Raw genomic sequence first — 53,084 nt, 5'->3', positions numbered from 1 at the left:
ATTTTTAAGTTTTTCTACATAATCTCGTTCATAAGATGTTAACTCATATACATCATCTTTATGTATGGGTAATGAATTTATCATCTGATAACTCATTTGTTGAAGTGTATTTCCATTTTCGTCCGAGCCATGCTTTGACTGTTTTTCACTTTTACAAACTCCAAATATGTGGTTATCTTTTGAAACAATCTTTTTCCAATATTCCCACATGTCTAATTCAGTCCCAAGAACATGACTAAATTTTAAGGCTTTTAAACTACTTGGAGTAATGATTAAGTGAACGTCTTTCGCCAATATTTCTTGCCCAAACATGTTCTTTACTTTCCAGTACTCATAGCATATTTCTTTTGGGCACTGGTTTCTTAAAAATAATTGCACATTGCAGTTAAAAGCTGCTGTTTTAAACATGTGATTCCGTAATAACTTCATAGATTTACCATCTTTAAAGTAACTACTATCTAACAAAGACTCACCATCAAACAAACTATTGCTAATTTCCGTCTCTTCCTCAAAACTGTCCAAATAGCCATTTTCACCTGTTCTTACAACGTTGCAGATTTGTTTAAATCGACTCACAACGTCATTTACAATAAGTATATTTTTCGGATCAATTCGAATCAAACTCTCCAAGGATGATCCTACCAAGCTCTCGTAGGCCAGAAGAGACGGATAATCTATTTTAGCAACTTCAAAAGGCAGATCCATTCGACTCCACTTTATCATTTCATCATAAAATGACTCTTTAATAAATAAACATTGCCCAACCCGAGATTTTGATGAGCTTCTTTTGTAAACTACATATTTATGACCGTTTAATAAGAAACCATTTATGTATAAGTACTTTCTTAAATCCTCATTACTGACTTCATTCCAAATTCCATCTTCAGTTTCTTTTTCAAGTGCAGATTTGAATTCAATTAATTTGTCTTTGTATTCGATTATTTTCGGATAATTTGCATTTTCTTTGTTTGTTATTTGCTCATTAATTTTCTTATCGATGTCTTTTAATAACTCTTCTTTTGATTTTACCTTTTGTTTAAATTTCAAATTGATAATATCATCTGATAAAATTTTATCACTTGTTTTAGCCTTATGAGTTTTAAAACCAATACTAATAAGTTTGTTCAATTCTAAACTGCTTGGTATCATTCCGATGTATTCTAATTTGAGATCCTTATTCCTGAACATATGAGAATAAATGTCGCTGGCTTCAATTGACAGAATATACACAGATTTTTTTAATTCAATTGCCATTCTCTTATCAGATTCCCCCATTTTAGAATTTTATCGTATTTCATTTTTTACAATCTATGGGTACACAATGACCATCATCGATAGTATATTCTAAACCATAAGCAGATGAAAGTTCGTTCTCTTCTCTTGAATAGTAGGCAGATAACTAATCATCACAAGAAACATTAGCATCATCTTCTTCTTCAATTTCAAGATCATTGTCATTGTGTTCAATCATGAATATAACCTCCTCATTATTTTTGAACCTACAAATCACGTCGATTTGATATATTTTATCTTAAAGTAAATAATGCATAATGTCAATATATTCCGATTGACCCACTCTCATGAGAAAATAGGGTACAAGTGCAGCAAATATAGACTTGATAGTTTAATATATAAAAAACGTATTGTTGACAATCGAAAGATTGAAGTTTATCATCAAATTAACTTGGTTTGGAAAATAAAGGAGTGATAGATTTGCAAGCTGCAACTGTCCAAAGTTTAAATATTGACTCTACACAAACTGATATTATGATTTGGGCAAATAAATACAAAGGTAAGTCAAGAACAGAATACTTGCGCGATGCAAATGAATTTTTCTATTTTATGCATGGGAGGAGAATTGATGAGATTAGCAAAACAGAAATTGAGACCATTAATGAGAATGGAAAGAGGACAAGGTTGTTGAATAAGCATGTTGAAAAATATAAGCAGTATCTAAAAGAAAGAAACAGTGACTCCTCAATTAGAAGAAAAATTTATGGCATAAGATCATTGTACAAATTTCTTCGCATTAATGGATATGATGTTGACCATATGATTTTCGAGACTTCAACTCTGAAGAAAAAGACTAAGGGATACGGATTTTATTCACCAGTTGAAGTTAAGAGGCTTGCAACTGAAGCATTAAAAGAACGTGATGGTGAAGAACTTTCAACATTGATTCTTTTGGCTGCAACCACATCATTAAGACTGAATGCTCTCCTTGGATTAGAGTGGTTGAATATTATAAAACATGAAGAGAGTGGACTATATCTTGTCAATACAATTGATAAAGGAGATCAGGAAGCAACTAGACCTTTTGAGCAGGATTTGTTTGATAAATTATTCTTAATAAGAAACAGAACAGGAAGTGATAAACTGTTTCCAAACCTTAAACCTGACAAAGTTGAAAAGAGTATCATTCGATTGAATGAGCGATTGGGTCTAAATCCTATTCGTAAACTTCGCTTTCACTCATTAAGGAAAGCGGCAATTAAATACGAAATGAGGACTACTGGAAACCTTAGAAGAGCAAAAGACCAAGGAGGCCATAATTCTGCACAAGTTCTTCTTGAGGATTATACAGAAGCTGAAGATGATTACGCTTCACGAGCTGGTATTCTCATGATGAAAACTATTGATGAAAGTGTCTTTGATTCAGTGGGAAAGGAAGAGTTGTTGTGCATGATTAAAGAGATCAATTATGGAGTGTATCAGCAGTTGGCTTATAGAATTCAAAAAAGGAGATTTGAATGAAGTTACATATTGACAACATCGAATATAAACAGAAACCTAGAATCGCTGAAATCAAAAAGATTAGTGGTAGAATTGTTCAAAATCTTGCAGATGTTAATGTGAAAGAACTGGCTGATGCATTAAAAAAAGGGAGATCATTTGTAGCCGCAAATCTCAGCAAAAAGAATAATGGAAAGTTGCGTTGTTCAAATAATTGTTGGGCTTCACAAGAAGTCATATGTTTAGATTTTGACAATGAATATTATGATAAAAAAACAAAGAGAAAGTATAAGAAAGTTGAAATGACTATTGAAAAAGCACAAGAAGAGTTTAAAGAAAGTGCTGCGTTTATTTATACAACATTTAATCATACAAAAGTACACCCAAAATTAAGAGTTGTGTTTGTATTGGATGAAGTGATTAAAGAATATGATACTTTAGAAGCATTGATGGATTCATTACTTGAAAAATATCCAATGGCTGATAAACGTTGCTCTAATGGATCTAGAATCTTCTTTGGTGGTAATGAGATAATAGAAATTAATTATGATAATAAACTTGTAGTGAAAAATTATATAAACAAAGATGAGTTTTGTGGTGCAAGGGGTTTTACTTACCAAGGATATATTAATACTTATAATATAATTGGTAGGAAAAACCCCCCCTCTGAAAAAAAGCCAATTAAACAAAGAGATTTTTTAAAGTTAATTGACTATGAAAGTTACCCAAATGAGGGATACAGATGCTCTCACATAAACGATGCATACGAATATTTATATAAACAAGACTTGGTAACATACTTAACCAAGACTGGGTATGTAAAGGACCAACAGATGAACTTCCATTGTATTTTCCATAATGATTCTCAGCCTTCAGCGTCGATTTTTAGGGACGAGAAGACAGGTAATTACATGTACAAGTGTCATAGTGATTCTTGTGGCTTCACTGGGAACATTGTAAGGGTTACTGAACGCTTAACAGGGATGAGAAGGGTAGAGACCTTCAAGTATTTATGCAAGCATTACAACGTGAATATAGTTGAATCTGAGTGGCAAAAACAGCAAAAAGAAATTATGGATCATAACATACATATGCTTTCAAGCGAATGGTTCAAGGATGAACATCCAGAGCTGTATAAAAGGATAAAGAGATATATTCCTTTATTGATTATGTTGAATTTATTATCAAAACAATACATAGGAACGAATACATTAAGAGAAGTGGAAAAAAATATATTCTCTGCTTCGAAAAAGTATCTTTCGCAAATGGCTAAGGAACTATCTGAAGTAATAGCGGAGGATTACAGGGACCTAGAGTATACGAAAATCAACAGTGACATCAAGGAGATAAGTAAGAGAGTAGATTTATTTGCTTTTTTGGGCTTAATAAATAAAATACACATGAATGATTTACCAAAAGAGTTATATCAAATAGCTGTAATTGAAAGAGAAAAGAAGTTAAAAAAAAGAAGAGATGTAAATTTTCAAAATAACTATTCCATACCAGAATATGACGATCAATTGATGACGAAAGCAAATAAAAAGGCAGATGATTTTAAAAGAAGTAACATGTCAATGATTGGTTTTGGAAGAGAGATGGTTACAAGAGGTATTGGAAAAGAAGAAGCTGATAAAGTATATCCAATGCTAAGTAAATTAGATTTATCTAAAAAGAGCGATGAAATTTCAGAATATATAAAGAAAAAGTTTATAGACATGATTGAAAATAAGGGATGGGTTACTGAAGGCGAAGTTTTAGATGAACTAGTAAAAGAGAATTTGGAGAAAACAGATGGTATGGTAAAGGGTAGGACAAGGAATGAGAAGAACATAAAGAAAAGCCTGAATGAATTGATAGAGGGATATGGGCTGAGAAGAGAAAGATTAAATAAAAAGTTGAAAAATAAATTAGGTATAAATGATGAAGTAAATGGATTTCCATTTGTGATATACAAAAATTAAGAGGTGGCGATATGCCATCTTTTTTTGTTATCGTGAGAGAGTGTTAAACATGCGAAAAAGACAGTGAATAAAAGGTTATTTTGAATTTGATATAAATTTTGATGGTAGTTCTATCGATAAAGTGCAGATTTTATAAGGGGAAATTTATGATAAAATGGTGCAAAAAGATGTGAATGAGGGAAAATGAATAAAATTGAAAAATGAGAAAGTCAATGAAAATAAGGAATTCTATCGTGCGTTACGATAGCGGTTACGATAGCCATTTTTGAGTGAAAGGAGGAATTGGGAGTTAATCATAGTAAATCGGTTGGATTTGTAAGTTGACTGTGTGAGTAGAACTGCTAGGGTGGATTTCACTATATAAAAGTAAGTGAATAATGTAAATATACCCCCCTATCCCTAATAAACCCTTATTTTATAAGGCTTTTTGCCATGACTAATTTTTATTAGTAATGGATTGTAGATGTCATAACTAACTCTTGAGCCTTCTGTATTGGATCGTAAGCAACTATAAAATTGTGCAGCATGATTGGGGCTTAGAAGGCAGGAGAATGTGCCTTAGAAAGCAGCTTAGAGCAGTCACTTTTATAAAAAGGGATGGACCAATCGCGTATAGTAACAGAAGCGGTGTCATCAATGTCTTTTACTAGTGTACATTGTCTATCTATAGTAGACATCACTATATCCTAATCAATCACTCATATCACCTAAATTTTATCCAACTTTTAAACATAAAATATGCATGAATAACTATACAAAACTATTATTTTCCTGTATAATAGTACTTGTAAGGTAATCATACATAGAAGGGAATGGTTAACTTGATCTGGCTTGAGGTGCTAAAAGTAGTAGTACCATCAATCCTAACCGCAATCGTTACAGTCGTAATCATCTTCCGTTACGACGAAAAGAGACAACTTGAAATCAAGAAGTTGAAACTTGAGATTGCGAAGATTGAAAGAGAGGAGAGGAAAGCAAAAGTGGAAGAACGAAGAAAAAGACGCCTACACCCTGACGAGTAAAGGCATCTTACAGATAAGGGGAAGCTGGTGACTTCCCTTTATCTTGTTTAATATGATATCATAAGAGCACAACATAACACAATATCAATCAGTACTTTATTTAGTGCTTTATTAGCACTTACATAATCATCAAAGGAGGCATATCTTATGACCAAGAAACTAAACGAAAAGACTGTATTTGCATTGTTGCTTGCTGTAGTATCACTTATTACAGTATTCTCTGTGTTCTCATTGACTAATAGCACGATGCTTACTAAAACATTGATTACCCTTATTATCCTTACACCTACTATCTTCGCATGGAATAAACTTCTGAAGTAGACACAAGCTTAACCTCGCCCTATAATCATGGGTTTTACTTTCACATACACTTAATGACACACAAAGCCTAAAAGTAGGGCTTTTTTCTTTTAAATTTAATAAATAAAATATGAATATTATACTTTACAAATATAAAGTTATCCATTATAATAAGAGTATAAAGTTAATCACTACTCATTTAATGGAGGGTATTAAAATGGCTTCGAATGTAGCAATTTTGAAATCGAAATGGGCAAGACTTCAGCAGCAAAAGAACCTCATCGTTTATGGTTCGCTCGTTCTTAGGTAATAAATAAAATATAAATAAAGAGGTGTTTGTTATGGTTCAATTAGTACAGGCTGAATTCGATTTGTTCCTTCCTAATATCAGACCAAAGGCACCAGAACAACCAAAGACTGAACACAAAAGTAAAGCATATACAATTACTGATAAAGCAGCGATGGCTAAACAAAATCAGATCAAGCAGTTTGACATTTCAGATATTAATAAGCAGTATATAGAATCATTCAGAAACTCCAAATGGCCCAACTATGAAACAGACAAGCAGCAAAAAGCCAGTTGGTTTCAATATAAATCAAGTATAGGTAACCTACTTGAAACAGTTGGCAAAGATGCTGCAATCATAAAAAGGGCTGACGTTGAATTGTTCCTAAGTAAATTCAATAACGAAGTAACTAAATCAAATAAGGCTGCACACATCAAGAGTTTCCTTTCGTACATAGTTAAGCACAATGTTGCAAACTGCAATACGAGAGTAAGTCGAGAAACATTAATTATGATAATTTCACTTTAGATTAGAAGAAAGGATACAAGGTTATGTTTAGACATGGCAAACGTTTAAATGGCAAACTATATGTTCGTACGTCTGAAGGTAATTGGATTCAATTAAAACTTTTGATATTTAATCAATAATATAATGGGAGATGAAATTATTATGAAAAAACTAATACTTATTGTACTCTTGTTCTTTGTTTTCGCTGGACAAGCATTTGCAAATGAGAAGGAAACAAAAGTAACGGAAACAATTGATTATGTGTACTATGACATTGTTAGCAATACATATATGGCAAACATGCTTACTGACGAATCAGGCGGTTTCTGGGTCATTGAAATAGACAATGAAGAGGGCGAGCCATTGGAAACCTTGAATAAGCGTTACAAAGGGAAAACAATTGAAATAGTATTTGTTGGTGACTTGGATACAGATGATGATATTGAGATAGTATCTAGTCAAATCATCGAATGAAAACAGTATTTCATAAGAAAAAATAAAAATAAAATATGAATTTAAATAGTTTGACAAAATGGATAATTTCGTTATAATAATAGATATAAAGTAAAATATGGGAGTTGAAAAGTGTGAATAAAAAAGAAATATATAAACAAATTGAACTTAAAATTGATATTGCTTGGGAATTTGCAGTCAAAGGTGAAAATTATAAAGCTGATAAATACTTAGAACAAGCATCTGAATTGATGATTGAAAATGGAATTACATACATTGAAGGATTCACTAAAAATAAAACTATTAAACACTTAGTTGAGAAATGGAACTATGTTTTCGAAAAAAACGTAAAAGCTAGTGCATAAAAAGCACTGGCTTTAGTCCTGTTTAAACTGAATACATATTTGAGGTGAATAAAAATGATTGGGAAAAGAGATAGCGAAGCGGCATGAAAATGGGATTATTTTTTATTTAGAGAAATGAATACAATGAAGCATTGATTTTATTCCCAATGCGCTGGAGGTCAGCAGAATGCAATTTGAACGCGGATCAACCTATCTAATCAACTATGGCAGCTTCTCAAAAGCAGCGACGTTTGTAGAAGTTACTCACGGCAAGAATCTATTCTTTGACCTAGATGGGGAGTTTGTCTTTTCAGATGAGTTCCTTGCTCAAGGGAAAGTGATCATTGCCCAACTAAACGATGACTAACCAATTTAAATTATAGTAGTCATCGACTTCCGATTAAAAATTACATATAATATCGATATAGGATAAATGACCCATAATAGGAGAGATATAATATGAAAATTGGACTTATTAGAGGCCGTCATCCATTACCAGTTGAATCGTATTTGATCGATCAGGATACAGTAGAGTTTGATCAAGCACACCGTATTGCTTATGACGCAATGACATCATTATTAAAGAATATTGAAAAAAGGACTGTAATTCAACTTTATATCACTGGTCTTACTCGCTGTACTCTTGGAGCTATTGCCGCATTTAATGAAGAAGCAAAAAAGAATGAAGGATTTAGATATGGGAATGACGGTTGTATTCTTGAGATCTGGGAATTCAATTCACAAATAGGGGAATATAAAACAGTAATAAAATTTAAGCAAACAGATTATGTGAGAACAGATGATTATGTTTGGGGATGTTCTTCCAGTGAGTTGAGATGAGAATTTAAACATCATATCAACAAAAATTTTTAAAGGAGAGGATAAAACCTCTTCTTTTTTTATTTCCTTATAAAATCATGCTTTTGTTGTAATGCAATATTGTAACAAGATACAGGTCATGGGCATATAACTAATGTGTAAGAAAAATCAAATGAAGGGTGAGATCATTATGTTACCTTACGATTACTACAATTACTATTACGATCCGTATTTTTTTACACGTCCGCCACAATTAGTACCACACATGTTACCAGTAGCAACAATTCAACAACAAATTTCATTAGGACGTACGGGACACTTTTTTAGATCTTTTGTAACGGGATTTGGTCAGATAAAATTCCAATTATTAGGTTTAAATCCGGTGACAGGTATGGTGCAAATTAACATCGTGAATCCATTTGGAGGATATCAGTTCGCGGAAGTGCATAATAATGATTTTGTAGGTTTGATATATCTTGGTCCTACTCCTTAATTATGCTTCAGTTCATTTTGTAAGACGATTTTCGACTATTGAGGATCGTCTTTTTTAATTACCTCCACAGTAATCAACTGATTTATGTCAGTTAGTTCAAGTGCTTTCATAATTTCAACTATCTGCACTCTTGAAAAGTTCTGATTAATATTCCTGCACATCTCACTGATTGTCATTTCACGTATTCCAGTTATTTGATGTAATGTTTTTTGCTCCATACCTTTTTCATATAAGAGTTTTCTTAAGTGACATTGAACTGATAATTCCATCATATTACCACCTGTTTTTTCTTTACTTCATTGTAAGTGAAATATACAACAAAATCAATAGCGATAAACGCTAAAAAAATATTGACAATAGCGTTTATCGTTATTATAATAAGAGTATAGAAAGTAAATAATACATAAACGAGAGGTTGATACATGATGTCTAAGGATTGCACTATGAAAGTATTGGATCGGACGGTTTATCTAGCAGAATGCTACAAAGACGGAAAAATATCTGAAGAAGATTTTCGGGATGAAATGCGTAAATGTTTGTGGCGTCATTATGATGTATGGACGCGCGAAGAATCCTCAGACTCATTTAATGAAGAGGAATGTTAAACCAAAAGGGGATGCAAATCCCCTTGAAAGTTTGAATTTATCGGATTATTAAAAGGAGTGATTATAGTGTACTCTAAAAAAATTATTGATTTGTTGAATAAAGATCCGAAAGCATGTATGTTAATGAAACAATTTGAAGAAGCAGCTACGCGTCAAGGAATTGTCGGTAATGAATACAATGAAGCTCGTGAAACTATGCTAATGATGATTATGGCGACAAACCAAGAAGTAATGAATTTAATGGCTGAAGACGTATATAGAAGTATTAATAAAATTAGTCAAACGGAGGAATAAAAGAAATGACTCACATTATAAAAGTAAACTATACAAATGGAGATGAAAAATTGACGAATATTAACGGAACAGCCGATGAAATCAGTAAACACTATAGCCAAATTAATATCATGGCTTGGAAAAGTGGTGAACCACAAGCAAAGCGAATTGAGTTTTTGGAATCGGAGTATCTAAAGGAGTACAGTTCTTATATTTACTTGTTCATTGATTTTGAAGGTAATGGGCTGCTGCAATAAAGGGAAAGAATATCAAGAAATATATATTGGAGTGGTGAAAATGACACTTGCTTATATGATAGATGATTTCAATAGAAAATGGCGTCTGGTCTTTGACAATGATGATTGGGCAGAAAAATTTGCTGATTCTCATGATTTAGAAATCATACAATTAAAGCAGATTGCACCTGAAAAAGCTGACAAAATTATTGAGATCGAGCATTAAGATAAAAGTAAAATTTCATCCTATGGAGGGATAAAGAATGAATTATGAAGAAGCTAAAGCTTATAGACAAAAATTAGAAGAAAAAAATAAAGATGATTCGAATGCGTTGAAAGAATTTAATAAACATTGCAAGTCGTCTATGGGATTAACTCCAGATCACGTTAAAACATTGCCTGAATGGATGCTTGCAAAGAAGGTATGTGACGCTTCTTTTACTGAACTAAGAAACTTTAATGAATGGTTTATTAAAACATTTAAAAAGGAATATGCTGCTGATAGACGCAAATGGAATGTATCTAAATAGAATTATTCTGATAAAAGAAAACTTTCATTCCGATATAAAGGAGGATTTATTCAGTGGCAGCGAATAAAGAAAAGCAAAATTTAAGGTATAAAAAGACAGCACAAAGAATAGATAAGAAGGTACGTTATGATGGTTTTACACCTGAAGAAATCAAAATAATTAAAACACAAAAGAAGTTTGAACAGTATGAAAAGGAAATGAATACTTTTTGGGCATATGCACCAAGAAATGAAAATAAAGGCGTAGCATGGGAAAGATTAAGTGAGGATGAAATGAACCTGTTCGAATACATAAATAAACAAAAAGAAAAAGCTTTAAAGCAAATAGTGAAGTATGAAAATAAAGGTTTTAGTATAGATAAAATCATGGAAAGATTCATGAAATTAAATGTTAAAAGTGTTTGCTATTAAATAATTATGATGAAATTTTAATTTTATTGGAGGAGTGTAACAATGATTAAATTCATAGGTAATGATTATATGAAAGATGCTGAAATTGTAAATCAAATGCTTAAGGTAAGTATTAAAGATAAAAATATTAAATCGTCAAATGAACTAATGGCATATGTAAAACAATCGTATAATGGTTTTTGGGATGAAGTATGGTTAAAATTCAGAGAGGATTTATCTCTCGATAGAAACCAATACAATGACTATTGGCATTATTTTAGTGAGTTATTACCTAACGGATTGCAAGTAATTGCAAATGCAGAAATTGGTGCGAAGAGAAACAAAAAGAATCTGAATTTTGATTTATATTTCGAAAAGTATTCAGCTTAAACCTATAAAATGTCCATTTCAAAGTATTATAGAAGATCATAACTGTAAAATATAGTATAATGAGATATAATCAGTACATAACAGAACGGAGTGTACAGACGTGGAAAATAAAACACTTGCTGAACGTATCGCACAAGAAAGACTAAATAAATCTCAAGCTCAACCTCGTAGTCTTCGTCAACTCGGACGCAATCCCGAATCTATAAATTTTGATCTTCAGGTTCAAAGAAATCTTCGATGGACGGATCTACAAGTAAGTGAGTTAATTGAATCTATTATATTAGGGTTTCCAATTCCACCAGTTTACACTGTAAAATCTGATGACAATATTACATGGTGCATCGATGGAAAGCAGCGTATTAAGAGGGCAATCATTCCTTTCATGCGTGATGAAATTGCCATTGTAGAAAATTTCCGTCCTGTATTTGGAGTTGATATTTCAGGATTAACATTCTCACAGTTACCGCCAGAGTTTCAAGAAATTTTAGAAGAAGAGAGAATTGTTTTCTATCAGTTTGATAAAATCGAACCTCATCAAATTGAAGAAATGTTCAAACGTCTTAATAGTGGAACACCTTTAACGCGAATTGAGCTTATTCGTTCTATTCTTGGGGCCGAAATTCTTGATTGGTTTGATACCATTACAGTGAAAAAATTGTTCAGTATGATGAGCAATATGACGGAGGCAGCAAAGGAAAAGTTTTATGATCAAGAAATTCTATTGCAAATTTGCGGTATTCTTAATGGTGATTACGCAAAACAAGGCGGAAAAGCACTTGAAGCGCTGGCACTGGATTTACGTATCAATGGGATTTCGGATGAATTGAAAACGCAAGTGGTTGAAGTTATTGACTATCTTGCTGAAGGGTTTTCGAATTATGAGGAGAAAGAACAGCGAAGACTACTTAAGAAGAACGATGTTGTGGCCTTGTGTAAGGCATCTGCGGTAGCCATTAAATACGGTGTAGATCCGAAAGAATTTGCTGGACTAACAGGAAGTGTTATCGTCAAAAATGGACCTTATAAGGCGACAAAGATCGGCGGAACAACCTCTGAACCTAAAGTCCGAAAACGCGTGGAATTACTTGTCGAATCATTGAGCATTAATGAGAGTGAGGATAAAACAGGACAACTTGAAATGGAAGTTTAATGATGTGACGTTTAGATTTATTAATCTAAGCGTCTTATTTATATTTAACGACAAAATTATCATTATTTCTCGACAATTTTTGCACCAGATAATGCCCTTTTTCTGCGAGATAATCATTTTAATAAAATACGGAGAAAATTTTAGTACAATTTAAAAGCAACAAGAAAAAAGATAGAGAGGTTGGTTGCTATGTTTAAAAAAGTTTCTGGTATCTTCATGTCACTTTCGCTAGCTCTTGTTTTCACTGTCTCGTCTCAAGCGCTTGCTGCCGAAAAAACAGTGAGAGAAGTTAAGAACTACAAAGGCCATATTGATTGCCCTAGCACTCTTAGTTACAACAAGGATGGGTACATTGGAGAGTTAAAATGGGGGAAGACTGTATATTTGAATAGTCTGAACTTGACTCAATGTCACTACGGCGGAAAAGTCTATAATCACTAATTATTGTCAAACTATTGCAATCACAAAAGAGTTGCTATTTATAAATAGCAGCTCTTTGTTTTGCTTTTTCATTAGGTTATATTCTGTTTGCCCTGAACTATTAGTTTTTAATGTAAATATGTGTCGAATTATAGGTAACAAAGAACTATATACTTAATTAACAATAATCAACTAATATATATGTGTAATGGAAAATATCACCAAAAATGAGGTGCGGAAATGAGTAAAAGAAAGAATTTAATTGTATCAATCGCTCTATCAGTTGCAGTATTAACATCCGTAGCAACAAGTACAGCAAATGCTTTGAATACTGAAGTAAATGTTAAGAACGAAAGTAGTAAAAGTAATTTTGAAAAAAATGAGAAATTCAGAAAAGAATTCGGTCTGAAGAGTAATAGTAGTTATATAACTAATTTGCTAAATGATAAAACAACGAAGAGTAGTGAGAAATATGGGGTTACTTTGACCAAGGAAGAAGAAATGGAGTTAGATGCGAGATTTGAAATGTTACGAGTAAAAATACCAAAGATTAAAGAGTATATATCAAATAAAGAAAGTAAAGATAATTATGCTAATATTTATATCGACCAAGCAAGCGGAGGAGTTATTAATATTGGATTAAAAGATTTTAATCCTGAGACAGAAAGACAAATTAAGAGTGCAAGTGGTGATTCCAAGGTTAAGATATATAAGGCAAAGTATTCAGAAAAAGAATTAGATGAGCTTCATCAAAAAATAAGTGATTCCCGAGAGGAACTTGCATTAAAGAACATTATGATCAAATATATAGTGACAGATATTATCAAAGAAAAGGTTGTTATTGCAGTCGAGAAAACAAGCGATTCAGTTATAAATACTTTGGGCCAAATGTTTAACGAAGACATGATATCTGTAATACAGGGTAAAAGTCCTGAAAAACAAGATTCAAGTACTTATACAAGACCAGTTCAGGGTGGCTTGAAAATTCAAAGTGATAATAAACTATGTACTGCTGGATTTTCTGCAAGAGATTCATCCGCTCATTATATAGTTACAGCTGGACATTGCGTAAGCTATACTGGCGAGGAATGGAAACAAGGCGGATCTCTTTTTGCATATACCAATAAGTATCAAGAAAGTGGTAATGTAGACGCAGCCGCACTTAAAATTGATCCCTCAAATGCAACTGCTTATTTATATGCTTATCGGAACTTGAATTTTTCAAAAGTTGTTTACGTTGAACAAGGATCTCAAGAAACTGTAGGTCAAACTGTATGTATCTCTGGAGGAAACTCTGATAATACAAGTTGTGGAACTCTACAATCGAAAAATTGGTCCGGTTTCTTAGGTACTAAATATCATTATGCTATGCGGGAAGCAAGTTATTCTGCAATCGCAGGAGATAGTGGAAGTCCCATTTGGGCTGGATTCACCATTATGGGTGTTCATACAGCGGAGGGAGGAATTTATACGCATGTTCAAAATGCAATAAATGCTCTCGGGGTTTATCCAGTTACAACAAGTCCATAAATGGAAAAATTGTAAGATGGCTATCATAGAATAGTTGTCTTACAATTTTCTTTTTAATATTTACTTAAAAGGAGATGATGTATTGAAGTATAGTTATTTTATTATTGCTTTATTGTTTATCAGTATTGTTGCAGGTTGTACAGAGAAAGAAAGAAGTGTTATGACAGGACTTATTGTAAAAATAAGTGAAAATTCAGTTTTAGTTGTTGAAGAGAAAGAAAACAAACCAAGAGCGATAACTGTATCTATTACTAATGCAAAAATCATTGATGAAAAGGACAGTAATCTTGATAAAAATCAATTAAAACTCGGAATGGATGTTGAAGTATGGGTTACAGGCCAAATTGCAGAATCATATCCAGAACAGGCGGTAGGTACAAAATTAGTCATTAAACCAGAACAGAATAAAAATGAAAGTTCAATAAGTCGTACAACAGCAATTGAAAAGGCGTTAGGATACACTAAGGGTGAAATTATTAACGCATATATAAGAAAGGTTCATTTTAATGCCGAAATCAAACAATGGACTATTGAGATTGGCAGCTTGTTAGAAGAGGGAAAGGTAATCATAAAAAAAATCAACTCAGACACTGGTGAAGCTATAATTTAATGAAATGGGAGTGCGCCACTCCCTCATTACAAAAAAATAAAAAATGATTTTATTTACATAATATAGTGATTCTGGTATTATGGATGTACTAGATGAAAAAAAGATAGCACCAAATTCTCTATTAGCTGTACTCCTGTTTTGTACAGGGGATAAGGGTATTTCATTGGAAACGGAGAATGGATATCTAACTTAGTGAACTTGAAGGTAAATGGGTCATACGGACTCAGGATGCTGCAAATGGAGTTATTTCATTCACGACTACGATAATTGGATTAAGGATGAAGATCCAACAATATGATTGTTTTAGTACATCAGGGGGAGGGGCTACAGATGGCTAAACCAAAAGTAGCGAAACGACCAACGCGAGATGAATTTGTACTAGAGGAGATAGGGAACCAACTCACCGAGGCATTTTATGAAAAATCTGAAATCGAATTGACTGTTTGGGGATGGGAAGAAGCAGTACGCGGTCAAATTGATAAAATGGATTCTAGGACAGGTAAAGTACATATTGAACAAATTAATGGAGTCGTGAAAGTACCTTTTATGGATATTATGCGTGTTGATTATCCACGAGATTAAGGGAAGAGCAGTTTCATAGTGAGTGAAGGGATGAGATGCGAATGGAGATTAACTATACACCAAAATTATACAAACGGGAGCTAAGTGGAATTCTTCAGGAGTCACGAGGATCAAGGTTTCAATTTGAAAAAACATCTGATAGTGGAGCATCTTATATTTTAGTCGATGAATCTGTTCAAAGAATTATGGATAGGATGCGCGATGTTATCAATGGAAAACGTGATAAAGTTTATTTAAGTCGCAGTATGGGAAACATTGATCTGGAACAACTGTCAAATGGTAAATGGCAAATTTGGGATGAATTCGATGTATATGAATTTGAAATGAAATAAAATGACTGATTCATGGTCATTTTATTTAAAAAATAAAATAAGGAGAAATGTATTTTGAATTTAAGTGCTGAAGAAAAATTGAGAAGAAAAGAAGAACGAAGACAAAAGAAATGGGAAGAAACGCATAGAATAATAAATGGGATTGATCATAAAAGATGTAAAATATGCAAAGAATATTACCACTCAACAGAAGATTATTTCCATCTCAATTCTTCAAATGGGATTGATGGACTTAACCCTTATTGCAGAGACTGTACTAGTAAGAAATCTCAGAGTTGGAACAACAACAATAAAGAAAGATTCTTGATTAGTATGAATAAATACAATAATGCCACCGAAGAGAGAAAGCAGAAGAAAAGATTGGCGAGTGAGAAATCGAGAAAAAAGGGATTATTAAAAATATGGCAGCAGGAAAATAAAGCCAAATTAAAGGAGTATAGAGACAATCGAAAACTGCATAAACAGCATAAGATAACTGAAGAAGAATGGTTAAAATGTAAATTATATTTTAATAACAGTTGCGCGTATTGCGGTAAAACAGAAGCCGAACAGCGAGAACAAAATAAAGAGGATTTTCACAAAGAGCATTTTAATGACGAAGGAGCAAATGATCTGTCCAACTGTATTCCAAGCTGCACAAACTGCAATTGTAGAAAATGGATGTTTAAAGTTGAAGTGTGGTACAATAACAGAAATCCTATTTTTAGTCAGGATAGATATAACGGGATTTTAAAGTGGTTAAATGAAGATCATAAACAATACATAATAAGTTGAATCCCAAAGAAATGGCTATTTTATGTGAATAAGGAGGTCAATTGATGGCTAGAGGATGGTACGGATTATATCTTGGAGATAGAGTAGTTTATGATATAGGTACTGGAAGAAAAATTGAAGGAACAATTGTCAAGTTGTTTGTGTCAGACAGAAACAAAGGCCTTCTGATAGACGATGACGGAAAAGAGCATACGATAGTATGCGAATTCTGTGCCAAGATTCCGCCAACTAATGGTATATTTAAGTTTCGGCCCTTGAGTGACATTCAATACACTGTACTAATTTATGAATTTGACGGTTATCTTAAAGTTTATACTTTTTTAGGTAATGAGATTGAAAAAAACGTAATGGGAATCATAAGTGATTTTGGGGATGAAATAGAAAAAATTGCGATTTATGTGCGAGAAACTGCTTCTAATTTAAACAGTCTCTATCAGGAAATTAATCAAAATGAATTTATTGAATTTTATAAAGGATAATATGAACGTCATGTACTATTGGAGCATTGAGAAATAAAACCACCCTAAAATATAGGGTGGCCTTGGTGATTAAAGGTTTAAGGCGGTTGTAGCGTTTTGAATATCGGTTTGAATTTGTTGCTTAATGTTATATGCGTTATATAACCCCTTAGATTGCATATAACCATATAGACTTTCTTGAAAAGCTACCGCATTGTTAAACTCTTGCTTTAAAAATGTTCTTACTTGCGGCGATGCGGATTCTGTAATTGCTACTGCCAATTCTTTAACAGCGGATTTTGCAGTTATTAGCATGTCTGTAGCGATAGTCTGATCAGTTAATGTTGATTGGACTGTTGCGTTCAAGGAATATTTACCCTCTTTTCATTTAAGATAATTGTGTTGCAGCTGATGCGAGCATACTTTGCATTTGTTTGATTGAAGCAGTTGTTTGCTGAATATCTTGTTGGATTAATGTTTTTAACGCCGGATCTTGTACTAGTTGTAGCCGTGCTTTGGCCTCAGTTATGCATACGGTTTTTGAAGTCAAAAGTTCATGTAGATCCAGAGTTTCATGAAGAGCCAAACCTGTTTGAGTCAATTGATTCACCTCCAGTCCAAGATTAGGTTATCCAGAAATGGAATTGCTATGCAACAAAATAAACACCTTCGAATATCAGGGACGAGTGTAAGAAGCAAAAAGCATTAAACTTAATGGAGTTCATTATATCGAATCCAATAAAAGGCATGTTTTATGGGGAAAAATAAAAAATTAAAGGGATGGTAACAGTGTCAAACAAGAAAAATAGAGTTTTAACCAGACGTAATTTATTGGCTTCTATGGGGTTGGCTGGTGCTTCATTGCTTGCAACTGGTTCGATATTACCTCGCGCTACTGCTGCTACATCATCAAGCATGATAAATGTAAAAGACTTTGGAGCGATTGGTGATGGGGTAGCTGATGATACTACTTCTGTTAATAATGCAATATCAAATCTTCCATTATCAGGAGGGGTACTCTATTTTCCATCTGGACGGTACAAAATTAATAATCCAATATCAATCAGTAACAAAGATGTAACCATCAAAGGAGATGGTATACAACTTAGTCAATTATTCTTTCCTATGAGTAATGGGATTACATACACAACTAATAATTTGTTTAATGATGCCCTTCAAGTACAAGATTTAACTCTTGTGACAATATCAAATAATTCGTATAAAGGTATCATCGTATCAATTCCTAGCAACCAAGGGAGCGCATGGAAAAATCTAATCATAGAAAGAGTCTATCTTTCAGGCAGTACGAGCATTGAAGAATATAATAATGGAACTAACGGTAGTCAAACTGGAATCAATAAATGGCTTACAGCAATTGAACTCAGTAATTGCGGAGTATCTCATATTAGAGATTGTGTTGTCAGGTCAGGTCCATATTCATCTTCTAATGGTATAGGAATTGAATTGTTGGGTTACACAGTGGATATTCTGATAACGGGATGTAAATTTTATGGTACAGGAATATCTATTAGGAAAAATGGACCCGCTGAGGGGATCATAATTGATAACTGCATGGGTATAAATGTTGGTTCTTTTTTGGTAATAAATAGTTCTAGTAATAATCTCAATGGCGTATATGCTTCTGTGCATAACTGTCATATTAATTATTTTGAAAATGGCATGAATATAAATTACCATCCACAAATATTTATAGATAAGTGTCTTATTTATAAAAATGGACCATCTTCAGGAACATTTGATATCATTATTAATCGATGTGATAGATCAAGGATCACGAATTCTTCACTTATTGTACATGCTTCTACAGGCACTTCAAATGGTATTGCGGTTGCAGGAACTAATACATGTTTAATTCAAGGTAATATTATTCAAGAAAGAGAAACTGGCGTTTGGCTAAAAGGGGATGCGACAAACTGCATTGTTTCAGGGAATAGAATAAGCAACAATGGAACAAATATTCTTAATCAAGGTGCGAACAATTTAGTTGAGGGAAATTTGTTTTAAAAACATCGAATAAAATGCAAGTTTTATAGGGAGCTTGGTGATTAAATGAGAATTGAAAAAGTCATTACTGTTATTAGAGACAGGGAACCATCAGACATAAAACCAAATGTTGCTCACAGGTTTGATTTTGAGGATGAAGATGGTAATGAATACGAATGGAATACAACGACTGATCCTGAAGAAGTTCGTAGGGGTCAGAAATGGCTTGTTAGGATGACAGTGTTTCAAAATGCCTCTGTACTTAATAGGTCGTTTCAACGAGTAAAAAATGTATCATTTGTTGAAAGGCGATAAAGCGATTGGATACGAGTCTATGAGGGTTTTAGCATAAAAAGGTAAATGAAGAAGCCTCTAAAATATGCTATCATCAATTTAGAGGTGAGCATATATGTACTCAATAGACGAGGTTTACAATTATTGTTCCGCGGCTTTGGATTTAACGAGTGAAATGTTTAGGGATGAAGTTGCAGAGTATTTATCTGAACATAACATTATAATTGAAAGATACTCTGTTGCAAATAAAGTCAGTACAGTTGAATTGTGCATAGAAACGAACGGAACACATAATTATTATTTCACCTACAATAAAAGTAATGGTGATTATGGAGTTGTAAGGGCAACTCAAGAAGCTTTTGCAGCTCTTAATGATGAAAATAAGGTTTAGAATGTGTAAACTCCCACTTGTAAAGTTGGGGGTTTTTGTATAGTATCGAATATATGTTCTATGGAGGTGTCAGTCATGATTGAAAAATATCCATTACTCAAAGAATCGGATAAGACAATGTTCGTTTTTGAAAGAAATGGTAAGATTTATGGTCATATTATAAAAAATAAAACAGAAAAGGCACCAGCAAAATTTATATTTGAAACAGAAAAGTATGATTCTATAGAAAAACTAAAAGAAGAGTATCCACCACAGGAGTAACAATATGGCCTTTGAGGTACGATCCTATCCAGAATTGTCTTGGTCCATATCAAGGGATAAGATATTTAGGGAATGTAAAAGGCAATATTATTATCACTATTATGGATCACATAATGGTTGGCTTGATGATGTGCCTGAAGAAACGAAACAAATATATAGGCTTAAGCATTTAACGAATCTCTATATGATCTTCGGGGAGAGCATACATTTTATTGCTGAGAACTCCATTAATCAGTGGAGATTGCTAAAGGAATTTCCCAAAAGAGAAGAGTTAATTGCTTCATGCAAGAAGAATCTTAATGATGCATTCAAGGACTCTCATTTGCGTTCAAAATGGATTGATAGGCCAAAGAAAAGCCTTATGCTGCACGAGATGTACTACGATGGCCTATTGCCTGAGAAACGTACAAACGACATTAGAGAGCGGCTAGAACCATGTATAGATAACTTGCTTAAGAGTAGAACTATTAGAGATATTACATTTACACAGGATTCTTCGATAATAGAAGTGGAGCAGCTTAACACCTTCTATATCCTAGATGATAAGTTATATGTTAAGCTTGATCTATTATATCAGGACCCGATTGGTCGCTACGTGATTACCGATTGGAAAACAGGAAAAGAAGATGAAAATAACCAAGCCCAAACTTTGTTTTATGCTCTATATTTCAAAAATCAATTTCCCAATGTGTCACTTCAGCAATTGAGGATTCGCTTGGAATATCTGAAGGATGGGGAATGCACCGAGTTTGAGCCTACAGAAGAAATGTTGCGATGGGCGAAGCAACAGGTTATCGATAGTATTGAGGACATGAGAATATATATTGAGGACGATAATTTGAATAAGCCAAAACATATTGATGAGTTCTATCCTGAACCGAGTAAAAAAGCATGTTCTAGTTGCAATTATAGAGAGCTATGTTCCCATAAAATATAGAAAAGAGACAGTGAAATTAACTGTCTCTTTTAAAATAAATAAGAGTAATCATTCAAGGTTAAGTTGATTTTTATTGGCGATTAGGTCTAGTTGCGTAGGATGCTCTACTTTCTTGCTTATAATATTACCAGAACTATCCAAATTGAATTTTCCTTGATATACACCTAGTACTGTATATGCCTGATCTTTTGTTACTGGACCAACATATTTTTTCAAAAACAAAATTGCTTTTTCTTGGGACTTTAATGTTTTTTGACCTTCAAATGTATGCTCGACATTGTTGTATACGCCGCCAGTTTCAAGTATCTTGATTTGTTCATTGTTTTGATGGTGCCCCTTGTATGCCTTTTTAATCACTACATCGGATACTGTGAAAACCACATTATTATACTTGATAGGATTTGCTTTCATTACGTCAGCCTCAACGATGATATCTGCTTTTTGTTTAAGCTCATCCACTGCTTTAAAAGATTCAGAAAGTTCTCCATGGCTATCCATCGAAAATATCGGAACATTAAGTAGGTGAATAAGAAGAGCAGAAGCAATGAATAATGTAATTATTCCAAAAGTAACTGTTTTTCTTTTTAGTCCTAAGAACATATTTGCTCATCCCTTTCTCAATTGTATAGATTTCTCACTCCAGCATAATCATCAGCTTGAGGAGTTGTCACAGTACGATATGGGTTTCCAGTAGTGTACATAATCGTAGCTGAATCGTTAGTGTGGTCAAGACCCAGAGAATGTCCTAATTCATGAGAAAGAGTAGATTTGTTCCATTCATTACTTCTGGAATCCATATTGGTGTAGTTGACATCAATTACAGAACTATTATAGTCTCCCCAAAAAATATATTGTCGGTAATTTGTATTTCTAGCATTCCAATCAACATTCCCAAACTCACTACCGCCAATGTAGATATTACCACCTCCACCATAAGACATACTGATGTTGACTCCAGTCCCACCTCTATTCCAGTCTTGAATGGAATCGAAGAATATAGAACTATAGGGATACTTAAGTTCCCCAGTTTTTACTACTGCATTCAGATTTTTGGTTTTGTGTTTCCCTCCAAGATACGTGTAAGCAAATGCGCTAGTAGATCCAAGTGCTAAAGTTAAGACTGTCGCCAATAAAATGGATTTAGTGCTAATATGCATACGACATTTCCTCCCCATAAATTATATGTGAGATGCTGTTGAATCAATTCACATAATTTTATTTTATCTATCAGACAATAAATAGGATATAGGACTAATAAATCATTAATGTGACAAAAAAATACAATTATAATATAGGAATTTAGTATTCTTTGTTGGGGAATATCATAAAATATAGATTTCATCACCTTTCGAAAGGTGATTTTTTATTTCTATTATTTACATATAAATATGCATATGTTATATTGATACTAATCAAGATAAAATATATATAAGGAGATTGATTTTAATGAATACTCTGGCACTGCAAGAAAGATTTATTGGAGAAAAGGATTTTAGAAATCAATACATAGAAAAAACAGAAGTGCTTAGTAAGGTTAAAACTCTTACCCTGCTACCTAACAATGAACATATGACTATCAAGATGGTTGCTGACTTCTATGAGGTTGATGAGGTCACAATCAGACAGATAAGGGTGAGACATAAAGATGAACTTGAATATGACGGATTGAAAACAGTAAAAGGTGAGGAGTTAAAACAACTAAAAAAAGGTCTGTTACATGATGTCACGAACCTATTTGCTTCTTCAGTAGTTCTTGTGCCACGGCGTGCAGTTCTTCGTTTTGGAATGTTATTGCGAGACAGTGAAATAGCAAAACAAGTTAGGACTTATCTTCTTAATGCAGAAGAAATTACTACAAGAGAACAGCGTTCAATCGCATCCAAATTCACAGGCACATGGGAACACGAAGAAGAAATTATCCTAATGAATTGCATTTTGGCAGCTCTGAATAACGGTGGTACAATTGGTGAGGGTGCCAAGTATGCTTCTCAAAAGATTAATCACTCGAAAGGCGCTTGCGCAAATAGATTTCATACAAATCTCAAAAAATACATATCCGACGAGAAGATTCTAGCAGTAATTGAAAATAACAAACGAACAAAAGGCAAAGTAATTTCTCTAGCTGAGCGACCGAAGTCTGAGAGGTCCGAAAATAGTGTAGAACTGTCGAAACAAATCGATAAGGTACTTAACAATCAATTGCAGCAGATTGATGATATGAAAAGGAAAATTGATTTACTTAATGACGAGAAGAAACAATTAATCGAACAAGTTAATGAGTTGACTTTGAAAAATAAAGAAATAGAATATGACGTTAACCTTAAGAATTTTATGTTAGTAGACAAGGACCAGCAAATAGCACTCATTCAGGAGAGTCATGTAAAAGAGATCAATTCTATTAAAGCAGAGAGCGAAAGAATTATTACTCACTTGAAAACATATAAAAGAAAGTATAGAGCACTTGAGGAAGTCTTTAATTCTCAAATGAGGATCGAAAGAAACAAGAAGACTGAAGAACAAAAACAAAAAAAGGGAACTTCTTTTACTATTCAGAATGGTGTTCCTGTGTTTGAGTAATAAAACAGACCACTTCAATAAATTTGAGAGTGGTCTTTTTCTTTAATTTTAACTTGTTTTCAAGGCACCAATCTCTCTAGCTCTCTTCATAATATCAACGAAATTCTGATAATCTTCTAGAACTTTCTGCTCAGGAGTCATAATTACATCAAGTTTTTTCTGGATAGCTTCAAGTTCCTTTGCACGTTGATCCAATTCGTGGAACATGATTTTCATTTGACTCTTAATTCGATCCAAGGCAAACTTTATACCGCTAACATCATCTGAAGGAAGATGGTTAGAAGCAATAGAAACATTATGCTTATTATTTTTCAGTTCCATTCGCTGAGATTTAGCCTTCTGAATTGCTTCCTCATATCGTTTTCTTACTTCACTGTTCCAGCGGAAGCCACATGCAGCGCTTGTTCGACTTAAGCGCGCAGAAGCCTCTTCAAACGCCCTTAATTGAGTACTCCCTTGCTTGATATGCTCAAGAATAATATTGGCCAGCAACTCATCTTCAGAAGGTTGCCATGCATCTCTTCTTTCAATCTGATTCTCCAAGTTTCCTCACTCCAATTGAAAAGTGTACACTCCCATTGTAACCACATATATTATTAATATTCTTCTTATGTTTGAAAAAGTACTTAGGTGCATGTCCCATATAGAAGTCACAAACAATGGAATATAAAAGTAAAAAATAAAGAAAAGGTAAATAGAACATATGTTTGCTTGTTAAAGAAAGTAAGACATACTATAATTTTATTAAAAGCAAAATATATATAAGGTGGTAAAAGCAATGGATTTTAATCATTTACATACAGAACAGACTTTTCGACGAGGGGATATTTGCTTAGCCGATCTATCACCAGTTGTGGGTTGTGAACAGGGAGGAGTAAGACCAGTATTAGTTATTCAAAACGATATAGGAAACAGATACAGTCCAACAGTAATCGTTGCTAGCATTTCAACAGCAAATAAAAACAAAAATAGAGAAAAAAGGCTACCAACTCATGTCGAACTACTTGCTGACAGGCACGGTTTAGAATATGACTCCACAGTTCTTTGTGAACAATTGAGAACGATTGATAGAAATAGGATAGATAGGAAGTTGACAACACTCGATACCAATACTATGGAACAAATAGACCTAGCTCTTGAAGTTAGTATTTTTAATTAAAATTATTTCTGTTTTCAATAAATTATACGAGGAGGATTTTAATGTTTTTTAAGATTTGGGGAAAAGAAGGGCTTTTTGAGAAACAAGTAATTGCCAAAATTTTAAGTTCCGAAGGAGTTCATGATGTACTTTCTATCTTGATTGATGCTGAAAAGAATAGAAAGGCGAGTGTTACCATTGGAAACACAAAAATACTACTTCTTAGATGTTAATTCTAACTGAGCCTAAGTGACCTCAATGGTTACTTAGGCTTTTATAATTATAAAATAAAATATGATATTAAAAAATATAATTATTGACTTTATAAAAGTAAATGATATAATAAAGTCATAAGAAAAAGATGGAAAAAGGAATGAAACTATATTTTTATCGGAATTTGAAAAAGGAGTAATATAAAATGACAGGTGAAAACTTTAAAAGAATAAACCGTAAAAACACTGAAATTGATAAACTTAAAGAGAAATTAGATAGTGCAAAAATAGCATTCACTAATTACAGCAAAGTACCTGATGAAAGCGATTGGAGTTTTGATGAACTGTATAAGCTTGAAAAAGTAGTCATAAAATTAGAACATAGTTTATACTGCGCTGAGTATGAAGAAAACACAAGAAGAAACTGGAGATAAAATGATCCATTTATGAGGAGACGATCAGATTGTATGCAATTAAGATAAAAGACAGGTATATCAAATATGTAAATGGCCGACTTAAATATGTTGAGTCTCGTGATGAAGCTTCACATTTTTTAAACTTTTAAAGGAGTAACATGGGCGATAGAAGAGCTTGAAAAAAAGATGAATTACTCTGATGTTACATTTGAAGAATTCGAATAAAGATCCTTTTTTAAGGAGTTGCAAAATATGATTAATGTTTATGTAGATGATCTGCGTGACTGTCCAGAAGGCTTTCAAGTTGCAAGAACTTATGAGGCAGCCATCGAACTTATGAAACACAATGAAGTTGATATTCTTACACTCGATCATGATTTAGGCGAAGATGCTGAAGGAAATGAATTGAAGAATGGATATGACTTAGTTAAATACATATGCGAGAACAGTCTGAGGGCAAATAAAATCTATCTTCATACGGACAATCCAGTTGGACGCAAAAATATGTATGAGACTCTTTTGGCGGCACAGCGTAGAGGATTTATCGACCCAGATATTGAGATTTATCATTATCCTATAACCACAAACAAATATAACGGTAATTGAAAAAAATGATTCTTTCATAAGGTGGTATATTCAATGCAATATAATGAAACTCCAGAGGAAATTATGCGTGATCTTTATGAAGTGGGCATACATAAGGCTTTAGGTTATTTGCCAACAAAGACAATTATTAATATTTGCGGAAAGTCCATTCAAGAAATCATTGATTTTGCAGAAGCAAATGGTCTTCGTCATTGGCTTTATCAAACAGAATGTGTGAGCGAATTATATGTATATGATGTTTCAATGCTCTCTCAAATGATAAACAATTACACGAAATCTTAAATGCTGCTGGAGTACCAACTAGTTCATCTCAAGATTATGTGGAGTTTATTGCCAAAAATTTGGTTCATCAAGAAAAGTATCCTCAAGCATATGTGGTAATAGCAAAGACATTTAATGACGATAGGTTTTCTAATATTGAGATTTAAATAGGATAAAATGAATATTTTATGGGGAGATGACATTGGGATGAATAACAAAAATGTAAAGTATATTAATACACCTATTTGGGTTAAAGAAAGTATTTCGGAGACATTTTGTATGGGATGGAACGAAGTTAAGGATAATGAAGATCTTACTGTGGAATATATTTCTGAGGAAGAAAATGAAGGATTTACATTGAAGGTTAACGGAGAACATTTATTCTTTGATTACTTCTCTGAATGCTACGTAAGGCAATAAAAGGATTCTTTCATGGGGAGTTGATAAGGTGAACCCAAATGTAGTACGAAGGCAAAAATATGATGAGATTAAACGCCGTTTAAGTAAAATGGAACACGACGAATTCATGAGTGCGATTGATAAGATTTTCAAATTGATTGAAGAGAGTGACAAGAATCCAAAGCAAAATGACCTCAACTACTATTTAACACTGCAAGATCATATAGAAATTTATGATTTAATGTTGCTAGAATTATCAAGACGTAAGAATCAAGCAATTATTGATTATAGAGAATTTCTATAAAAGAAGTATTTTATGGAGAATGGTGATTAAATGTTAATAGAAGATGATGTATATTTTTCTATACGTAATAATAACCCTTATAGATTACAAAAAGATAAAAATAAGGGCGGATGGTATCTAACGAAAGCGTATGATGACCAGTTTGAAACACTGTTATATACTGACTCACAAATGAAATCGATGCTTGAAGAGAATTTTATTAAATCCTAATAAAATAAGTCTTTTACATGGATATTGAAAGGAGAGTTGATTCAAGTGTCAGTTATAGTTGGAAAATGTAAAAATGAAATATCAAGAATTATGCCGCCGTTTAAAGGAATGCCTGATTGGTTAGCTGAAGAAATGAAAAAAGAGTATAAAACTGAAATTGGAGATATTGTAAGGTTTGAAAATAATGAAAGTGGAGGTTATTATTTTTACCTTAACCACGAACGAATTGATATGAGTCGCACAGAATTAGAAGAGCATTTTGAAATTGTTTGGGAGTATGGCTGCTATAACACATGCATCCGAGATGGTATTCCATGCAACAAGATTGGTCAATACATACCAGAAGGAACAACGGATCGATCTAAGTACTGGTCTAATTGCTGTAGGATTGGATGGGAAGTTGGTCGAGCTGCTTGTTACATGTATGAGGTTGAAGAGGCCCAATAAAAAATCAATTTTATCAGAAAATCAGGAGGAATCTAATATGGTCAAAAAATATGAATTTGAAGTGGTAATGACAGGGTGTACTAAAAAGGTTTGGGCTTTTAATGTCCATGAGGCAGAGATTCTTGCGAAAGCAGAAGCTATCAAAGATGAACTGGATTATCATGTATTGAATGTTTATAATTTAACACTTTATCCGAGTCGATAAAAAGCAGAATTCATTGGGAAAAGGAGAGGGTTATATATTAAAAAATGTACTATGTGTCCAAATGTAAAACCGCTAAGTGAGTTCTATTGTAGAATAAAGAAAGACGGTGAAATTTACTACCATCCTGAATGTAAAGAATGTACTAAGAAACGATCAGGGAAATGGAGAATTGATAATCCAGAAGCTCGATCCGAAATACAAAAAACCTATCAAGCAAAACCAGATAAGCGTAAATTAAGAGCAGAACTTATGAAAAAATATCGTTCAATGGGAATCATTCTTGAATGGCAGCAAAAAAACAGAAACAGAATTAAGGAATTAAATGAAAAATACAGATTGAAACAACACATTATATCACATAAAGAATGGAAAGCATGTAAAGATTATTTTAACTTCGCTTGCGCTTATTGTTCCATGCCCGAAGAAGATCACAAGATTCTATTTGGACAACAATTACATAAGGAGCATGCAGATGCAAACGGCAGTGTGTTTTTAGATAACTGTATACCAGCCTGTTTACCTTGTAACAGTAGTAAGGGAGAATATGAACTACTATAATGGTTCAAAGAAATAAACTTTGAAAGCTTCAGTAGTGATAAATACGAAAAAATTCAAAAGTGGTTACAAGACGATTATAAAGCATGTTTTGAGGGATACAGAGAGCGAAGAAAAAGAAAAGTAAAATCCAATAAATAGTGAATTTTATAAGGAGTTGAAGGGGACATGTTTAGAGAAAATGATTTTTACTATTCTGCTAAAGCATTCCAGACACTAAAAGTGGATAGTTATGGAGATGAAACAGTAAATGAGGCGTTTATTAATAATGAATGGCAGGTGTTTACAGAGCAAATTTTGAAAGGTAGAGAGCCATTGTCTAAGGCATGGGGAGATTTGATTTATATCGGATCTGATGCCGAAACAAGATCAATGAGATGTAGTAAATGGTTAGCACTACAAGAATCGAAATCCCAATAAAATCTTCGTTTTATATAAACGTGTTGCATCAACTGGAGTATTTGAGCTTATCATGCAATATATGGTAACATACAACTAAGAATACTCGTTGGTAAGGAGATGCAACATGCAAATTAGAATTATGGACAATGCGGGTAAAGTTAACATTCCGGCAGAGTTTAGAGCTAAATTTAATATTAAAGCACACGATTATATTGAAATTTATGTTGACGAGATAGGAAACCAGATTTACTTGAAAAAATATATTGGTCATGGTTGCCATTTTTGCGAAAACATTGAGACTGAATTATTTTCCTATAGAGAAAAACTTGTCTGTCATTCATGCGCTCAGGACATATCATTTAGAGCATATCAAGAGAAAGTAAATGAACAAAAAAGAAGGTTGAAAATTGATGGAATTCAGAAAGGGGATGTTCTCGATGTACGCAATCATGAGAAGGTTTATTGAACGCGATTATGTGTTCAATACCGTAAAGAAAAGTAAAAATTACATAACAGACGAAGAAATTAATAACATGCTTGATTTAATGGATCTACAATGGATGGATTACACATTTAAATTTCTGCCTAAGTCGTCAGGCTGGATGATCATTGTTATCGATAATGACACCAATAACAGAATTGAGATTGATGAGTTAGATGGATTTGCATATGACTTTTACATTAGGAATATCACTGAGTTAAGTGTAGATAGAGCAAGAAAGCAAATTAGGGAAAAACTATATTCGGAGGTTGCTATCTAAAAATGAGCATCACTGAGTTTGCTGAAAATGTACTTGGCTTTCAACTAACTTCTTTTCAAAAGGATTTACTCATGATTCTTCAAAATGATTCTGATTACATAAAATACGTCAAAAAGAAAAGTCATACGATGGTTCAAGTATTAGATGTATATGATAGATGGAAAAATAGCATAGCAACTATTTAATTTAAGGAGAGAAGAATAATGGATGTACCTTATGGAGCATGTTCATGTTTGTTTAGCGGAATTCTAAACAAGATTGAATGGATCAAATCACAGATAAAAGTGGTTCATGATGAGCCCTACAGTTATATTGAGAGGTACTACAACGAAATAGTTGAGGCCATTGAGTTTTATAACACGTACTGTATTGCATCTGGAGCACATCTTACAGCGGCATTAGAGGAGTTAACACCAATTTATAAGCAATATATGAAAATTGATTAGATTGAATTTGAAACTGATTCAGTATTTCTTTCGGGGGATGTCATTGCTATGAGTAAATGTCCGAAATGTTCCAATACAATAGGTTTTGTGTTTGGGATGTGTACTTCTTGTGGTTGGAACTATATTTCAAACAAATGGGAGAGGATCAAAGTCAATCCTGACAGACTCCCAGAAGAAATTAGATATTATTTGATCGAACAACATGCAAGTAGATATGAGAGCAAATGAAATTTGTGTTTTATAGGAAAAGGGGAATAGACAATGAACGAAAAGTGGATCGGGCCCGAAGATAATACCAGTGGTAGTTACTATGCCGTTGAATCATGCAAAGAGTTACGGCGTAGAACAGGAGGACATTTAAATGCAATGAAGTTGTATAAGTTCAACAGTAGATTTGGTGAAGAGTATTATATCACTGATGACATTATTATTACAGAAATTGAAAAAGTGCTTGAATTTCATGATTCTTCTGCATTGTATGAATATCTCTATAACCTAGTTATTCAAAAGTTCGGCGTACTTGATTTTATTGAGGGCATTGATCATAAAATTGCACATGAGCGCGATGTAAGATACAGAGAAGGTAAGTTGTGTAAGCAGCAGGAGATTCGGGAGGTTCTGGGTATTTAAAAATCGGAATACTCGTTTTCATTAGAAAAGGAGAATTGAAAAAGAATGAGTATTTCTAATCAAGAGCTAGAGGCACTAAAAAAAGAATATGCTAGAAATCATTTGGTCCAAAGATTAATTAGAGCAGTAGAAAGATTAACAGAAAATATGAATCCGAAGAGTAAAATATACTTTTCTCTATGGATAAATTTATAAACAAAAAAGGAGACACGAATAATGGCAAAACAAGTTTCTATGGATTTTAGTGGTAATGAATTGATTTTGGTAGAGAGTAGAACTATGCGTGATGAATATGTCTTTAAAGACAATGTGATGGATAAGGTTAAGATTGTTCCCAAATTGCCTTCAACTATGGGTGTAACTGTAGAAATGGCTGCTAACTACTATGAAGTAGGATATGAGGCAATTAAATCGATTCTGAAAAGACACCGGAACGAATTTAATGAATACAATGAGTTGAAATCATTAAAAGGCAAGGAACTAAAAGACTTTAAGGGGTCGGTTCAGGGTGAACCTGACCTTCGGAATCTGGAAACAACATCAATCTTAACATTAATTACTCGTCGTGGTTTGCTTCGTATTGGCATGTTACTGACAGAATCCGAAGTGGCAAAATCAATTCGTAACTACTTGCTGAATGTTGAAGAATTTGCCCCAGATGAGATTAAGCGATGGGCGGTTGAGCGTGAGATTTCTAAGCTTGAACGCAGATTATTGACAGATTCAATTCAGGAATTTTACGTTGCTCTTTCAGACAAAGATGATCAATTCAAGTATGCTAAGTTCACAAATCTTGTATATAAAGTTCTATGGGATACTGATGCGAAGCATCTTAAAGAAGTTTATGGAATCGAAAAAAATGAACTATTAAGAGATGCTTTCAGTACTGAAGATTTAAAGAAGGTTGTAAAAGTGGAACGTGCCATTGCTGGAATGCTTAATGTTGATTTTAATTATAACGAAATAAAGGAAAGGTTAATGAATAATAAAGAAAGATTTCAATAGTGAAATATATAACTTTATAAATCGAAGTGAGGATGATGAGTTATGAAGGGTCTCAATAAATACATGGTTCTTCTAGGTGGAAGACCAGCCATTCATAAGTTAGGGAACATAGGAAGAGAAGAAGATGATTTTATTTGAGTCTTTGAAGAAGATGAGGAATACTACATTGGAAGTTTTGCAGAAGGTTTTGGCTTTATTGATGTGAAATTTAAAAAGGAAGATTGTAGAAGTTTAACCAAAAAAGAAGTTGATCATTTAAATGGCCGATGGCACGGTATAAATAATCGTCCATACTATCAAATATGGATTGACTATGAGGGCAATGTAATTAATAAAGATAAGTAAATTCAATTTTCAAATGGAGGTCCTATGTTTAAAAATGATATTGAAGATATTCGAGTGTTTTTGAACACTCCTAGAGTGGTTGGATTACCAAAAGAATCTGCTTTAAAACTTATAGAAGAAATAACACAATTACGAGGATTATTAAAAGAAATCAAGGATTACAATGCTTACAGTTGGAACAACGATAGGCAATTCATTGAGAGTCGCATTAATGAGGCGTTAAAATGACCTAATATAATTCGCAATTCATAAGGAGGGTTAAAATGTTTATCTATGACCTGTGGGAACAATCAAAAGGGAAGTCGGTTTTTATTGAAACAGATTGCGAAAAGTTTGTATTTGAAAAAGAACTTTATGAATTTCTGAATAACGATTTCCAAAGTAACGAGGGGTTAACGATTGAAAAATTAGCATCAAAGCTTTCAGAGAAAGGATTTACTGCTAGAGCTTTATACCCTAATGAATGGTTTCAATGGTGGGGAGAGAGTCAGTAAAATCCGCATTTCATTTGATAAAGGGAAGCAATGTGTGAAAGTTCAATTCATAAATGGAAGCATATTGTAAATATATATTATTTCGGTTACTATTTAAGGAGGAATGATAAGTTCATAATTTATGGAACTTTCAATGGAGTTTAAAACATCGTTCAGATAAAGGAAGGTGATTATGTGAATATAAAACAATTTATATCTAATTTTACCAATCATCCAGTGCTTTTCATAGGTACAGGGATAAGCCTAAGATACCTAGAAAATTCTTTTACATGGGATGGTTTATTATCACATATTTCCCAAACGATTAAAGGTTCAGATGAGTTTTATTATGATTTAAAATCAAAACATGGGAAGAATGGAGTTTTTGATTATCCTAAAATTGCGCAAGATCTTGAAACTGAATTCAATGAAGTGCTTAAGCAGAATCGAGATGGAGATTTTAAAGAGATAAATGATCAGTTTTATGAAAATATGAAAAATGGTATAAATATAAGTCGTTTTAAGTTATATATTTCTCATGTTTTAAAAAATTTTAAAGTTAGAAGTAATCAAGTTCACGAAATTAATGAATTAAAAAAAGTAAGAAAAAACGTTGGCTCTGTTATTACTACTAATTATGATAAACTGATTGAAGATGTATTTGAATTCAAGCAACTTATAGGAAATGATATTTTATTAAGTAACCCATATGGTTCGGTCTATAAGATACATGGTTGCGTTGATGATCCTAGTAAGATAATAATCACAGAAGATGACTATAAGATTTTCGATGAAAAATATGAACTAATACGGGCTCAGTTATTATCATTGTTCATTCATAATCCAATAATATTTTTAGGATATAACATAGGAGACAATAACATTAAGAGTATCCTAAAAACCATATTTACATATATCAACCTTAACACTCCTGAAGCTGAAAAAATAAGGAGAAACTTTTTACTAGTTGAATATGAAAAAGGATCACAAAATGTCGAAGTTGTTGATCATGATATTGATATGAGTGGCTTTGCTACAATACGAATAAATAAAATTAAGACAGATAATTTTTTAGAAATATATAAGCATCTGGCTAATTTAAGTCTTCCGGTCTCTGCAATGGATATTAGAAAAGTACAATCTATTGTGAAAGAACTATATACTGGTGGCAATATTGAAGTTAAAATAACCGAAGATATAGACGCACTTAAAAATGGAGAGAAAGTTTTAGCTATTGGTTCATTAAAAACAATTAAGTATGAATTCCAAACAACCTCAGAAATAATGGAAAATTATTTTAAAATTATAGATGAATCAAATCACCAGTTATTAAAGATAATTGATAAGCATAGGATTCAAAGTAGTCAGTACTTTCCTATATTTGGTTTTAATATTATTCAATGTGAACTTGATTGCGCTAGTAAATTAAAAATCATTCAAAAAGACAAAATTGCAAACCTAATAAAAGGAGTATCTGATTTTGCAGAAGAGCATAACACGATTAGTGGTATTTTAGATGATGAAAAAATTCCACAAACTAAAAAGATCATAGCCATAATTTTGGGAATTATACATGAAAGAATTCAAATTGATATAGTTGAAAATTATCTAAGGGATTACTCTGATAAAAAATCTACAGACTATAGGAGGCTTTTATGTGTCTATGATTATAAAAAATACGCCTCCGAAAATGAGCAATTAAATGATATAGCATTGAAACCGATACTTTTACGAAAATGAATTAAAACCCCAAACACAGTCGAGGATCTTTCTTGACTGTGTTTGTTTTGTGAAAAATTGCTAACAAAAAGCTTGCTTATGGCTGGCAACAAACACTACAAATACAGAGATAAAAAAGACCCCAAATGGGGTCTAGAGTGGTCCATAGCTGCTTAGATACTAACTTTGAGGGGCCTAACCCGAAAGGGGTCTATGACTTTAAACAGAAGGATATAAAGCGAGACGAAGATCTTCAACAATACAACAACTACTCTGAAGATTTTTGTTAGAGCTGGAAAGTCCAATTCATCATCACTTATTTTCTCTACTTGATTCATAATAATTTTTAATAACGGTGGTGCAATTTTAAAAAAGAAAAAATAAGTTGTAAAGTATAATAACGGATCATTTTGCATTGGTATCACCTCCTTTCTAAGAATTCTAAAAATTTCTATATATTAAAAAAAGCGAAGCCTAATATATCCATTAAAGGACTATTAGCGTGCTTCGCTTTTTTGGGGGCCGGATTTTTGTCTGACCCATATTAAATTAAATCTATTATATACCTTGATTGAGAACAAATCAACAATCACAAATCATAGGGGGAAACAACCTCTATCAATTTATGTTTTATGTTAGAAAACGTAAAAGGGCAAGCACCACCTGTTTTTTTATGTATGTCACCTTCAATCAAAGTAATATTTTTTATATATTCACTAATCTCTAGAGCAGCATTCTCTTTTTGATTAACTGGTATATATAATGGGATTCTTAATTCCACGTAAGCCATCGTTCCATTTTGAAATTCCATGTTGATTTCCCCTCTCTTCTTGGTTACAATTGTGATAGTAGTTGTGTAACCACAATATAACACCATGACAGCACAATTGCAACTATATTTTAAGAAAGGGTGGTTACAAATGAAACCAAGCGCAAAAGACTTTGGTGGATACTTAAAAATGTTGAGACAGCGATGCGGTATGACAGTAAGGGAACTTGAGGATAAATCTGGCGTATCACATTCATATTTAACCCAGATGGAAAACGGTCGAAGGGGTGTACCATCCCCAGATATATTAAAAAAACTGTTTGAGCCGCTTAACACATCTTACGATGATCTAATGGCTGCCGCTGGCTACTTGGAACCGAGAGTCGATAATGTTTATTCTGAACTTAAAAACGATTCTTCTATGTTTTTGGATATGAAAGGTCAATATAATGTTGCAAATAAAACATTAGACCTATTACAAAGAAATAATGAATCACTTCTTGAAGATGAGGTTGTTCAGATCCCCATTTACGGAGAAATTAAAGCTGGTTATAACATGATAGCAGAACAGAACATTATTGGTTACAAAGTCGCCTCAAAAAAAGAAGTATCTGATGGTGAATATTTTTATTTGATCGTGAAAGGGGACTCAATGATTGATGAGGGAATTAGAGAGGGATATAAGGTTTTAGTTAAAAGACAGTCCTTCGTTGAAAACGGTAAAATAGGTGTGGTCATAGTGAATGGCGATGAAGCAACTTTGAAGCGAGTATTTTATGATGGTTCAAACGTAATTCTTCAGGCATCGAACAAAGAAATACCTCCGAGAGTTTTATCAATTGGAGACGTTATGATACAAGGACAAGTAAGATCGGTGGTGTTTGATGTTTAATGGCCACCAAAGTTGAGGTCTATTACGACTATTATGATGGAGAGTTATGCCCTCAATGGATGGTGATCAAGTTTGGCAGGGGTAAAATTGATTGGGCTAAGAAATTTGTTTACTTACCTATTGAGTTGCCATTCAAACGAAAAACTTCCGAAGAATTTTGTGATATAGAAATGGGGTTTAGTGTTACAATAGTTGATCTTGTGATGAATAATGAGAAGGAAGGTTACTTTGGAATCAATCTCAGTAGCATCAAGGATAGGGTAAATAAGATGAGAGGTAGAGGAGAGTTCCCTTATCTTATTGAAGAAGTGGAGACGTTTATTATTCAGATTTGCGACTTAGAAGAAGTTTTAGCGTGTCATGAAAATAAACGATATGCTTGGAGATGAAATAATAATTCATGGGCTTTAGGCCCATTTACAAATAAGTAAAATATGAATAAAAATTAATAATATAATTGATTTAGATTTCTAAATATGTTATTATCAAAATGTGGAATTAAATTTTAAAATTGGTTATGATAAAGGAGGAAGGAGCAGTTTGAATGATTAGTTATGAACCTCTTATAGAACATCTGAAAAGCAATGGCATTACGATTAAAGTACTTGGAGAACTGACTGGCTTATCCACAGCTACAATGGCAAAATTCGCAAAAAATGAGAGTGTAACTTTAGAGACCATTGACAAAATTTGTGTTCTATTTGGTTTACCCATTGAGAATGTAGTTCAGATCAAAGCTGAAGATGGAGAATTATTTAGCAGTGGTACATATGACGACAGGCTATTAAGAATCATCAAAGAACTAAGAGAAGAATTAAAAGAAAAAGAAAAACTTCTTGAAAGTTACGTAGTAACTTCTGAGGCTAGAAAAGCAAAAGTATTCAGCCCAACTGTGCAATCTAACAGAGAATTTTCAGAGGGATCCTTCAGTAAGCGAGTGAAAGAAATGAGAAAAACTGTAGGTCTGACTGTAAAAGAACTGGCGGATTTATCAGGATTAACTCAACCAACAATTACTAATTTGGAGAATGGAAGCAATACCAATCCAAAAATCAACAGTGTTATCAAGTTGTGTGATGTATTCGGCTGCTCTGTTGATTGGTTGATGTTTGGCGATGACAACAAAAATTAAGTCTTATTATTCATGAAAAGAGGAGAAACCATGGATATCGTCTATCAAAAATTAACTAGCAATAGGCAAGTGTTTGAAGTTAGTAATACGAGATATGTTTACCAAATTAAATATTCACTTAAACTTAATTTCTCAAAAGAATATTTTCAAACATATATTACTTCTAATGAAAAAATGGACATCAACGAGTTAATGGAAGAATTAAACAATATGATAAAGACTAAATACATGCATTCGGCTTATAAACTAGTAAATCTTGTTTCTTTCGAAATAGTTGCGGCGTATGATTTGAAAATGTAATGAAATTCAGATTTCATAAGGAGATGATTTTAAATGGAGAAGAAAAAAATAGAAATATTAATTAAGAAATGTAATAGCAAAGACTATTGGTACTTTAATAAGGTTGGACATAAGTTCATCGCTACTGAGGATAGCGAAAGTATGTATTGGGTGGATAATCACAAACTTATAGGTGACGACTCGGAAACAGGTGGAGTTTTTAAATGTGATGCTGAAGTTTTAAGTCGATAAAAGTCTGCTTTTATAAAAAAGCCAAATTAAAGGAGAAGATACAAATGAGGACACTTTCCCAAATCGATTATGCTATCGATGAGCTACTGCAAGAAAAAGAGGCAGTGAAGCAACAAGAAGTTGAAGATAAAATAGCCGAGTTTACAAAAATCATGGTTGAAATGCCGCCAAAAGATAGTGAGGACCTAAGTAGACTTCTTAGAATGTTTGCAAGAGATGTTAAGTATATTACTGAAAAATAATCCTTTGAAACACAGATTTTATTGGGGGCGATGTTTTGTTTTGGAAATCGAAGAAAAATGATCAGCACAATCTCGGCATTATTAATGAAGTCATCGAGACATCGCATAGTATTGTAAATTCTTTAATGAGAGACATTAGAGAGAGATTTTCCGAGTTCGATCTTGGTGATCAATCCATATGGGAAAGAAATTTATTTTTAACTTGCATTGGAACTACATTGTTTTGTAACAACAGAGCCTTTTATGACGAGAAATTGAAGAAAGCTTTACAGATTCTGAATGACAGATTGCTTGAAGAAGGTTTTTTATATGTAGCAGAATATCTCACTCATATGTCTAAAGTTTCATTCAATTCTGATATCAGTGGCGACAAAATACAAGAGCATTTAGCTGTTTGGTTGTACATTAATATTAGAAATACCGAAGGTTTTGTGGAGGAAGAAACGCCTCCATATGCGTTCGCTGGAACAATTATTCATCAAGTCTTTGGCGATATCCTTGATAAACACAGTATTGCTATGAAATGACGATTTCATAAGAGAATTAGAGGTGGAAATTGACAGCAAATGATAATTCTAAATTTAACTTCTATTTTAGCATCCATTGGTGGAGTAGGAGTAATCGGGCTTACTATATGGGCAGCAATAAAGTTTTTATCAAAAACATATGTTGATAATTATTTCAAAAAAGAACTTGAAGAACATAAAAATGAATTACAACAAATGCTAGAGGTTAAAAAACATGAATTGCAACAAATTTCTGAATTAAATAAGTTTGATTTACAAAGAAAAATGCAAGATTTTAATCTTTTTACACCCAAAAAGCATTCTGTCTATGCTGAACTTTATGGGTTATTTCTGAAAGCGGAAAAAGTACCAAGAGGATTAATGGGGTTTCGTCAAGTGCCAGACTATTTAAAATTCAATTCTTCAGAACTTGAGTATTCCCTCAAAAATATGGGTGTTCCAGATATACAAATCCAGAAGTTCTCAATCGGTTGGGATCAAAGTAAATACACTCTGATTGATGATTTAAGATCATATGTTCATTTTTTTGAAATTCTACAGGCAAAATTAGCTTTTCAAGAAGCTAGAGACAAATTTCATGAGTCTAAGCTCTACCTTTCAGAAAAAATTAGTGGAATATGTGATGAGTTAATAATAACAATATGGCATTACATCATTGATATAGAGTACATTTTTGATAAAGATTCTAATGGTCCAGAAAGAGCGGCCCATCGAAGATTATATCAGGAGAAAGAAGAGAGAATGACAGAATTGATGGATGAGCTCCTTAAAGAAATGAAAGAGGAAATATCTGTGGGATACTATGGAAATGGTTGAAAATAATAAATTATATAATGTGATTTATACTTTAAAATGAACGAGGAAGACAATTATGGGGAGATTTAAAGAAGATATTTATGCGACTTTAAACAATGGCAAAGATCCAAGAGAAGAATGGACAGAAGCTTATAATAAGTTGACCAGAATTATATGGGTTAAGTTTTATAAATCAGCAACTAAATATAGAAAGCTGACAACCAAAGAATTGCTTACAATGTACGATGCAATCCATAATGGAAAAGAGTTAGAAGAAGCATATGAAGAAGCAACACAAATTAATTGAGATTACTTGTACAAGGGTTTTACCTACCAATGATATATTAATACTTAATGTATAATTGGTAGGTAAACTTGATTTTAATCGACACAATTCGACAAATGCAAAGATTCTACTATGAAACTTGAATTTTATGGTGTTTTGTGACGATTATTGATGCTATAATCATAGATGACATTATCAATGATGGTGATGAAAATATGATTAAGTTTAAATCAGAAATCGAAATGTATGGGGTTTTCATTAGGCCACACTATGCTCGAAAGCAGTATACAGTTGTGGATCATGCGAAAAGAGAAGTGCGAAAAGCACAAAGAATTCATTATTCATACAATGTACCTGCAATAATTCATGTCTATGAGAAAGAAGAAAATGGGGACTGGAGACTAATTCAACAAGTCCAAATTCCTGCATCATAGGTACAAATCCTTATAAAATACATTTTTCATGATCATTTTTATCATGTTGAATGTATTTTTTTATTTCTCTGTGTTATACTATATTACATATAGTCAACGAAAAAAATGTATGGCCTATAGTGTTACATAAATTAGTATAGAGGAGTGTAAATTATGAGTAGCGCAAGTGCAGAACAACTTGATTTAAATGAATCACTGTCTCTTGTTTTTACCGAACTGAATAAAGATAAGGAACAACAACGAGAGATAGATGATATTTTAGCATCTCATAACATCCCAAGAGGAACATTTCTAGAGATATTGGTAAATCCAGAACGTGTAGAATTGCTTGAGAAAGATGAATTATGTTTGCTGGTAACAAGTCTGTATCAGGTAACAAATGATGAGAGAATCAGACCAACTCATTTCTATAGTGAAAAAGAAATAAATAGAGCCAAGAAATATAAAAAGAAAATTGATGATTCGTATGCTTTGCCTCATGTTTATGAGAGAGTGTTGTCTGGTAGTGAGAATGACTACATGTTAAAACTCTCCTATCAAGAAATAAAGAAATCGTGGGATGAGGAGTTCTGGACTTACAATTTTGAAACTCAACGGAATCCAGTGAAAAAAATCAAGAAAGATGGAACTGTCAAATATACACCAAAAGTTAATAAACGAAGCGTCAAAGAAATAAAAGATCTGATGCTTCAAGGTAAGTATAAACCTGATGTCATCGTCTTGAACGTACTAATGGATGGTACTGATGAGATTTTCTATAACGAAAATGATCTTGAACTAACAATTGAAACGGCTACTCAGATAGATTTGATTGATGGTTTTCATCGTGTTGAAGCTGTAATTGCTGCACTTGAAGAGAACCCAGAACTAGAAGGGTATCTCTATGTGAGCATTAGAAACTACGATCTTGAGACAGCTAGATATTATTTAGGGCAGCACAATAGTTTCAATACATTCGATAAAACTCATATCAGAGAACTGAAGAGTCTCAATATCTCTGATAATATCGTCAAGGATCTGAATACAAAATCTGATCTTAAAGGACGCATTACAACAAGCACAGCGGTTAAACATAAGTTCAAAGAAATTACAAACTTCAAGGTTCTATCTGATGCTATCCAAGATATTTTCGAGCCGAAAACTGGTAAGGATAGACTGGATATCTCGTATACACTTATCAGATTTTTTGATTACTTACTTGGCTCTTATGAAGAAGCATTTGTTACAAACGTGGCTGAAGTAGCGAAAAAATCTTGGATTAACCATCACAACACTTTTGTTGGTTATATTGTTTTGGCTAAAAAGTTATTTGATAAACACGGAAAAGACTTTCCAGTTGATGAAATTGTTCGAGTTGTAGATGAAATTAATTTTTCCAAAGAAGGATCTGAATTTAACGATCTCATGACAACGCAAGGGAAGGTCAATTCAAATCAAGTCAAACGACAAATCAGAAACTTCTTTGAAGAAAAAGTTGGACAATTTTTGGCATAAGGAGATATTGAGATGTCGAATAGAATATATGAAGATGCGATGTTCAATGAAGATATAAAGGAAAAATTCATAAGTGAGTACGGAAAAGGTACTCAAAAAATAATTTCGCGTATCTTTAAAATATCAAATGCTATTGAAAATGATTTGAAGAAGGATCTTTACTCATTCAGTCGTGAAGAGTTGAGAAGGCTTATGTTTCTGTTTATGCCTACCACGGAAAACTCTTCAAGGCACAATGTCTCTTGGGTGTCTAAGTACATTGATTGGGCAACTGATCATGGGTATAAGAGTGGTCTTAACCCATTAGATACAGTGGGTAGGGACTGGCATAAACAATTTGTGAATAATAATCTCAAAAAGTATTGGACAACCAATGAGATTAACAGCATCATTCAGAAATGCGCTAATGCACAAGATGCTGTTATCATCAGTCTAATATTTAACGGTGTTGGTGGAGAAGGTCACAGTGAATTATTGAATTTGACCAAAAAAGACGTTGATGCTTTCAATTCTAAGTTGCACTTGATTGCTGAAGACGGAAGTAAACGAACCATTACAGTTGATGAAAAATGCATTAAACTTTGCGAGCAAGCGTTACATGAGGATACTTATGAAAAGATGAATGGCAATACAAGTCCTGACAACAGAGCTGACTTGGCCAACCTTATTGATAATGATTTTGTGATTAGATCTGCAAATACGAACACTGAACATTTCAATGAGGCAGAGAAGAATATAGTTTATCGTCGGCTCAGTAAGATTGCTAATGAAATAAATGAACCATACTTCACACCTAGAAATATTGCTTACTCTGGTATGTTGGCGATGGCAAAAGAATTATATTCTAAAAGTGGAAAGTTGGATAAAGAAGAATATAAACTTATTGCTGAGCAGTTCAACTTCAATATGGAGCAAAGTCTCACTCGAATTAAAAATGAGTTTTTAAACGTGGATACACTTAAAAGTCTTTACCCCAATATCTAATTGGGGTTTCTTTTTCCTATGAAAATAAAATATGAAAAATATATGTTGACTTCTCAGTGTGGAAAATGGTATATTTTATCTATCAAAAGAAGATATTTTCTAGGAGGGTAAATTGTTAAATAAAATTGCATGCTATACTTCATCTTTTTTAAGTAATACTATTCAAGATTCTAAGTATACTGCCGAAGAATTAGAATATGGAATTAAAATATTGTTAAACAACATATCAATTCTGGTAATATCTTTTTTAATTTCTTATTTATTTAATGATACATATTCTTGGTTTATAGTTACAGCCAATTTTGTTTTGTTGCGTTTCTTCTCTGGAGGAGTACATTTTAAATCATCGGAGGCTTGTATTATTGTCTCTACTTTTTTAATAGTCTTCATTCAGATAATAGTCCCATACATAACTTCTTATATTCCAGTATTGAATGCTATATCGTTATTAATTGTTCTTTTATTGGCACCCTCTGGGATACATAATCAAATTAATCTCAAAGCAAAAAATATCGAAATATATTTTAAGTTTATATCGGCTGCCCTAGTCTTAATTAATTTCTTAATTATTGAATCTAATTTAGTCTCTGTTACGTATTTTATTCAATCACTATTATTAATTCTAAATTTAAGGAAGCAAAGAGGATGAACTACCTATACTTTTTATTCTTTTCTTCACTAGAGGAATTTGGAGTTCTTTTGTTTGGGCTCATACTTTTTAGAATTAGATTACCAAAACATCTGCGGCATAGGATTCCACTTCTGAGTCTAATAGTGGCTCTAGTATCACTCCTGTTAAAGAACTTAGAAGGGTGGAGTAACTTTTCGTCAATTATTTTGCTTATATTAGTTTTAATAATGGTAAGACCTTTGCTTAAATTTGGAGTAAAATTAACATTTTTATATGTCACAGTTCCACTTGTGATTTTTATAGTAGTTCAGGCAATTGTGATAGTTCTTATGCAGTGGTATGGTTTAGTTAGATCTGAATATAACTCATTCTCTCACGAATCCTACTTAATTCAACTAATTACTTTTATAGCAATGCTCTTGATCTCAAAGGTCACTGCTCATATAACTGAAGGTTTCTCATTTGATCCAGATGATGATTCTGGCAGCGAGAGAAAGTTAGTTTATTCGAATCGAATTTTTCTAATTATTATTTCAATTGCTCTTTTGTTGCTATCAGGATTGTATTACATCAGAAGATTTTTATCAGACTCTTTTGCAGACATTACTTTAATTGTAGCCTTTATTTTCTCGATTATTATCTTATTTATTTTATATAAAAGAGATGAAGAAGAATCAAAGCAAACGATCTGAATTATCTCTTAGATTGTATGTAAAGGAGGTATGAAAATGAGCAAGATTTATAAATTACCTGTTTATGCTCTTGTGATGGTTATTGGTGCAGTTGCAACATTTTTTGCAACCACAAATTCAACTTGGTTTGTGCATCGACCAGAGGCACCAAAATCTTTATTGAAGTAATAAGATGTCAAATGTGGGTGGAAGGGAATTGACCCCTTCTTCCCTTTATTTCAAGGAGTGATTTTAGTACATGCAGGATATTCATCTCATTGTAAAGGGAAGAATAGATGGCTCGGAACAATATGAATTATTTAATGTCTGCGAAGTGTATTACATTGATTTTCATGTTGATTTTTCGACTTTTATAATGGATCATAAAAAATACTTGTGCCCCATAACTAAAGTTGGACTCATTGAACTGATTGAAAATTTGAACTTTCGATTAGTGGATCGTGATCTTTATGTGAATATGGATCATGTGAAGAAAATTCATAGTCTCGCAAATGCAATAGTATTCTCTGACGTGTCTTCATATAAAGAAGTGCAAGAAAATAAACTTCCTTGTGTTTATATAAATAGCAGGAGAATGAATGAGTTTAGCAAACTATTCTCCAAAGAACAGGATCTTGCCTATAAAATTGAAGCAAACAAGGATAGAAGATCAAAAGCCTTTTCTTTTAGGAGAAATACTGATTATTATTGAGCCATCATTACTTTATTGAATGATGGTTTTTTTGTTTTGTTCTATTCGACAAAATATTACATTATTCGACTTATTGCGTGTCAATGCATATTTTGTTTGCATTGTAAAGCACAATTTTCTGAAAAACTGTTGGGAAAATGCGGTAGTGATATTGATACAATAGTATTGTAGGGAATATTTAACTGTGAGAGGATTGATTTAAAAATGACATTTTGGTCAGAAGACAAACCAAACAATAGTGAAATTGCGTCAGGATGCAGTTTTGAGCGCCTTCAAAATGAGTTAGAACTTATTGAATTGGAATTAGAGAATGCCTCTGACTATGTTAGAACTCTTTTGGAATGTCGCAAAGACGTTCTATCAAAAAAGAAAGATATGATGTTAATTTATGGTCAGATAAGTGAGGAAGAACTGGCGGATATTTATCAAGATGAATACTACAACAAGAAAATGGGACATTAAGGCAGCGGCAACTGCTTAATATCCCTAACCATTACACTTAGTATCTTATTACATTAGCGCGATTTTGAAAATAGTATCTTACAATTCAAATTCCTGTTGACTAACTGTATTTATAATGTTATGGAGGAGTCCTTATGTTGCAACTTAGTGATTTTCATCTGCCAGTGATCAATCAGACGACAGGTCAGCTTGAATCAATTTGTCTTGCAGACGTAGAGAAAATCACTAAGAACAACAGGGACAATACCATTTATCATTTAAATGGAACTGAGTATATGCTTGTTACTTCTTTGGATGACTACGCAGAGCATATGTTTCATCTTGGGCTTAGGGACTTTGATAAATCGAACGTTGTAAATGTCTATAAGGTAAAAGAATATGATGAGGACTTAAAAAATGTATACTTCGATGATCAAAGAAGTAGATTTGCAGCAGTGACTACCATTCATAATAAATATGTGAAATTAATGGTGGATGGTTTTAGAGCAAGAAAAAGACTTCATCAGATAGATCGTGAATATCTTGAAACTGAAACCACCACAAATAAAAAAGCTAAAAAGTTTTTGGATTTCTTTATGCGGAAAACAAAAAACATCTAAGACTCAAGGGAGAATAATGTATGGTTGAAGCCAAACATAAGCAAAAATATTATTCTGGTGCGAGCGACAATTGGGAGCGTAGCAGAAAAGAATTTCTACGGTGGATTGAATATGAATGCGGATTCAATAAGGACAGTGAGGAATTTAAAGATCTACATTTCCTTGTCAATGGGTCAACTGATATTCAGAACTGGATTGAGTTTTTTGATGGTGATATTGAAAGTATCTCTGAAGCAACTAAAAAGTATAAACAATGGAGAAAGGATTCTTGCGAACTAACATTAGATGATTTTCTTTATTTTGCGGATATGGATCTCGAATCCACTCTCGATGCATTATTCATGGAATTTACAACAAAAAGAGATGTTATCGAACTTAGGATTATGATTCATCAAGGAAAAATCACTTTAGAGGAATTATATGAGTTAAGAAAGAGTAACCCATCTCAATATAATTCTCTTAGCAAGTTTCTTGACTTAGATAAGAAGCTATAAAAAGCTTCTTTTTTTTGTTTCAAAAAATAAAAATAAAATATACATAAAGATAATATAAATTGACGATTTGTTATATTCTATGTTAATATAGAAACAGGAAATACTAACCAAATTGTAGAATACATAGTAGAATAAAATGGTTAATTTATTGGGAAATTACATGATTATAGAGGCCAATGAGATTTAAGTCATTGTACAATCTAATAGAAAACAAAAGCGAGGAGAGTTTACTCATTTGAATACTATTCCAAAAGAGGTCATAAAGGCGATAAAAGATGCTCATAAGCATTTTAAAAAGGCGAATGAGGCTAATCAGATAGCTCGTGATTGGCTAGAAGCGCAGGGCCTGCTGGGAGAAGTAAAGAACACTGACTTTTTAGAAATTGAAGATCAGTATATTGATGTTGTAGAACATTCTGCCGGTGATTTGGATGATTTGCTGAAGTTAATCAAAGATGCTATTAAATAATCTCAATCTAATGAAAGCGAAATTTTATTGGGAAGGAGGTTTAGTAGATGAAGAAGAAAATTCTGTGGTGTTGTGCAAAGTGTTTGCGCGAAAAGAATTGTAAATGTACTGGAGAAAAAGTTTATGTTGCTGTAGAATCTTGAGTTCCTAATGAAACCGAAATTTTATAAGGATGGGGTGAAAAACTAATAATGAGAATGAAAGATGTCACAGGGGTGTGGGACAAAAATCGTACTTGGCAAGGCAAACACAAAAAGTTTATTGTACATATCAGCCAAAATAATTCTCCTAACAGGTATTATTATCGCGCAAATCGCGAAGAAGGCGATATCAGATATAATAGTTTGTGGGACTCCAAAGAATACTCCAGTCTTGAAGACGCTCAAGAAGCAGCGATACAATGGATCGATGAAAAATTAAAGGCATTGAAATAGATATTTTATGGGGAGCGGATGAAGATGGAAAGATTTGATCAAGAATTGTTTGGGATTAAGTTATTTGATTATCAAGAAGCGCAACCTTGGGATAATGGTATACAGTTTATTGATTGCAAATTTGAGTTTGAAAGCCTTAAAAGGTTCGATGGTTTACCTATTGAAGTAACATTTGAATGGGACATCAAAGTCTGGAGTATTGAGGGAAAGCTACTACAGGAGTTTAATATTATTGATGTGTCTGAATTTAGAGAAGAGATCCTTAAGAGTATGAAGGGATGAGAGATAATGAGTGCATATAATTTATCTTTTAATGAGGCAGTTGAAAAATGTTTGAATGAAAAAGTATTCATTCGTGGAGAAGGTTTTGCTAAAGGTTTTTATATCAAAAATCAGAACGATGTACTTGTTATGGTTGATGGTAATAACACATTTCATGAGGTTGTATATAATATGATTATTTCAGGGGGAGCTGTTAAGCAAAAATATAAGGCTTTCATTGTAGCCAATAAAGCAGAATTAGAACTGGAATAAGTAATTGAAACTTTTGGGGGCTTTATGTATGGAAAAGTAACACGATAAAAGGCTAGTTTCGTGGGGAATGGAGGAATGAACTTGTTTGAGGTTATTTATCGCTATAGACGCTCTGGGCAGATACAAGATTTAAAAATAGCCACTTTGGAAAGGGCAATGAGTTTAGCAGCTTTAAATTTTCGTGAAAGCATTGAACCCATTTATATTAAAACCAACGATAAGATTTATGATACTAATGATATGAGAAATTATATTAAAGTACATAACATTCAATAGACAATAGTAAAAGTTATTGGAAGGTGGTGTGATGGTTGAAATATAAAGTTGTAAATAAAAAATTAAAATACTATAACCAAATCAGAAAGAAATACGGACAATTAAGATCTCATTTTAATGGTGAAATGATACATTTACTTGAATTTGATGGTGAGGAGTATGAAGGATTTTCGTCTGATGAAATTGAAAGTTGGTTCGAATAAAATGGAAACTAATCAACTATACGGTTATTTGATCGAGAAAGGTGAAATTGCTGAAGAGTGAAGTTCAATAGTTATAGTATCAGAAATATTGAGACTGGTCAGTATTTGTCCAAAATTAAATTATTTACATACGATGACAAGCCGTTCTTAAGCACAGCCAAAGATCATGCACATTGGCTTAAAGAACGTTTCGATAAAGAAGATAATTATAGAGTTGAAGTCGTCAATTTAGGATAAAAGGTTAATTTTATTTGAACAATAGGAGGTCAATATGAACGGTAAGCAGCTTTTTGAACTATTTCGTAGTGGTGCAAAGCCAATAGTGGAATTTACTGAAGGCTGTCAAGACTATGAAAGTTTCGATCCTAAAATGAAAGCTCGTCTTATTTGTATGTGGGAAGACGATGAATGTCTAGGTTGTGAATTTGATTTCAGCGAATTCGTGGACTTTAATAAAAGTATTGAGCAGCCTGTTTGGTATGGCCGCAATAATGAACTTCTGAAGTGGAGTGAATCCTCGTATTATCCAAAAGCGTTTAAAGTTAGGTTTTATATTGATGAAAATGAGACTCCATATTTTAAAATTGCAGAAGAAAGCATTGCGTATAGCGATTATAAGAAAAGCGGCTCTACAAAGGCTTATGTTGAATGGCTTGAAGAGCAATATATTATAATGAAAAGATAATTTCATGGGAGTGAAATTTGTGGATATTATCGCTGGTAACCTATATAAAATTGTTTTAGGTGTTAACTGCGAAGTGAAAGTTGATAAAGTTACAGATACAGAAATTGAATTTCGAGTTGAGTCAAAACGTTCCAAGAGTGGATGGAAAAATAATGTTTCTGTAATGCTTAAAGAAGACTTTATGGGACGTTTAATTATTCAATAGAACAGACAATAAAACAACAATTTTATTTGGGGGCATATAATTTGAATTGGACTAAAGAACGACTTGATGAGATTGAAACAAATTTCGTAAATAATCCATATATTGATAAGGCAGTGTTGCAGCAAATTCTTTTGGATTGTGTTGAAGAGATCCGTAGGCTGTACGGATATACATCCACGACCATCCTTGCAGGGAGACAAATTAGAATCACTGGTAGCACGAACGAGCATGAGTTTGAAATTGGTCAAATTGTAACTATTACTGAATTTGATGATTTTGATCCTGCTGATGCAGTTTATGGTGTGGAAGCTGAACCAATTGACGGAGGCGAACATTGGTTTGTGCGTCATGGGGATTATGAGTTTGTAAAATAAAAAGTTGAAGGGGTGTTATAAATGATTGACAAAACATCTGTGGAAGCGAATCTTGGTCCGAGAAAACTGGTTTTATCTGATGGTGGCATAAAATATCCAGTAGGAGCGGTGGCTTTTGTCAAAGTGGAACGTGCTACATCTCCAAGAGATGATGGTGGAATGTTAGTAACTTACCATGCTTCCCCCATTACTTTATTTGTGCCAAAGAAAATGACTGACGTAGATAATACACCGAGTTACACACGAGCTTATTTGTCAACTGAAACTGCGGTAAAGTTAATTCCATTCCTCAGGCAATTCGCAAACAGTGAAATGATTGACGAAGGTAGTTACAACCCTAGCAAGCAAGATGGGAATGTATTGATTACTTATAATCAAACGCATGTTCGACTTCTTATTCCGAGAGGAACTCCTGATAATATTAGTTATGAGAACGTTCAAATTTCAATCGATGAAGTTTCAAAACTTATTCCCTTTATTCAAGAAATTGCAGAAATCCATGGGAAACCAACTGGCGAAGATTATTACTGGGGATGAAATAAGTTAGATTGACCTAGTCAATGAATTTACAGATTGGGTCAATCTTATTACTTTGGTTATGAGTCTTACAAATCAAATATTTTATCTTGAAAGTGGTGTCAACATGGATGAACTGAAATTAGCAGACGCCAGAGAAGTAGTCATTGCAGGAAAACTCATGTTAGAAGGTTATAGTGTTTCGAGACCATTATCTGGCTCTTCAAGATACGATTTAATTGCGGAGAAAGATGGAAAAACAGCAAAGATTCAAGTGAAGAGTCTGAAACTTGATTCTGCATATAAAGATAATGAAGACCGTGTTTATAAACTTGAAGCTTATTCCTTAAATCCAATTACAAAAAAGAAGAATCTTTATAATGAGAACGAGGTTGATATCATTGTTGGATATAATCACAACAATGGATATTTTGCAGCGGTTCCTCTAAAATCATTTGAGGGCAAATACTCATGTGTTGTACATACAGAAGTAGGAAAAACTCGCAATGAATATATGAATTCTTGGAAAGCACTAAATGACCTTTTCAATACTGACATTGTTAAAATTCAATATGATAAGGGTTATTTGGAAGGTATGTTAGATGCGGCGGAAAGTGAATTGTATATCTTATACCAGATAAAAAAACGTTCTGGCGGGGGGCTTCACAGCACAGATCCATTAGTTATTAGAATTAAAGAAACTGAAGATTTCTTAAGAAAAAACGGAAGAGAATTAGAATAAATAATACTTTTATCTGCTTAAAAAAACATTTTGAAGGTAGTTGACACTGATGACAAAGCAAATATTAGATCTCACATTAGATGAATTTGGATATAAAGGGATGATATATCTACCCGTTTGGAATGAATTTACTTCAGACTCAGGCGATGTTTATGAAGTGAATTTTGGTGGAGACATAAATTCACCTCTACTCAGCGAATTAATAGATACGTATGATTATATTGTATCTAATCAAGAAGAAATTAAGAATGTAATACTACAAGAGTTATTTGAAGAATATAGTGGTTTTCAAGCAAAATATTGCGATGATGAAGATGATGAATTTATGCCAGATTTAACTTGTGTTAATGATCTAAAGCCCTTAATCAGTTTAGCAAGAGTTCATATCTTAGATGTAATCAAGGATGGCATTGCTTATATTGGGTTTGAATTTGATTGCTCGTGGGATGAAGAGCACGGTTTTGGTGTAATGCTATTTAAAAACGAAGTTGTTGCAATGGGGGGATCAGATTCATCCTTTCTTTCATGGATAGCTAATGATCATTTAAATGAAAGTAGCGATTCAAAATAAAACAATTCTCTTGTAGGACATGAAGTAGGTGGACGAGATGGGTATATTTTGGACTAGACAAAAGGAAGAAGCTTGGGAATATGCGAAGGAAATTGGTTATTTTGAAGGTAATCAAAAGTATATACCATCTACACACATCGAAGCATACAAGTGGATGATGGATCAGATGGAGATGAGATTACAAAAATACAATGGAGAATATCCGATTTGGGTGTTTCTATCCAAACCTCAAACTCAAGAAAGATACGTAATATTAGAAGTCGAATTAGATGAGAGCGATGTTCTACTGTCTGATTTTTATGACTTCCAATCAATAATTAATGGTTGCTCTTTAATAGATGAAAATGATGAAGAGTATGATGATTATCTTTATGCCGAATGTGATACTGTGAAGGAAAAATTGAAAAGAAAAAGTTGGGATAAAATATTTGATTTGAACAGAAAACAGTTATCTTTACAAGGGACAACAGGAAGAGTTGAGTTGAGTAAGGTAATAAAAGTTTACGAGATTGAGAAATAACAGTATTGATTTTCTGACATGTGATAAAACGAGTCTTACATTGGCTATCCATGAAGAACTGAAGGGAGGTACTTCAATGGAGAGACGATCTTGTAAAGCCATTATTGAATGGGATAAAGATCCCAGTCATTTCCCAGTTAACGAGTGGCTAAGAGACATAGTTGTCAATTTTGGAAAAATTGAGAATAATAGATTTTATGGAGACACATGGACTGTTTTGGTAAAAGTAAATAAATTAATTTATGATACATGGAATACAGAGGCTGATGTAGCTTTTATTGTAGACGAAGCGCCATGGCACTTACTTGAAACAGGATTCAGTTTTAAGCTTTGGGCAGGAAGAGATATTGCTACAGTAAGAATTCTTTAGGTGAAAATGAAATGAATCTTTTACTCTATATAAACTTGAATCATTGAAGGAGTGTTTTTTATGGAGATGATTAATGGTCAGTTATGGATCAACTGCAACTGGTGTGAATGTAAATTTCCCGAAAGAGAAGCCACAAAAGTAACACAGGACAAAACTTTTCTAGGATTTAAGACAGGCACTGAAACAGTAAAAGTTTGTGTGCAGTGTATTCATGAGCACAAAAAGTATATTAAAACTTTAAATAAAAAAACTAATGGTTGAATCAGATAAAATCGAAGTTTTATAAGGAGTGTGTATTGATGCCATATTTGAAATGTCGTAAGTGTGCTTGTCTTATTCCGGTGACAAGTCAAATAAAAAAATATAGAGGATATAGAAAGATCGTTTGCAATAAATGTGACAGCGGCCAAACTATTGGGCTGAATGCACCTAAATATTTTAATGAAATTGAGGTAGAATAATGGCAGTTCCCAAGTGCAAAGAGTGCGAATTCTATAAAGAAGGGGAAGCACTGTCTGTAAGTAGTCGAAGTAGTATGCGAGGAATAACATCTTTAAAAACAGCACGATATTGCACACATAACGAATCCATTGGAGATGGATATCCTAGCATTGAATCCAATGAGTTAAAAACATCTCCCAAATGGTGTCCATTAAGAATAAGCAAATAAAATTGAGATTTCATAGGGAAAGGTGAATTACTATGGGCTTCAGACCAAAAGAAGGACAATTTATTAACTTTGTTCAAAGCGGTGCTAAGCATGAGCGTAAAGGAAAGATAAAAAGAATTCTAAAACCTGAGTTTAATAAGCACTTAACTAAAGTACAGTATCAAATCGAATGCCTTGATTCAGAGGATGTCTTTATTGAGGCTGATGAAATTACGAATGTATACCGATAAAATGGATCTTCGTCGTAAAAGGAGTGGTCTAGATGTTCAAGATTCACTGTAAAGACTGTGATTCTGAGCTATCATTTATGAATATTAGACGTTTAGAGGATTTGGATAGGACTAAAATTGGAATGTATTGCAATGACTGTTTTCCTGCTGCTGAAGCAAAGCTCAAGTTGCAAAGGTATGTTGAGACTTATAAAGAAAACGATATTTATTGCAAGGATGGACAATATGCTCCATACTGGCAATCGCCATATTATTTTAAATGTTTAGAAGACGCTAGGGCTAGAATCGATAATAGACATTTGGGATATTATAGTCCTGAATTTATGGGATTATAAAAGGCATGAAACGGATATTTTATAAGGAGAGTAGAAATGGGAAGTGGCTTAAAGCAACAAATTGAATCTGTAATTATCGATATTCAAAATAATGAATGC

92 protein-coding genes (2 of these 92 only partly in view) are annotated in these 53,084 nt (G+C 33.0%); 84 read left to right on the top strand and 8 right to left on the bottom strand.

Annotated elements, in window-relative coordinates:
* On the bottom strand, positions 1-1,254 hold the beginning of the coding sequence (locus tag KQX66_RS10680; protein ID WP_216792432.1) for an RNA dependent RNA polymerase. The gene continues 1,344 nt to the left of window position 1, outside the view; only the first 1,254 of its 2,598 coding nucleotides appear in the window; it begins with the start codon at positions 1,252-1,254; the stop codon falls past the left edge of the window.
* 459 nt (positions 1,255-1,713) lie between these two features.
* Here KQX66_RS10680 and KQX66_RS10675 point away from each other — a divergent pair, with 459 nt between their 5' ends.
* The 9 genes from KQX66_RS10675 (at position 1,714) to KQX66_RS10635 (ending at position 8,919) form a co-directional block, all read left to right on the top strand.
* On the top strand, positions 1,714-2,754 hold the full coding sequence (locus KQX66_RS10675) for a tyrosine-type recombinase/integrase (protein ID WP_216792431.1): 1,041 nt from the start codon (positions 1,714-1,716) through the stop codon (positions 2,752-2,754).
* Positions 2,751-4,694, top strand: a complete 1,944-nt coding sequence (locus KQX66_RS10670) for a hypothetical protein (protein WP_216792430.1) — start codon at positions 2,751-2,753, stop codon at positions 4,692-4,694. The genes KQX66_RS10675 and KQX66_RS10670 overlap by 4 nt, the downstream gene beginning before the upstream one ends.
* 821 nt (positions 4,695-5,515) lie before the next feature.
* Entirely contained in the window at positions 5,516-5,716 is a 201-nt protein-coding gene (locus KQX66_RS10665) for a hypothetical protein (protein ID WP_216792429.1), read from the top strand.
* A gap of 641 nt (positions 5,717-6,357) precedes the next feature.
* A complete protein-coding gene (locus KQX66_RS10660) occupies positions 6,358-6,831 on the top strand; it encodes a hypothetical protein (protein WP_216792428.1) in 474 nt (157 codons plus the stop codon).
* Positions 6,832-6,972: 141 nt separating this feature from the next.
* The gene (locus KQX66_RS10655; protein WP_216792427.1) at positions 6,973-7,284 is read left to right on the top strand and encodes a hypothetical protein; all 312 of its coding nucleotides are present in this window, start codon (positions 6,973-6,975) and stop codon (positions 7,282-7,284) included.
* A gap of 113 nt (positions 7,285-7,397) precedes the next feature.
* A complete protein-coding gene (locus KQX66_RS10650; RefSeq protein WP_216792426.1) occupies positions 7,398-7,628 on the top strand; it encodes a hypothetical protein in 231 nt (76 codons plus the stop codon).
* 166 nt (positions 7,629-7,794) lie between these two features.
* On the top strand, positions 7,795-7,974 hold the full coding sequence (locus tag KQX66_RS10645) for a hypothetical protein (protein ID WP_216792425.1): 180 nt from the start codon (positions 7,795-7,797) through the stop codon (positions 7,972-7,974).
* A 92-nt stretch (positions 7,975-8,066) separates the two neighbouring features.
* Positions 8,067-8,447, top strand: a complete 381-nt coding sequence (locus KQX66_RS10640) for a hypothetical protein (protein WP_216792424.1) — start codon at positions 8,067-8,069, stop codon at positions 8,445-8,447.
* A gap of 169 nt (positions 8,448-8,616) precedes the next feature.
* Complete coding sequence (locus tag KQX66_RS10635; protein ID WP_216792423.1) at positions 8,617-8,919, top strand: hypothetical protein; 303 nt, start codon at positions 8,617-8,619, stop codon at positions 8,917-8,919.
* A 35-nt stretch (positions 8,920-8,954) separates the two neighbouring features.
* Here KQX66_RS10635 and KQX66_RS10630 read toward each other — a convergent pair whose 3' ends face one another.
* Positions 8,955-9,188, bottom strand: a complete 234-nt coding sequence (locus tag KQX66_RS10630) for a helix-turn-helix domain-containing protein (RefSeq protein ID WP_216792422.1) — start codon at positions 9,186-9,188, stop codon at positions 8,955-8,957.
* Positions 9,189-9,590: 402 nt separating this feature from the next.
* Between KQX66_RS10630 and KQX66_RS10625 the strand changes: the two genes are divergently transcribed.
* The 13 genes from KQX66_RS10625 to KQX66_RS10565 all read left to right on the top strand — a co-directional run bounded on the left by KQX66_RS10625 (position 9,591) and on the right by KQX66_RS10565 (position 17,219).
* Positions 9,591-9,818: a hypothetical protein gene (locus tag KQX66_RS10625; protein WP_216792421.1), complete on the top strand. Its 228-nt coding sequence runs from the start codon at positions 9,591-9,593 to the stop codon at positions 9,816-9,818.
* A 5-nt stretch (positions 9,819-9,823) separates the two neighbouring features.
* The gene (locus KQX66_RS10620) at positions 9,824-10,054 is read left to right on the top strand and encodes a hypothetical protein (RefSeq protein WP_216792420.1); all 231 of its coding nucleotides are present in this window, start codon (positions 9,824-9,826) and stop codon (positions 10,052-10,054) included.
* A gap of 40 nt (positions 10,055-10,094) precedes the next feature.
* Positions 10,095-10,259, top strand: a complete 165-nt coding sequence (locus tag KQX66_RS10615; protein WP_216792419.1) for a hypothetical protein — start codon at positions 10,095-10,097, stop codon at positions 10,257-10,259.
* Positions 10,260-10,296: 37 nt separating this feature from the next.
* Positions 10,297-10,563 carry a hypothetical protein gene (locus KQX66_RS10610; protein WP_216792418.1) on the top strand — a complete coding sequence of 89 codons (267 nt, stop codon included), beginning with the start codon at positions 10,297-10,299 and terminating at the stop codon, positions 10,561-10,563.
* Between the two features lie 53 nt (positions 10,564-10,616).
* Positions 10,617-10,973, top strand: a complete 357-nt coding sequence (locus KQX66_RS10605) for a hypothetical protein (protein ID WP_216792417.1) — start codon at positions 10,617-10,619, stop codon at positions 10,971-10,973.
* A 42-nt stretch (positions 10,974-11,015) separates the two neighbouring features.
* Positions 11,016-11,342 carry a hypothetical protein gene (locus KQX66_RS10600; RefSeq protein ID WP_216792416.1) on the top strand — a complete coding sequence of 109 codons (327 nt, stop codon included), beginning with the start codon at positions 11,016-11,018 and terminating at the stop codon, positions 11,340-11,342.
* Positions 11,343-11,442: 100 nt separating this feature from the next.
* On the top strand, positions 11,443-12,492 hold the full coding sequence (locus tag KQX66_RS10595; RefSeq protein ID WP_216792415.1) for a DUF262 domain-containing protein: 1,050 nt from the start codon (positions 11,443-11,445) through the stop codon (positions 12,490-12,492).
* A 660-nt stretch (positions 12,493-13,152) separates the two neighbouring features.
* Positions 13,153-14,442, top strand: coding sequence for a S1 family peptidase (locus KQX66_RS10590; protein WP_216792414.1), 1,290 nt, complete (start codon positions 13,153-13,155; stop codon positions 14,440-14,442).
* Positions 14,443-14,524: 82 nt separating this feature from the next.
* Complete coding sequence (locus KQX66_RS10585) at positions 14,525-15,052, top strand: DUF3221 domain-containing protein (protein WP_216792413.1); 528 nt, start codon at positions 14,525-14,527, stop codon at positions 15,050-15,052.
* Positions 15,053-15,382: 330 nt separating this feature from the next.
* The gene (locus tag KQX66_RS10580; protein ID WP_216792412.1) at positions 15,383-15,634 is read left to right on the top strand and encodes a YolD-like family protein; all 252 of its coding nucleotides are present in this window, start codon (positions 15,383-15,385) and stop codon (positions 15,632-15,634) included.
* A 41-nt stretch (positions 15,635-15,675) separates the two neighbouring features.
* Positions 15,676-15,966, top strand: a complete 291-nt coding sequence (locus KQX66_RS10575) for a hypothetical protein (RefSeq protein WP_216792411.1) — start codon at positions 15,676-15,678, stop codon at positions 15,964-15,966.
* A 54-nt stretch (positions 15,967-16,020) separates the two neighbouring features.
* Positions 16,021-16,740, top strand: a complete 720-nt coding sequence (locus tag KQX66_RS10570) for an HNH endonuclease (RefSeq protein ID WP_216792410.1) — start codon at positions 16,021-16,023, stop codon at positions 16,738-16,740.
* A gap of 44 nt (positions 16,741-16,784) precedes the next feature.
* Positions 16,785-17,219, top strand: coding sequence for a hypothetical protein (locus tag KQX66_RS10565; protein WP_216792409.1), 435 nt, complete (start codon positions 16,785-16,787; stop codon positions 17,217-17,219).
* Positions 17,220-17,288: 69 nt separating this feature from the next.
* Here the strand turns inward: KQX66_RS10565 and KQX66_RS10560 are convergent, their stop codons facing one another.
* Positions 17,289-17,564: a spore coat protein gene (locus tag KQX66_RS10560; protein WP_253957054.1), complete on the bottom strand. Its 276-nt coding sequence runs from the start codon at positions 17,562-17,564 to the stop codon at positions 17,289-17,291.
* Between the two features lie 22 nt (positions 17,565-17,586).
* A complete protein-coding gene (locus tag KQX66_RS10555) occupies positions 17,587-17,799 on the bottom strand; it encodes a spore coat protein (protein WP_253957053.1) in 213 nt (70 codons plus the stop codon).
* Positions 17,800-17,987: 188 nt separating this feature from the next.
* Here KQX66_RS10555 and KQX66_RS10550 point away from each other — a divergent pair, with 188 nt between their 5' ends.
* From KQX66_RS10550 to KQX66_RS10530, 5 genes are all read left to right on the top strand, one after another.
* Positions 17,988-19,223 carry a glycosyl hydrolase family 28-related protein gene (locus KQX66_RS10550; protein ID WP_216792408.1) on the top strand — a complete coding sequence of 412 codons (1,236 nt, stop codon included), beginning with the start codon at positions 17,988-17,990 and terminating at the stop codon, positions 19,221-19,223.
* Positions 19,224-19,268: 45 nt separating this feature from the next.
* Positions 19,269-19,517, top strand: coding sequence for a hypothetical protein (locus tag KQX66_RS10545; protein ID WP_216792407.1), 249 nt, complete (start codon positions 19,269-19,271; stop codon positions 19,515-19,517).
* Positions 19,518-19,611: 94 nt separating this feature from the next.
* Positions 19,612-19,887 (top strand): hypothetical protein, encoded by a 276-nt coding sequence (locus KQX66_RS10540; RefSeq protein ID WP_216792406.1) that lies wholly within the window; start codon positions 19,612-19,614, stop codon positions 19,885-19,887.
* A gap of 75 nt (positions 19,888-19,962) precedes the next feature.
* Positions 19,963-20,148, top strand: coding sequence for a hypothetical protein (locus tag KQX66_RS10535; RefSeq protein WP_216792405.1), 186 nt, complete (start codon positions 19,963-19,965; stop codon positions 20,146-20,148).
* Positions 20,149-20,152: 4 nt separating this feature from the next.
* The gene (locus KQX66_RS10530) at positions 20,153-21,085 is read left to right on the top strand and encodes a RecB family exonuclease (RefSeq protein WP_216792404.1); all 933 of its coding nucleotides are present in this window, start codon (positions 20,153-20,155) and stop codon (positions 21,083-21,085) included.
* Positions 21,086-21,133: 48 nt separating this feature from the next.
* Here KQX66_RS10530 and KQX66_RS10525 read toward each other — a convergent pair whose 3' ends face one another.
* Together KQX66_RS10525 and KQX66_RS10520 are read right to left on the bottom strand one after the other, a co-directional pair.
* Positions 21,134-21,685, bottom strand: coding sequence for a hypothetical protein (locus tag KQX66_RS10525; protein ID WP_216792403.1), 552 nt, complete (start codon positions 21,683-21,685; stop codon positions 21,134-21,136).
* 17 nt (positions 21,686-21,702) lie between these two features.
* Positions 21,703-22,242 carry a matrixin family metalloprotease gene (locus KQX66_RS10520; protein WP_216792402.1) on the bottom strand — a complete coding sequence of 180 codons (540 nt, stop codon included), beginning with the start codon at positions 22,240-22,242 and terminating at the stop codon, positions 21,703-21,705.
* A gap of 289 nt (positions 22,243-22,531) precedes the next feature.
* On the opposite strand from KQX66_RS10520, the gene KQX66_RS10515 reads away from it, so the two are divergent.
* Complete coding sequence (locus KQX66_RS10515) at positions 22,532-23,662, top strand: hypothetical protein (protein ID WP_216792401.1); 1,131 nt, start codon at positions 22,532-22,534, stop codon at positions 23,660-23,662.
* 48 nt (positions 23,663-23,710) lie between these two features.
* On the opposite strand, the gene KQX66_RS10510 is transcribed toward KQX66_RS10515, so the two are convergent.
* Positions 23,711-24,205 (bottom strand): RsfA family transcriptional regulator, encoded by a 495-nt coding sequence (locus tag KQX66_RS10510; protein WP_253957052.1) that lies wholly within the window; start codon positions 24,203-24,205, stop codon positions 23,711-23,713.
* 235 nt (positions 24,206-24,440) lie between these two features.
* On the opposite strand from KQX66_RS10510, the gene KQX66_RS10505 reads away from it, so the two are divergent.
* From KQX66_RS10505 to KQX66_RS10405, 21 genes are all read left to right on the top strand, one after another.
* On the top strand, positions 24,441-24,821 hold the full coding sequence (locus tag KQX66_RS10505; RefSeq protein WP_216792400.1) for a type II toxin-antitoxin system PemK/MazF family toxin: 381 nt from the start codon (positions 24,441-24,443) through the stop codon (positions 24,819-24,821).
* Between the two features lie 41 nt (positions 24,822-24,862).
* Entirely contained in the window at positions 24,863-25,033 is a 171-nt protein-coding gene (locus tag KQX66_RS10500) for a hypothetical protein (protein ID WP_216792399.1), read from the top strand.
* Positions 25,034-25,218: 185 nt separating this feature from the next.
* A complete protein-coding gene (locus tag KQX66_RS10495) occupies positions 25,219-25,446 on the top strand; it encodes a hypothetical protein (protein ID WP_216792398.1) in 228 nt (75 codons plus the stop codon).
* A 234-nt stretch (positions 25,447-25,680) separates the two neighbouring features.
* On the top strand, positions 25,681-26,034 hold the full coding sequence (locus KQX66_RS10490) for a cyclic-phosphate processing receiver domain-containing protein (protein ID WP_216792397.1): 354 nt from the start codon (positions 25,681-25,683) through the stop codon (positions 26,032-26,034).
* Positions 26,035-26,067: 33 nt separating this feature from the next.
* Positions 26,068-26,316, top strand: coding sequence for a hypothetical protein (locus KQX66_RS10485; protein ID WP_216792396.1), 249 nt, complete (start codon positions 26,068-26,070; stop codon positions 26,314-26,316).
* Between the two features lie 186 nt (positions 26,317-26,502).
* On the top strand, positions 26,503-26,715 hold the full coding sequence (locus tag KQX66_RS10480; RefSeq protein ID WP_216792395.1) for a hypothetical protein: 213 nt from the start codon (positions 26,503-26,505) through the stop codon (positions 26,713-26,715).
* 28 nt (positions 26,716-26,743) lie between these two features.
* Positions 26,744-26,998, top strand: coding sequence for a hypothetical protein (locus tag KQX66_RS10475; RefSeq protein WP_216792394.1), 255 nt, complete (start codon positions 26,744-26,746; stop codon positions 26,996-26,998).
* A 255-nt stretch (positions 26,999-27,253) separates the two neighbouring features.
* Positions 27,254-27,655, top strand: a complete 402-nt coding sequence (locus KQX66_RS10470; RefSeq protein WP_216792393.1) for a hypothetical protein — start codon at positions 27,254-27,256, stop codon at positions 27,653-27,655.
* A gap of 37 nt (positions 27,656-27,692) precedes the next feature.
* Positions 27,693-27,860 carry a hypothetical protein gene (locus KQX66_RS10465; RefSeq protein ID WP_216792392.1) on the top strand — a complete coding sequence of 56 codons (168 nt, stop codon included), beginning with the start codon at positions 27,693-27,695 and terminating at the stop codon, positions 27,858-27,860.
* 249 nt (positions 27,861-28,109) lie between these two features.
* Entirely contained in the window at positions 28,110-28,418 is a 309-nt protein-coding gene (locus KQX66_RS10460; protein ID WP_216792391.1) for an HNH endonuclease, read from the top strand.
* Between the two features lie 165 nt (positions 28,419-28,583).
* A complete protein-coding gene (locus tag KQX66_RS10455) occupies positions 28,584-28,835 on the top strand; it encodes a hypothetical protein (RefSeq protein ID WP_216792390.1) in 252 nt (83 codons plus the stop codon).
* Positions 28,836-28,941: 106 nt separating this feature from the next.
* On the top strand, positions 28,942-29,283 hold the full coding sequence (locus KQX66_RS10450; RefSeq protein ID WP_216792389.1) for an AbrB/MazE/SpoVT family DNA-binding domain-containing protein: 342 nt from the start codon (positions 28,942-28,944) through the stop codon (positions 29,281-29,283).
* Positions 29,255-29,578, top strand: coding sequence for a hypothetical protein (locus KQX66_RS10445; protein ID WP_216792388.1), 324 nt, complete (start codon positions 29,255-29,257; stop codon positions 29,576-29,578). The genes KQX66_RS10450 and KQX66_RS10445 overlap by 29 nt, the downstream gene beginning before the upstream one ends.
* A 2-nt stretch (positions 29,579-29,580) precedes the next feature.
* On the top strand, positions 29,581-29,763 hold the full coding sequence (locus tag KQX66_RS10440) for a hypothetical protein (protein ID WP_216792387.1): 183 nt from the start codon (positions 29,581-29,583) through the stop codon (positions 29,761-29,763).
* A gap of 18 nt (positions 29,764-29,781) precedes the next feature.
* Positions 29,782-30,024, top strand: a complete 243-nt coding sequence (locus KQX66_RS10435; protein ID WP_216792386.1) for a hypothetical protein — start codon at positions 29,782-29,784, stop codon at positions 30,022-30,024.
* Between the two features lie 261 nt (positions 30,025-30,285).
* Entirely contained in the window at positions 30,286-30,654 is a 369-nt protein-coding gene (locus KQX66_RS10430) for a hypothetical protein (protein WP_216792385.1), read from the top strand.
* A 45-nt stretch (positions 30,655-30,699) separates the two neighbouring features.
* Positions 30,700-30,849 (top strand): hypothetical protein, encoded by a 150-nt coding sequence (locus KQX66_RS10425; RefSeq protein ID WP_216792384.1) that lies wholly within the window; start codon positions 30,700-30,702, stop codon positions 30,847-30,849.
* Between the two features lie 21 nt (positions 30,850-30,870).
* The gene (locus tag KQX66_RS10420; RefSeq protein WP_216792383.1) at positions 30,871-31,659 is read left to right on the top strand and encodes a hypothetical protein; all 789 of its coding nucleotides are present in this window, start codon (positions 30,871-30,873) and stop codon (positions 31,657-31,659) included.
* A gap of 369 nt (positions 31,660-32,028) precedes the next feature.
* Positions 32,029-32,232, top strand: a complete 204-nt coding sequence (locus KQX66_RS10415; protein ID WP_216792382.1) for a hypothetical protein — start codon at positions 32,029-32,031, stop codon at positions 32,230-32,232.
* A gap of 35 nt (positions 32,233-32,267) precedes the next feature.
* Entirely contained in the window at positions 32,268-32,498 is a 231-nt protein-coding gene (locus KQX66_RS10410; protein WP_216792381.1) for a hypothetical protein, read from the top strand.
* Between the two features lie 174 nt (positions 32,499-32,672).
* A complete protein-coding gene (locus tag KQX66_RS10405; RefSeq protein ID WP_216792380.1) occupies positions 32,673-34,217 on the top strand; it encodes an SIR2 family protein in 1,545 nt (514 codons plus the stop codon).
* Between the two features lie 568 nt (positions 34,218-34,785).
* Here the strand turns inward: KQX66_RS10405 and KQX66_RS10400 are convergent.
* A complete protein-coding gene (locus tag KQX66_RS10400; protein WP_216792379.1) occupies positions 34,786-35,007 on the bottom strand; it encodes a hypothetical protein in 222 nt (73 codons plus the stop codon).
* A 109-nt stretch (positions 35,008-35,116) separates the two neighbouring features.
* Here KQX66_RS10400 and KQX66_RS10395 point away from each other — a divergent pair, with 109 nt between their 5' ends.
* From KQX66_RS10395 to KQX66_RS10225, 35 genes are all read left to right on the top strand, one after another.
* Complete coding sequence (locus tag KQX66_RS10395) at positions 35,117-35,857, top strand: helix-turn-helix domain-containing protein (RefSeq protein ID WP_216792378.1); 741 nt, start codon at positions 35,117-35,119, stop codon at positions 35,855-35,857.
* On the top strand, positions 35,857-36,246 hold the full coding sequence (locus KQX66_RS10390) for a hypothetical protein (RefSeq protein ID WP_216792377.1): 390 nt from the start codon (positions 35,857-35,859) through the stop codon (positions 36,244-36,246). The genes KQX66_RS10395 and KQX66_RS10390 overlap by 1 nt, the downstream gene beginning before the upstream one ends.
* Before the next feature lie 155 nt (positions 36,247-36,401).
* Entirely contained in the window at positions 36,402-36,989 is a 588-nt protein-coding gene (locus tag KQX66_RS10385; protein ID WP_216792376.1) for a helix-turn-helix transcriptional regulator, read from the top strand.
* Positions 36,990-37,322: 333 nt separating this feature from the next.
* A complete protein-coding gene (locus KQX66_RS10380) occupies positions 37,323-37,520 on the top strand; it encodes a hypothetical protein (protein WP_216792375.1) in 198 nt (65 codons plus the stop codon).
* Positions 37,521-37,564: 44 nt separating this feature from the next.
* A complete protein-coding gene (locus KQX66_RS10375; protein WP_216792374.1) occupies positions 37,565-37,762 on the top strand; it encodes a hypothetical protein in 198 nt (65 codons plus the stop codon).
* 35 nt (positions 37,763-37,797) lie between these two features.
* Positions 37,798-38,289, top strand: a complete 492-nt coding sequence (locus KQX66_RS10370; protein WP_216792373.1) for a hypothetical protein — start codon at positions 37,798-37,800, stop codon at positions 38,287-38,289.
* Between the two features lie 39 nt (positions 38,290-38,328).
* A complete protein-coding gene (locus tag KQX66_RS10365) occupies positions 38,329-39,105 on the top strand; it encodes a hypothetical protein (protein ID WP_216792372.1) in 777 nt (258 codons plus the stop codon).
* A gap of 55 nt (positions 39,106-39,160) precedes the next feature.
* Entirely contained in the window at positions 39,161-39,391 is a 231-nt protein-coding gene (locus tag KQX66_RS10360) for a hypothetical protein (RefSeq protein WP_216792371.1), read from the top strand.
* Positions 39,392-39,957: 566 nt separating this feature from the next.
* Positions 39,958-41,298 carry a DNA sulfur modification protein DndB gene (locus tag KQX66_RS10355; RefSeq protein WP_216792370.1) on the top strand — a complete coding sequence of 447 codons (1,341 nt, stop codon included), beginning with the start codon at positions 39,958-39,960 and terminating at the stop codon, positions 41,296-41,298.
* A gap of 12 nt (positions 41,299-41,310) precedes the next feature.
* Positions 41,311-42,282, top strand: coding sequence for a phage lytic cycle repressor MrpR family protein (locus KQX66_RS10350; RefSeq protein WP_216792369.1), 972 nt, complete (start codon positions 41,311-41,313; stop codon positions 42,280-42,282).
* Positions 42,283-42,394: 112 nt separating this feature from the next.
* The gene (locus KQX66_RS10345; protein ID WP_216792368.1) at positions 42,395-42,931 is read left to right on the top strand and encodes an accessory gene regulator B family protein; all 537 of its coding nucleotides are present in this window, start codon (positions 42,395-42,397) and stop codon (positions 42,929-42,931) included.
* Positions 42,928-43,605 (top strand): hypothetical protein, encoded by a 678-nt coding sequence (locus tag KQX66_RS10340; protein WP_216792367.1) that lies wholly within the window; start codon positions 42,928-42,930, stop codon positions 43,603-43,605. Before KQX66_RS10345 ends, KQX66_RS10340 begins: the two co-directional genes overlap by 4 nt.
* Before the next feature lie 36 nt (positions 43,606-43,641).
* The gene (locus tag KQX66_RS10335) at positions 43,642-43,773 is read left to right on the top strand and encodes a cyclic lactone autoinducer peptide (protein WP_216792366.1); all 132 of its coding nucleotides are present in this window, start codon (positions 43,642-43,644) and stop codon (positions 43,771-43,773) included.
* Positions 43,774-43,843: 70 nt separating this feature from the next.
* Complete coding sequence (locus tag KQX66_RS10330) at positions 43,844-44,296, top strand: hypothetical protein (protein WP_216792365.1); 453 nt, start codon at positions 43,844-43,846, stop codon at positions 44,294-44,296.
* 204 nt (positions 44,297-44,500) lie between these two features.
* A complete protein-coding gene (locus KQX66_RS10325; protein WP_216792364.1) occupies positions 44,501-44,758 on the top strand; it encodes a hypothetical protein in 258 nt (85 codons plus the stop codon).
* A 134-nt stretch (positions 44,759-44,892) separates the two neighbouring features.
* The gene (locus KQX66_RS10320) at positions 44,893-45,357 is read left to right on the top strand and encodes a hypothetical protein (protein ID WP_216792363.1); all 465 of its coding nucleotides are present in this window, start codon (positions 44,893-44,895) and stop codon (positions 45,355-45,357) included.
* Between the two features lie 20 nt (positions 45,358-45,377).
* Complete coding sequence (locus KQX66_RS10315; protein ID WP_216792362.1) at positions 45,378-45,851, top strand: hypothetical protein; 474 nt, start codon at positions 45,378-45,380, stop codon at positions 45,849-45,851.
* Between the two features lie 235 nt (positions 45,852-46,086).
* A complete protein-coding gene (locus tag KQX66_RS10310) occupies positions 46,087-46,320 on the top strand; it encodes a hypothetical protein (protein ID WP_216792361.1) in 234 nt (77 codons plus the stop codon).
* A gap of 191 nt (positions 46,321-46,511) precedes the next feature.
* The gene (locus KQX66_RS10305; protein ID WP_216792360.1) at positions 46,512-46,754 is read left to right on the top strand and encodes a hypothetical protein; all 243 of its coding nucleotides are present in this window, start codon (positions 46,512-46,514) and stop codon (positions 46,752-46,754) included.
* A gap of 24 nt (positions 46,755-46,778) precedes the next feature.
* On the top strand, positions 46,779-47,036 hold the full coding sequence (locus tag KQX66_RS10300; RefSeq protein WP_216792359.1) for a hypothetical protein: 258 nt from the start codon (positions 46,779-46,781) through the stop codon (positions 47,034-47,036).
* 6 nt (positions 47,037-47,042) lie between these two features.
* Complete coding sequence (locus tag KQX66_RS10295; protein WP_216792358.1) at positions 47,043-47,288, top strand: hypothetical protein; 246 nt, start codon at positions 47,043-47,045, stop codon at positions 47,286-47,288.
* Between the two features lie 81 nt (positions 47,289-47,369).
* Positions 47,370-47,564, top strand: coding sequence for a hypothetical protein (locus KQX66_RS10290; RefSeq protein WP_216792357.1), 195 nt, complete (start codon positions 47,370-47,372; stop codon positions 47,562-47,564).
* A gap of 35 nt (positions 47,565-47,599) precedes the next feature.
* On the top strand, positions 47,600-47,767 hold the full coding sequence (locus KQX66_RS10285; protein WP_216792356.1) for a hypothetical protein: 168 nt from the start codon (positions 47,600-47,602) through the stop codon (positions 47,765-47,767).
* Positions 47,768-48,038: 271 nt separating this feature from the next.
* Positions 48,039-48,452: a hypothetical protein gene (locus KQX66_RS10280; RefSeq protein ID WP_216792355.1), complete on the top strand. Its 414-nt coding sequence runs from the start codon at positions 48,039-48,041 to the stop codon at positions 48,450-48,452.
* 19 nt (positions 48,453-48,471) lie between these two features.
* The gene (locus KQX66_RS10275) at positions 48,472-48,657 is read left to right on the top strand and encodes a hypothetical protein (RefSeq protein ID WP_216792354.1); all 186 of its coding nucleotides are present in this window, start codon (positions 48,472-48,474) and stop codon (positions 48,655-48,657) included.
* A gap of 41 nt (positions 48,658-48,698) precedes the next feature.
* Positions 48,699-49,031, top strand: coding sequence for a hypothetical protein (locus KQX66_RS10270; protein ID WP_216792353.1), 333 nt, complete (start codon positions 48,699-48,701; stop codon positions 49,029-49,031).
* Positions 49,032-49,052: 21 nt separating this feature from the next.
* The gene (locus KQX66_RS10265; protein WP_216792352.1) at positions 49,053-49,568 is read left to right on the top strand and encodes a hypothetical protein; all 516 of its coding nucleotides are present in this window, start codon (positions 49,053-49,055) and stop codon (positions 49,566-49,568) included.
* A 106-nt stretch (positions 49,569-49,674) separates the two neighbouring features.
* Positions 49,675-50,289 carry a group I intron-associated PD-(D/E)XK endonuclease gene (locus KQX66_RS10260; RefSeq protein ID WP_216792351.1) on the top strand — a complete coding sequence of 205 codons (615 nt, stop codon included), beginning with the start codon at positions 49,675-49,677 and terminating at the stop codon, positions 50,287-50,289.
* Between the two features lie 49 nt (positions 50,290-50,338).
* On the top strand, positions 50,339-50,860 hold the full coding sequence (locus KQX66_RS10255; RefSeq protein WP_216792350.1) for a DUF6985 domain-containing protein: 522 nt from the start codon (positions 50,339-50,341) through the stop codon (positions 50,858-50,860).
* A gap of 37 nt (positions 50,861-50,897) precedes the next feature.
* Positions 50,898-51,380, top strand: coding sequence for a DUF3841 domain-containing protein (locus KQX66_RS10250; protein WP_216792349.1), 483 nt, complete (start codon positions 50,898-50,900; stop codon positions 51,378-51,380).
* A gap of 76 nt (positions 51,381-51,456) precedes the next feature.
* Positions 51,457-51,750, top strand: coding sequence for a hypothetical protein (locus KQX66_RS10245; protein WP_216792348.1), 294 nt, complete (start codon positions 51,457-51,459; stop codon positions 51,748-51,750).
* Between the two features lie 60 nt (positions 51,751-51,810).
* On the top strand, positions 51,811-52,011 hold the full coding sequence (locus KQX66_RS10240) for a hypothetical protein (RefSeq protein ID WP_216792347.1): 201 nt from the start codon (positions 51,811-51,813) through the stop codon (positions 52,009-52,011).
* A gap of 441 nt (positions 52,012-52,452) precedes the next feature.
* Positions 52,453-52,650 carry a hypothetical protein gene (locus tag KQX66_RS10235; protein ID WP_216792346.1) on the top strand — a complete coding sequence of 66 codons (198 nt, stop codon included), beginning with the start codon at positions 52,453-52,455 and terminating at the stop codon, positions 52,648-52,650.
* A gap of 32 nt (positions 52,651-52,682) precedes the next feature.
* Positions 52,683-52,985: a hypothetical protein gene (locus KQX66_RS10230; RefSeq protein WP_216792345.1), complete on the top strand. Its 303-nt coding sequence runs from the start codon at positions 52,683-52,685 to the stop codon at positions 52,983-52,985.
* Between the two features lie 36 nt (positions 52,986-53,021).
* A protein-coding gene (locus tag KQX66_RS10225) for a hypothetical protein (protein WP_216792344.1) crosses the window boundary here: on the top strand, positions 53,022-53,084 show its beginning. It continues 168 nt past the right edge of the window; 63 of the gene's 231 nt are visible here — the first part of the coding sequence; the start codon lies at positions 53,022-53,024; its stop codon lies beyond the right edge, outside the window.

Source organism: Paenibacillus oleatilyticus, assembly GCF_018998565.1.
Lineage (GTDB): Bacteria > Bacillota > Bacilli > Paenibacillales > NBRC-103111 > Paenibacillus_G > Paenibacillus_G oleatilyticus.
The sequence above is the reverse complement of the archived record's forward strand: the minus strand, read 5'-3'. Positions and strand labels throughout refer to the sequence as shown.

Excerpts from the sequence above, each read along its gene's own strand:
- KQX66_RS10455 (WP_216792390.1), top strand. The coding sequence starts at position 28,584 with ATGTTTAGAGAAAATGATTTTTACTATTCTGCTAAAGCATTCCAGACA.
- KQX66_RS10295 (WP_216792358.1), top strand. The coding sequence starts at position 47,043 with ATGAGTGCATATAATTTATCTTTTAATGAGGCAGTTGAAAAATGTTTG.
- KQX66_RS10540 (WP_216792406.1), top strand. The coding sequence starts at position 19,612 with ATGTACTCAATAGACGAGGTTTACAATTATTGTTCCGCGGCTTTGGAT.
- KQX66_RS10305 (WP_216792360.1), top strand. The coding sequence starts at position 46,512 with ATGAGAATGAAAGATGTCACAGGGGTGTGGGACAAAAATCGTACTTGG.
- KQX66_RS10425 (WP_216792384.1), top strand. The coding sequence starts at position 30,700 with ATGAGTATTTCTAATCAAGAGCTAGAGGCACTAAAAAAAGAATATGCT.
- KQX66_RS10655 (WP_216792427.1), top strand. The coding sequence starts at position 6,973 with ATGAAAAAACTAATACTTATTGTACTCTTGTTCTTTGTTTTCGCTGGA.
- KQX66_RS10635 (WP_216792423.1), top strand. The coding sequence starts at position 8,617 with ATGTTACCTTACGATTACTACAATTACTATTACGATCCGTATTTTTTT.
- KQX66_RS10315 (WP_216792362.1), top strand. The coding sequence starts at position 45,378 with ATGGTTGAAGCCAAACATAAGCAAAAATATTATTCTGGTGCGAGCGAC.
- KQX66_RS10580 (WP_216792412.1), top strand. The coding sequence starts at position 15,383 with ATGGCTAAACCAAAAGTAGCGAAACGACCAACGCGAGATGAATTTGTA.
- KQX66_RS10435 (WP_216792386.1), top strand. The coding sequence starts at position 29,782 with ATGGATGTACCTTATGGAGCATGTTCATGTTTGTTTAGCGGAATTCTA.
- KQX66_RS10365 (WP_216792372.1), top strand. The coding sequence starts at position 38,329 with ATGATAATTCTAAATTTAACTTCTATTTTAGCATCCATTGGTGGAGTA.
- KQX66_RS10390 (WP_216792377.1), top strand. The coding sequence starts at position 35,857 with ATGGCCACCAAAGTTGAGGTCTATTACGACTATTATGATGGAGAGTTA.
- KQX66_RS10610 (WP_216792418.1), top strand. The coding sequence starts at position 10,297 with ATGAATTATGAAGAAGCTAAAGCTTATAGACAAAAATTAGAAGAAAAA.
- KQX66_RS10440 (WP_216792387.1), top strand. The coding sequence starts at position 29,581 with ATGAGCATCACTGAGTTTGCTGAAAATGTACTTGGCTTTCAACTAACT.
- KQX66_RS10460 (WP_216792391.1), top strand. The coding sequence starts at position 28,110 with ATGAAAAAATATCGTTCAATGGGAATCATTCTTGAATGGCAGCAAAAA.
- KQX66_RS10465 (WP_216792392.1), top strand. The coding sequence starts at position 27,693 with ATGGTCAAAAAATATGAATTTGAAGTGGTAATGACAGGGTGTACTAAA.
- KQX66_RS10255 (WP_216792350.1), top strand. The coding sequence starts at position 50,339 with ATGACAAAGCAAATATTAGATCTCACATTAGATGAATTTGGATATAAA.
- KQX66_RS10415 (WP_216792382.1), top strand. The coding sequence starts at position 32,029 with ATGTTTAAAAATGATATTGAAGATATTCGAGTGTTTTTGAACACTCCT.
- KQX66_RS10325 (WP_216792364.1), top strand. The coding sequence starts at position 44,501 with ATGACATTTTGGTCAGAAGACAAACCAAACAATAGTGAAATTGCGTCA.
- KQX66_RS10505 (WP_216792400.1), top strand. The coding sequence starts at position 24,441 with ATGGATTTTAATCATTTACATACAGAACAGACTTTTCGACGAGGGGAT.
- KQX66_RS10410 (WP_216792381.1), top strand. The coding sequence starts at position 32,268 with ATGTTTATCTATGACCTGTGGGAACAATCAAAAGGGAAGTCGGTTTTT.
- KQX66_RS10450 (WP_216792389.1), top strand. The coding sequence starts at position 28,942 with ATGCAAATTAGAATTATGGACAATGCGGGTAAAGTTAACATTCCGGCA.
- KQX66_RS10535 (WP_216792405.1), top strand. The coding sequence starts at position 19,963 with ATGATTGAAAAATATCCATTACTCAAAGAATCGGATAAGACAATGTTC.
- KQX66_RS10600 (WP_216792416.1), top strand. The coding sequence starts at position 11,016 with ATGATTAAATTCATAGGTAATGATTATATGAAAGATGCTGAAATTGTA.
- KQX66_RS10230 (WP_216792345.1), top strand. The coding sequence starts at position 52,683 with ATGTTCAAGATTCACTGTAAAGACTGTGATTCTGAGCTATCATTTATG.
- KQX66_RS10380 (WP_216792375.1), top strand. The coding sequence starts at position 37,323 with ATGGAGAAGAAAAAAATAGAAATATTAATTAAGAAATGTAATAGCAAA.
- KQX66_RS10400 (WP_216792379.1), bottom strand. The coding sequence starts at position 35,007 with ATGGAATTTCAAAATGGAACGATGGCTTACGTGGAATTAAGAATCCCA.
- KQX66_RS10590 (WP_216792414.1), top strand. The coding sequence starts at position 13,153 with ATGAGTAAAAGAAAGAATTTAATTGTATCAATCGCTCTATCAGTTGCA.
- KQX66_RS10350 (WP_216792369.1), top strand. The coding sequence starts at position 41,311 with ATGTCGAATAGAATATATGAAGATGCGATGTTCAATGAAGATATAAAG.
- KQX66_RS10530 (WP_216792404.1), top strand. The coding sequence starts at position 20,153 with ATGGCCTTTGAGGTACGATCCTATCCAGAATTGTCTTGGTCCATATCA.
- KQX66_RS10485 (WP_216792396.1), top strand. The coding sequence starts at position 26,068 with ATGCAATATAATGAAACTCCAGAGGAAATTATGCGTGATCTTTATGAA.
- KQX66_RS10245 (WP_216792348.1), top strand. The coding sequence starts at position 51,457 with ATGGAGAGACGATCTTGTAAAGCCATTATTGAATGGGATAAAGATCCC.
- KQX66_RS10645 (WP_216792425.1), top strand. The coding sequence starts at position 7,795 with ATGCAATTTGAACGCGGATCAACCTATCTAATCAACTATGGCAGCTTC.
- KQX66_RS10340 (WP_216792367.1), top strand. The coding sequence starts at position 42,928 with ATGAACTACCTATACTTTTTATTCTTTTCTTCACTAGAGGAATTTGGA.
- KQX66_RS10355 (WP_216792370.1), top strand. The coding sequence starts at position 39,958 with ATGAGTAGCGCAAGTGCAGAACAACTTGATTTAAATGAATCACTGTCT.
- KQX66_RS10670 (WP_216792430.1), top strand. The coding sequence starts at position 2,751 with ATGAAGTTACATATTGACAACATCGAATATAAACAGAAACCTAGAATC.
- KQX66_RS10630 (WP_216792422.1), bottom strand. The coding sequence starts at position 9,188 with ATGGAATTATCAGTTCAATGTCACTTAAGAAAACTCTTATATGAAAAA.
- KQX66_RS10260 (WP_216792351.1), top strand. The coding sequence starts at position 49,675 with ATGGATGAACTGAAATTAGCAGACGCCAGAGAAGTAGTCATTGCAGGA.
- KQX66_RS10265 (WP_216792352.1), top strand. The coding sequence starts at position 49,053 with ATGATTGACAAAACATCTGTGGAAGCGAATCTTGGTCCGAGAAAACTG.
- KQX66_RS10615 (WP_216792419.1), top strand. The coding sequence starts at position 10,095 with ATGACACTTGCTTATATGATAGATGATTTCAATAGAAAATGGCGTCTG.
- KQX66_RS10640 (WP_216792424.1), top strand. The coding sequence starts at position 8,067 with ATGAAAATTGGACTTATTAGAGGCCGTCATCCATTACCAGTTGAATCG.
- KQX66_RS10330 (WP_216792365.1), top strand. The coding sequence starts at position 43,844 with ATGCAGGATATTCATCTCATTGTAAAGGGAAGAATAGATGGCTCGGAA.
- KQX66_RS10420 (WP_216792383.1), top strand. The coding sequence starts at position 30,871 with ATGGCAAAACAAGTTTCTATGGATTTTAGTGGTAATGAATTGATTTTG.
- KQX66_RS10500 (WP_216792399.1), top strand. The coding sequence starts at position 24,863 with ATGTTTTTTAAGATTTGGGGAAAAGAAGGGCTTTTTGAGAAACAAGTA.
- KQX66_RS10240 (WP_216792347.1), top strand. The coding sequence starts at position 51,811 with ATGGAGATGATTAATGGTCAGTTATGGATCAACTGCAACTGGTGTGAA.
- KQX66_RS10320 (WP_216792363.1), top strand. The coding sequence starts at position 44,893 with ATGTTGCAACTTAGTGATTTTCATCTGCCAGTGATCAATCAGACGACA.
- KQX66_RS10445 (WP_216792388.1), top strand. The coding sequence starts at position 29,255 with ATGTACGCAATCATGAGAAGGTTTATTGAACGCGATTATGTGTTCAAT.
- KQX66_RS10520 (WP_216792402.1), bottom strand. The coding sequence starts at position 22,242 with ATGCATATTAGCACTAAATCCATTTTATTGGCGACAGTCTTAACTTTA.
- KQX66_RS10620 (WP_216792420.1), top strand. The coding sequence starts at position 9,824 with ATGACTCACATTATAAAAGTAAACTATACAAATGGAGATGAAAAATTG.
- KQX66_RS10250 (WP_216792349.1), top strand. The coding sequence starts at position 50,898 with ATGGGTATATTTTGGACTAGACAAAAGGAAGAAGCTTGGGAATATGCG.
- KQX66_RS10430 (WP_216792385.1), top strand. The coding sequence starts at position 30,286 with ATGAACGAAAAGTGGATCGGGCCCGAAGATAATACCAGTGGTAGTTAC.
- KQX66_RS10335 (WP_216792366.1), top strand. The coding sequence starts at position 43,642 with ATGAGCAAGATTTATAAATTACCTGTTTATGCTCTTGTGATGGTTATT.
- KQX66_RS10385 (WP_216792376.1), top strand. The coding sequence starts at position 36,402 with ATGATTAGTTATGAACCTCTTATAGAACATCTGAAAAGCAATGGCATT.
- KQX66_RS10395 (WP_216792378.1), top strand. The coding sequence starts at position 35,117 with ATGAAACCAAGCGCAAAAGACTTTGGTGGATACTTAAAAATGTTGAGA.
- KQX66_RS10515 (WP_216792401.1), top strand. The coding sequence starts at position 22,532 with ATGAATACTCTGGCACTGCAAGAAAGATTTATTGGAGAAAAGGATTTT.
- KQX66_RS10565 (WP_216792409.1), top strand. The coding sequence starts at position 16,785 with ATGGCTAGAGGATGGTACGGATTATATCTTGGAGATAGAGTAGTTTAT.
- KQX66_RS10525 (WP_216792403.1), bottom strand. The coding sequence starts at position 21,685 with ATGTTCTTAGGACTAAAAAGAAAAACAGTTACTTTTGGAATAATTACA.
- KQX66_RS10375 (WP_216792374.1), top strand. The coding sequence starts at position 37,565 with ATGAGGACACTTTCCCAAATCGATTATGCTATCGATGAGCTACTGCAA.
- KQX66_RS10235 (WP_216792346.1), top strand. The coding sequence starts at position 52,453 with ATGGGCTTCAGACCAAAAGAAGGACAATTTATTAACTTTGTTCAAAGC.
- KQX66_RS10360 (WP_216792371.1), top strand. The coding sequence starts at position 39,161 with ATGGGGAGATTTAAAGAAGATATTTATGCGACTTTAAACAATGGCAAA.
- KQX66_RS10280 (WP_216792355.1), top strand. The coding sequence starts at position 48,039 with ATGAACGGTAAGCAGCTTTTTGAACTATTTCGTAGTGGTGCAAAGCCA.
- KQX66_RS10575 (WP_216792411.1), top strand. The coding sequence starts at position 15,676 with ATGGAGATTAACTATACACCAAAATTATACAAACGGGAGCTAAGTGGA.
- KQX66_RS10490 (WP_216792397.1), top strand. The coding sequence starts at position 25,681 with ATGATTAATGTTTATGTAGATGATCTGCGTGACTGTCCAGAAGGCTTT.
- KQX66_RS10480 (WP_216792395.1), top strand. The coding sequence starts at position 26,503 with ATGAATAACAAAAATGTAAAGTATATTAATACACCTATTTGGGTTAAA.
- KQX66_RS10660 (WP_216792428.1), top strand. The coding sequence starts at position 6,358 with ATGGTTCAATTAGTACAGGCTGAATTCGATTTGTTCCTTCCTAATATC.
- KQX66_RS10495 (WP_216792398.1), top strand. The coding sequence starts at position 25,219 with ATGACAGGTGAAAACTTTAAAAGAATAAACCGTAAAAACACTGAAATT.
- KQX66_RS10300 (WP_216792359.1), top strand. The coding sequence starts at position 46,779 with ATGGAAAGATTTGATCAAGAATTGTTTGGGATTAAGTTATTTGATTAT.
- KQX66_RS10545 (WP_216792407.1), top strand. The coding sequence starts at position 19,269 with ATGAGAATTGAAAAAGTCATTACTGTTATTAGAGACAGGGAACCATCA.